The organism is Winogradskyella sp. HaHa_3_26, from assembly GCF_019278425.1.
GTDB classification, from domain to species: Bacteria; Bacteroidota; Bacteroidia; order Flavobacteriales; family Flavobacteriaceae; genus Winogradskyella; species Winogradskyella undariae.
Genome location: NZ_CP058981.1, coordinates 3,555,244 through 3,612,914, shown reverse-complemented (window position 1 = coordinate 3,612,914; position 57,671 = coordinate 3,555,244). Strand labels below are relative to the sequence as shown.

Annotated in this window: 32 protein-coding genes (2 of these 32 only partly in view); 13 read left to right on the top strand and 19 right to left on the bottom strand. The window is 34.4% G+C overall.

The features are described 5' to 3' along the window. Both H0I32_RS15595 and H0I32_RS15590 read left to right on the top strand, forming a co-directional pair. A protein-coding gene (locus tag H0I32_RS15595; protein ID WP_179314486.1) for a T9SS type A sorting domain-containing protein crosses the window boundary here: on the top strand, positions 1-291 show its 3' portion. Its footprint begins 1,047 nt before the window's first position; the window shows 291 of its 1,338 coding nt (coding positions 1,048-1,338); the start codon falls outside the window, past its left edge; its stop codon occupies positions 289-291. Between the two features lie 193 nt (positions 292-484). Continuing rightward, positions 485-3,199 (top strand): outer membrane beta-barrel protein, encoded by a 2,715-nt coding sequence (locus H0I32_RS15590; protein WP_179314485.1) that lies wholly within the window; start codon positions 485-487, stop codon positions 3,197-3,199. Between the two features lie 502 nt (positions 3,200-3,701). On the opposite strand, the gene H0I32_RS15585 is transcribed toward H0I32_RS15590, so the two are convergent. The 5 genes from H0I32_RS15585 to H0I32_RS15565 all read right to left on the bottom strand — a co-directional run bounded on the left by H0I32_RS15585 (position 3,702) and on the right by H0I32_RS15565 (position 14,992). Further along, a complete protein-coding gene (locus tag H0I32_RS15585) occupies positions 3,702-6,659 on the bottom strand; it encodes a sulfatase-like hydrolase/transferase (protein WP_179314484.1) in 2,958 nt (985 codons plus the stop codon). A 224-nt stretch (positions 6,660-6,883) separates the two neighbouring features. Continuing rightward, on the bottom strand, positions 6,884-8,836 hold the full coding sequence (locus H0I32_RS15580) for a T9SS type A sorting domain-containing protein (protein WP_179314483.1): 1,953 nt from the start codon (positions 8,834-8,836) through the stop codon (positions 6,884-6,886). Between the two features lie 374 nt (positions 8,837-9,210). Beyond that, positions 9,211-11,049 (bottom strand): sulfatase, encoded by a 1,839-nt coding sequence (locus H0I32_RS15575; RefSeq protein WP_218747090.1) that lies wholly within the window; start codon positions 11,047-11,049, stop codon positions 9,211-9,213. A 24-nt stretch (positions 11,050-11,073) separates the two neighbouring features. Beyond that, entirely contained in the window at positions 11,074-12,597 is a 1,524-nt protein-coding gene (locus H0I32_RS15570) for a sulfatase-like hydrolase/transferase (RefSeq protein ID WP_179314482.1), read from the bottom strand. Positions 12,598-12,607: 10 nt separating this feature from the next. Further along, positions 12,608-14,992: a glycosyl hydrolase family 95 catalytic domain-containing protein gene (locus H0I32_RS15565; protein WP_179314481.1), complete on the bottom strand. Its 2,385-nt coding sequence runs from the start codon at positions 14,990-14,992 to the stop codon at positions 12,608-12,610. Positions 14,993-15,317: 325 nt separating this feature from the next. Between H0I32_RS15565 and H0I32_RS15560 the strand changes: the two genes are divergently transcribed. From H0I32_RS15560 to H0I32_RS15540, 5 genes are all read left to right on the top strand, one after another. After that, a complete protein-coding gene (locus tag H0I32_RS15560) occupies positions 15,318-16,841 on the top strand; it encodes a sulfatase family protein (RefSeq protein WP_218747089.1) in 1,524 nt (507 codons plus the stop codon). Positions 16,842-16,883: 42 nt separating this feature from the next. Further along, positions 16,884-19,436, top strand: a complete 2,553-nt coding sequence (locus tag H0I32_RS15555; RefSeq protein WP_179314480.1) for a PDZ domain-containing protein — start codon at positions 16,884-16,886, stop codon at positions 19,434-19,436. 25 nt (positions 19,437-19,461) lie between these two features. Continuing rightward, complete coding sequence (locus tag H0I32_RS15550) at positions 19,462-21,054, top strand: hypothetical protein (RefSeq protein ID WP_218747088.1); 1,593 nt, start codon at positions 19,462-19,464, stop codon at positions 21,052-21,054. Positions 21,055-21,081: 27 nt separating this feature from the next. Continuing rightward, on the top strand, positions 21,082-23,901 hold the full coding sequence (locus tag H0I32_RS15545; RefSeq protein WP_179314479.1) for a chitobiase/beta-hexosaminidase C-terminal domain-containing protein: 2,820 nt from the start codon (positions 21,082-21,084) through the stop codon (positions 23,899-23,901). A 345-nt stretch (positions 23,902-24,246) separates the two neighbouring features. Continuing rightward, a complete protein-coding gene (locus H0I32_RS15540) occupies positions 24,247-25,398 on the top strand; it encodes an adenylyltransferase/cytidyltransferase family protein (RefSeq protein WP_179314478.1) in 1,152 nt (383 codons plus the stop codon). 24 nt (positions 25,399-25,422) lie between these two features. Here H0I32_RS15540 and H0I32_RS15535 read toward each other — a convergent pair whose 3' ends face one another. The 14 genes from H0I32_RS15535 to H0I32_RS15470 form a co-directional block, all read right to left on the bottom strand. After that, on the bottom strand, positions 25,423-26,286 hold the full coding sequence (locus tag H0I32_RS15535; RefSeq protein WP_179314477.1) for an alpha/beta hydrolase: 864 nt from the start codon (positions 26,284-26,286) through the stop codon (positions 25,423-25,425). A 39-nt stretch (positions 26,287-26,325) separates the two neighbouring features. Further along, positions 26,326-27,522, bottom strand: a complete 1,197-nt coding sequence (locus H0I32_RS15530; RefSeq protein WP_179314476.1) for a putative glycoside hydrolase — start codon at positions 27,520-27,522, stop codon at positions 26,326-26,328. Between the two features lie 54 nt (positions 27,523-27,576). Next, positions 27,577-29,106: a sulfatase family protein gene (locus H0I32_RS15525; protein ID WP_179314475.1), complete on the bottom strand. Its 1,530-nt coding sequence runs from the start codon at positions 29,104-29,106 to the stop codon at positions 27,577-27,579. A 69-nt stretch (positions 29,107-29,175) separates the two neighbouring features. Continuing rightward, the gene (locus H0I32_RS15520; RefSeq protein WP_179314474.1) at positions 29,176-30,324 is read right to left on the bottom strand and encodes an alpha/beta hydrolase fold domain-containing protein; all 1,149 of its coding nucleotides are present in this window, start codon (positions 30,322-30,324) and stop codon (positions 29,176-29,178) included. Between the two features lie 15 nt (positions 30,325-30,339). Then, on the bottom strand, positions 30,340-31,836 hold the full coding sequence (locus H0I32_RS15515; protein ID WP_179314473.1) for a sulfatase family protein: 1,497 nt from the start codon (positions 31,834-31,836) through the stop codon (positions 30,340-30,342). Between the two features lie 32 nt (positions 31,837-31,868). After that, positions 31,869-33,476 (bottom strand): sulfatase family protein, encoded by a 1,608-nt coding sequence (locus tag H0I32_RS15510; protein ID WP_218747087.1) that lies wholly within the window; start codon positions 33,474-33,476, stop codon positions 31,869-31,871. Between the two features lie 8 nt (positions 33,477-33,484). Further along, entirely contained in the window at positions 33,485-35,344 is a 1,860-nt protein-coding gene (locus H0I32_RS15505) for an alpha-L-fucosidase (RefSeq protein ID WP_179314472.1), read from the bottom strand. Positions 35,345-35,373: 29 nt separating this feature from the next. Beyond that, positions 35,374-36,969, bottom strand: coding sequence for a sulfatase family protein (locus H0I32_RS15500; protein ID WP_179314471.1), 1,596 nt, complete (start codon positions 36,967-36,969; stop codon positions 35,374-35,376). 2 nt (positions 36,970-36,971) lie between these two features. After that, positions 36,972-38,156, bottom strand: coding sequence for a DUF6786 family protein (locus tag H0I32_RS15495; RefSeq protein ID WP_218747086.1), 1,185 nt, complete (start codon positions 38,154-38,156; stop codon positions 36,972-36,974). Positions 38,157-38,345: 189 nt separating this feature from the next. Further along, on the bottom strand, positions 38,346-39,821 hold the full coding sequence (locus tag H0I32_RS15490; protein ID WP_179314470.1) for an arylsulfatase: 1,476 nt from the start codon (positions 39,819-39,821) through the stop codon (positions 38,346-38,348). Between the two features lie 118 nt (positions 39,822-39,939). Then, a complete protein-coding gene (locus H0I32_RS15485) occupies positions 39,940-41,868 on the bottom strand; it encodes a sulfatase (RefSeq protein WP_179314469.1) in 1,929 nt (642 codons plus the stop codon). Positions 41,869-41,894: 26 nt separating this feature from the next. Next, positions 41,895-43,814, bottom strand: coding sequence for a sulfatase (locus H0I32_RS15480; RefSeq protein ID WP_179314468.1), 1,920 nt, complete (start codon positions 43,812-43,814; stop codon positions 41,895-41,897). Between the two features lie 29 nt (positions 43,815-43,843). Next, complete coding sequence (locus H0I32_RS15475; RefSeq protein WP_179314467.1) at positions 43,844-45,028, bottom strand: putative glycoside hydrolase; 1,185 nt, start codon at positions 45,026-45,028, stop codon at positions 43,844-43,846. 33 nt (positions 45,029-45,061) lie between these two features. Then, complete coding sequence (locus H0I32_RS15470) at positions 45,062-46,585, bottom strand: alpha-L-fucosidase (protein WP_179314466.1); 1,524 nt, start codon at positions 46,583-46,585, stop codon at positions 45,062-45,064. A gap of 213 nt (positions 46,586-46,798) precedes the next feature. On the opposite strand from H0I32_RS15470, the gene H0I32_RS15465 reads away from it, so the two are divergent. The 6 genes from H0I32_RS15465 to H0I32_RS15440 form a co-directional block, all read left to right on the top strand. Then, on the top strand, positions 46,799-49,930 hold the full coding sequence (locus H0I32_RS15465; RefSeq protein ID WP_179314465.1) for a TonB-dependent receptor: 3,132 nt from the start codon (positions 46,799-46,801) through the stop codon (positions 49,928-49,930). 177 nt (positions 49,931-50,107) lie between these two features. Beyond that, positions 50,108-51,844 carry an alpha-L-fucosidase gene (locus H0I32_RS15460; protein WP_218747085.1) on the top strand — a complete coding sequence of 579 codons (1,737 nt, stop codon included), beginning with the start codon at positions 50,108-50,110 and terminating at the stop codon, positions 51,842-51,844. A 10-nt stretch (positions 51,845-51,854) separates the two neighbouring features. After that, a complete protein-coding gene (locus H0I32_RS15455; RefSeq protein WP_179314463.1) occupies positions 51,855-53,003 on the top strand; it encodes a putative glycoside hydrolase in 1,149 nt (382 codons plus the stop codon). A gap of 26 nt (positions 53,004-53,029) precedes the next feature. Further along, positions 53,030-54,580 carry a sulfatase family protein gene (locus H0I32_RS15450; protein WP_246293640.1) on the top strand — a complete coding sequence of 517 codons (1,551 nt, stop codon included), beginning with the start codon at positions 53,030-53,032 and terminating at the stop codon, positions 54,578-54,580. A gap of 7 nt (positions 54,581-54,587) precedes the next feature. Next, positions 54,588-55,988: a sulfatase gene (locus tag H0I32_RS15445; protein WP_179314462.1), complete on the top strand. Its 1,401-nt coding sequence runs from the start codon at positions 54,588-54,590 to the stop codon at positions 55,986-55,988. A gap of 56 nt (positions 55,989-56,044) precedes the next feature. Beyond that, a protein-coding gene (locus H0I32_RS15440; protein ID WP_218747084.1) for an arylsulfatase crosses the window boundary here: on the top strand, positions 56,045-57,671 show its 5' portion. 212 nt of this gene lie beyond the right edge of the window; the window shows 1,627 of its 1,839 coding nt (coding positions 1-1,627); its start codon is at positions 56,045-56,047; its stop codon lies beyond the right edge, outside the window.

Genomic DNA, 57,671 nt, shown 5'->3' with positions numbered 1-57,671 from the left:
ATATATTATTTAGATGCTTTTCAAGGTCCAGCTGGAGCCACATTATCTACAAATGACTTTGAATTAAATAGTGCTTCTATTAATGTTTATCCTAACCCTGTAACTAACAGTTTTCAAATAGATTCTAATAACGGCATCGATAGCGTAGAACTTTATAATATTACAGGCCAGTTATTAAAAACGTTTAGTGAAGTAACTAATTATGATATTAGTGATTTAGCAACAGGAATTTATATTGCTAACATTAAAACGCAATTTGGCTCTAAAACAATAAGAGTTGTGAAAAATTAAAGTATTTGATTAAATAACAAATTAAATCATAAAAGAGTTCCTTAGTTACATTAACTATGGAACTTTTTTACTTTTCTACAACCTCTGCAAAGCATATTTATACTACTTGTTTTATAAGTAAACATATGCAAGGTAAGGGCTTTAAAAAACATAGTAAGCACTCTAATTTGAGATTTAAGAGATTTAATTAGTAATGAACACATCAAAACTTTTAATACTACTTTTTCTGACCTTGTCTAATAGTTTATTTGCTCAGTCTGAACCGCCAATTAAAGGGATCGTTTATGATGAAAGCAGGGTACCTATAGCATTGGTTTCCGTAGCGCTTCTAAAACAAAAGGATTCCACATTTCTCAATTATGCGCTTACTGATGTTAAAGGTGAATTTGCAATTTTTGATACTCCAAAGGACTCCCTGTTACTACAATTTTCATATTTAGGGTATATAACGCATTTTGAGACTATTCATTATAAAAACCAACCTATAGATATTGGTAATGTCATTCTTAAAGAAGATACTTATGAATTAGATGCCGTAACGCTATCTGCAGTAATTCCTATTCAAATTAAAGAAGACACAATTGCTTTTAATGCCAATTCTTTTAAAGTGAACCCAAGTGATAATCTAGAAACGCTTTTAAAAAAATTACCAGGTATAGAGGTTGAATCTAATGGGGAAGTCGTTGCAAAAGGTGAAGAAGTGACCAAAATATTTGTCGATGGTAAGGAATTTTTTGGCGGAGACCCGGCTATTGTATTAAAAAATTTATCGGCAGATGCCATTGCAAAAGTTGAAATTATTGATAAAAAAAGTGATGAGGCAGAACTGACAGGAGTCGATGACGGTAACAAACAGGTTGTGATTAATTTTACCTTGAAAAAGACGAAAAAGAATCAAGGTTTCGGAAAGGTATCCGCAGGTATGGGATTAGATAGCCGCTATTTTGGCAATGCTAACTATAATAAATTTTCGCCAAAAACACAGTTGGCAGTTATTAGTAAATACAATAACATCAATATTACAGGCTCTAATATTCAGGGATTTTTAGAAAATGCTGATGGTATTGCTGATGAGTCTGATGACGATAACAGTACTGCTGCTCAATCAAAAAGTTTAAGTGGGTATTTAAAAACAGGTGTTGTTGGCATTAATATAGGTCATGAGTTTAAAGAGAAAGAGTTTTTAAATGCGGACTATTTTTATAATCTTTCGGATAATCGTGGCACATCCTTTTCCAAAAGAATTTCTTTTGCCAATACTAATAACTATGATTATGAAGCTGATAATAGGTTTAATAAAGAGTCAAATAATCACAATTTTAATTTTAATTATAAAAACAAATCGAATAGGAGTAACAGCCTTACTATTAAAGGGCGTTTAAATTCGGATGCACTAACACAGTATTCAATGAGAGATGGATTTTATTCTACAGTAGATGGTGATTTAGTAACTTCAAACAAACAAAATTATAGTAATACCACCATTAAAAAGTCACTCGACTTTGACATCAATTTCTTTCAAAAATTAGCTAAAATAGGGCGTAGTTTTAGTATTTGGTTTAAAACCAAAATATACGAGCAAAGTAAGGACAATGAGCAGGCCACTTTTATAACTAGGAATATTAACACCGATAACCCTTCAAATAGAGACATTTTTGCGCTTAGAGATGAAGTGTTTAATAACGGTTTGTATAATTTCAATTTTAAATTTACAGCGCCCATAGTCGGAAATCATTACCTAAAGTTTCAATTCTTTTTAAGAGTCTTAAATCAAAATGAAGATATCTATCAATTTAAAACCTTTGCATCTGATGATGATGAGGATGAACTCCTTAGCTATAAATACAACCATAGGGAAAGTAGTTTGCAAAATCGATTTGGCTATAGTTATAGCACTAAAAAATTGAATATATTTTCTGGTATTGAGCTTCAAGAGCTCGATCGATCGTTTGGTGTCATTACAGAAGATCGTTTTACTAGTAACCAATTTTACGTTAATCCGTTTTCCATAGTGCAATACAAACCTATAAATGGTGTAAAATACCGTTTGGTCTATAATAGAAAAATACGCAGCCCACGAACTTCGGAAAGCTCAACAGTTATTAATGATCTCAATCCTTTCTATATAAGAAAAGGAAATCCTCAGTTAAAAACAGAAAAGACTGACGCTATTTCTTTAATTGCTAATATCTTCAACTACAAATCATCATTAAACTTTACAAGTAGGATTAAGTATCAGTTTTCAAAGGATGCTATTATTCAAAACATTACTATAGACGATGACTTTGTTAAAACGAGAAGCTATATCAATAGTGGGGAGCGACAACGATTGTCCGCTTATTTTAATTTTAGTAAAAAAATAAAAGGCTTAGGAATTCGCTATGCTATAACCAACAACAGTTTTTATAATACGTCCACATCATTAATTAACTTACAACTTAACGATGTGGTTTCAAAAGATATCTCAATGGGGTTATCTTTAGAAAACACGAATAAGAATGTTATAGATTTAAAGCTAGGGACCAACTACAGTGTTAATAATACCTCATTTTCTATAGAGCAAAACCTTAATAGAACCTATAGAAAGCAACATTACTATTCCGCTATGGATTATGATTTTACAGAACAATTAAATTTTAATACCCAATTTGATTATTTCGTGTTTTCAGATAATCAGTTTGCTACAGATTTGCAACTTCCAATATGGAATATGGCTATTTCCTATAGTATTGGAAATGGCCCTAATAGTCTTAAACTGGTTTTTATAGATCTTCTTGATAAAAACGTTGATATCGAAAGACGAAGCACGACTAACTTTTTTGAAGCAACCACCTCAGAAAGTTTAGGACGCTATATGATCTTGAGCTACACTTATCGATTAGGTAACGGAAAGCAACAAAACGATTAGAATTCTAAGAAAACAATAGAAAGTAATCTTATTCTTTTAATAATTTTAAAGTCGATCTACTACCGCTTTCATATAAAACGTGCAAAAAGGATAGGTCGGTTGTTGCGGTTTGAGATATCGATGTCTTAATACTAATTGCCGAATTCGAATGTTTTTGCATTAGGTAAATTACGCAAAACACGAGTTGCTAATTCTTTGTGCTGTCTAAATTTGCCGTTTACCAATCAGTAATTATTAGGAGCAAAAGAGATCCTGGAGAACTCAAAACCAGTGTCTTCATCTTGTAATTATGGCGAAAAAAAAGGCATATTTATGTATGTTGCGATTGAACCGTTTTTAATCCAAGTTATCTGCCACTAAATATTTTATTATACATTACATATTATCATTTTATTTCGTCAAGTTTAGAATCGTTAATTGACACTAAAAAAAAAGCCCTTTCGCATCAGAGAACGTCTCTCTTCGATGCAAAAGGGCAATTTTTAATTATATAAAATTGAACTTATTCCTTCAATAATTTTAAAGTCGATTTACTACCATCTTCATGTATGACTTGCAAAAAGTATAAGCCTGTTTTGAGCTCTGAGATATCGATGTCTTGATACTGATTATTAAATTCGTATGCTTTAGCGCCATGTAAACTATACAATACACCTGATGCTACGGATTTTGAAAGACTAAAAGTGCCTTTAACCGGATTAGGAAATAATTTAAGTGCTTCTCTATTATCTAGCACCTCATCAACTCCTAAGCTACTTAAATCTAAATGATATGTAACAGCGTAAACTCTAAATCTTGGTGTAGTATCTATAGTAGCATTGGAAAGGTTAGTTACTAAAAACTCCATAGTTTGCGCCGCTTCAGTTATTGTTGTTGGCGTATCAAATTCATAATTTAAATCAGCTGTACTGTTCGTACTTGTGTATTCAAAACTTTGAGTTTCGCCGCCAATAGTAACATCAAAGTTTGCCGTATCACCTGCAAGTGACCGTACTCTAAATACTATCTTTTCACATAATACAGATTCAGTAGCTTTTACATTGATATTAAAACCATCTCCTCCGCCTTCTGTTCTCATTTGTACAAATGCACCACCAGTAGTAGTATTTCCTATCAATTCTGCATATACATCTGTACTTTCTGGTTCAAATTGTTGTTCTTCTTCCGTTGTATTAAGCGTTATTTCACTAAGTGGTTGTGTAGCTCCTAAAACATTAAAGAAAAGATCTACAAATCTTACTCTTGGTGTTAACCCACCTGAATTAGAAAGTGAGGTTGTGATGACTTGTATTTCTTTAGATGACTGTGTAAATGTCACCGGAGTATCAAATTCAAATAATTCTGGAGTATTATTATTTGTACTTGTATACGTAAAACTTTGTGTTTCTCCATCAATAATAATATCGACATTTACAGTATCTGCTGATTGAGATATAATTCCTAATGTAATTTTATCACAAGTTATAGTTTCAACATCTGCAGGAGCTTTTACATAAAATTTTGCTCCATCTCCGCCTTCTTCAGTCCTTGCTTGTAAATAAGCTGTACCTCCTATCGTTGTATTCCCAATTAACTCAGCATATTCATCTACTACTTTAAAAGCTTGTTCTCCAACAGCGTTAGCAAGTATTATCTTATGAGGGTTAAATATTGATATGGCATTCGATATGACTACAAAATTATTTTCATCTATTAACGTAAACACAACTCCTGTCGCTACTTCTGGCACATCGGCTGTAATCACGTTACCATCTATGGTTGCAGGAAGTTCAAACCACTCTTCTTCTGGTGTGTCTACTTCTTCTATCCTATAAAGCAAATAAGCCGTTTCAATAATTGCATCTCCAGGATTGGTAGTTAGCGTTGCTGTGGCTACACTTGTATTCTCATCATAAACTGTTGAAGTTATAGAAGGAACAATATCTTGATTAACTAAAGGATCACCATTATAATCTGGATTAAAATGTGGTATTCTTGTATCGTTTTCAGCTAAAAGCGTCTCTAGTTTTAAGATCATTTCATTTTTAATCGATACAGGCATGGTATCTATAACATCAAACATCTCTTCTATATCACTGTCAGATCCATCGTCATTATATAATTGGTAAGCTTTATAATAATCTCCGTTATCATAGATTTTATACAATTTATAATTTCCACTTCTAATAGCTGAAGATGCTCTTTCATCTTGTCCATGTGGGTAATGCCAAAAAAGGTCTGTTCTTTCAGTATTGTCACTATTTTTTATTTCTGTTTCAGTGCCACTTAAAAAAGGAAATAAACTTACACCATCTAAATTGTTCAGAACATTGGCATCAAGAACAGCATCTGCTCCAGTAACCTCCATAATTGTAGGATAAAAATCTAAATGAGAAACTATGTTATCATATACTTGATTTTCTACAATACCAGGTCCAGTTATAACAAATGGTGTACGCAAACCGCCTTCTTTGGTGTGTGTTTTCCCTAAATCTAAAGGAAAGTTATCTGTAATAATTTCTGACCCATGATTTTCTGCACCTCCATTATCTGACGCAAATATGATATACGTTGTATCAAATAATTTCATCCCTGGATTTCTTGGATCATCTGTCTCTTTTAAATAATCTACTACTCTCCCTAAACTCCAATCTAAACTCGCAATCATCGCTCCATAATAGGGATTTGTTTGGCCTGGAGTCGTAATGTTTGCATCGGTTGTAGGCACAGGAATTCCTAATTTATTACAATAATATTCTAGTAATGCTAAATCTCTTGTTTGTATAGGTGAGTGAACTAACCAGTGAGCCATGTATAGGAAAAAGGGTTCCTCTTTGTTATCATCCATAAAATCCAATGCTAGTTCTGTTACAGCGTCATAAGGTCTTCCATCTGCATCTAATCGATAAGGATCATCTTCTGCATCTGTGGCAAAGTCCACTGATCGGTCTCCCATGGATCTCGTAATTCCTCTATCAGTGTCTTGGTAATCAAACCCTTGATCTACAGCTTCTGGATAAATATTGTGGTTAGCTGCCATATGCCATTTGCCAATATGACCAGATACATATCCTAAAGGATTTAATGCTTCAGCTATGGTCACTTCATCGAGTTGTAATCTGCCAGGATAATACGACTCTATAGTTTTATTTGAAAGTTTAACTTTAGGTATTTGCCCTCCTGCGACATGAGTCATTTTGGTTTTAAGAGGCATTCTACCACTCATTGTACCTCCTCTTGACGGTGCACAAGTTGGCGCTGAAGCATAGGCTTGTGAAAAATTAGCTCCATCCTCAGCCAATGCTAACATATTAGGTGTTTCCCAAGGAACAACATCTCCAACATCATTCAACTGGGTGTCCTGCCAGCCTAGATCATCTGCATAAATAAAAACGATATTTGGTTTAATTATCTCTTGACCATTTGTTTGTGGTAAAAAAAGAATACTGAATAATAAAAGTAACGTCGTGTTTCTCATCATGAAATTAGTTTATTTAAAAAAGTTTTATCAAAAGTTACATTAGTTGCGATTATACCAAATAAACCATAAAATAAGCCTAATAATTTGCTTCTATCACTCACATACTTCATAATAAAATAGAACCGTAGACTTATGGCTATGCTTAGATTTTATTAGTCGTCTGTGAACGCTATAATCCAAATTATTTTAGTCTCATTTTATAATTCATTTGGTATTACTTATTTTTACTTGGATACTATTATTTTTCGAGTGATGCTATAATTATTCCCATTCGAAAGCTTAATAAGGTAAATTCCTGATTTTAAAGTAGACACGTCTAATTGTGTGGTCGTCGTTCCATTAGTCCATGCTTTATTCAGTACTTTAGTTCCTAGTACGTTTAGGACCGTTATGTTATTTATATCTGTAGTTGTTCTAGAAATTGTTAAACAATTAGTTACTGGGTTGGGATACAACTTAACATCCGATTGATTAGTAAATTCATATGAATTTGTACTTAGCGTTTCACCGACTAGATAAGCCCCATCTGGTCTTACATATGGTTCAAAATCGGGTACAGGACTAGAAAGAAGTCTATCGTTAATTGCTTTCATAATAACCATTTCATCAGCCATCATATGGCCTTCATCAGCATTAGCATTAGATATTGTAGTTGCAAAGGTAACACCAGCATTGGCGTCTATTAAAATTTTAGTAAATCTGTAAGCATCTTCTATTCCAAATATTAAATTTGCGGAACTAACATGCCATTTATCTCTAATAGGAAACCATGCATGTTTTAATACTTGTTTTTTTTCATACATTGACCAAGGATTACCAACCATAGCAGGTAATGTAAACTCCTCGTATCCCCAAGAATTTGGCGGAGCACCACCAGCTAACGCAGAGACATGTCCTCTTGTAAAATCTTGAGAAGTATTGTTGCCTCTAAAGTTTGATACATCATAGTCGCTTTCATCTTCATCATCAACTCCATCAGAATCAACGGCAACTAATACGCCATCTATATAATGTTTATGACCAAATTCAGACACTGACATAGCAGCTTCAGGATCGGCATCTTTAAACATTTGAACAAAATCTTCTAAATTTCCATCGTCAAGAAGTGCGCCTGTTGTATCAAACCAATATCCATCAGCATACTCTGCTATCGCAGGAATAAATCCTTGAACTAAATCTCTGTAAGCTAAATATTCATCTCCATTAAAATTAGCTGTATAATAATCTACCCAAGCCGCTTTCGTTTCATCACTTGCTCTATCTAAATAGTTAGAAGATATGTACAAAATAATCTTCTTATCTGCATCTTTAAATGTTTGCAAAACGTCCAGCATGATTTGTTGATTCTCTGCACTAGGAACTAAACTTTCGTGTATCTCTGTAGCTACATCTACATTAGTATTATCTCTCATTGTAAAATAATGAGAGTGTGCAAAATAACTAAGGTTTGTAATAACGTGCCCTGCAGCTGGAAGTTCTGCAACAACCTCTTGTGCACCTCCTAATGGGTCATGGCCTGTAGCAACTTCTGTATCTAACCTTTCACCACCAAAAACAGGAAATGTAACTCCCCATGAACCTTGTAACCAAGCCGCTGGATGATCTCCTACGGTAGCGGTTTGATCTGTTGATCCGTATATCTCATCAATATAGTAAGTCATGGCAGGTTCTTCTACACTACCATTAGCAAAACCTATTGTCATAAGATCATAGCCATCAACATGTGGAACCACAACATTTTCAAAATGAAACGTAAACGTTTCCCATTCTTGTCCAACTGTAAAATTCAGTTGTTCAAAAACACGTTGTCCTTCATCAGAACTATCAAAAAACACTCTTAATTTTGAGTTGTTTGTAGTTAGCTCATCAGTAGGTATATCAATATAGGCTTTAAACGTAACTGTATAATCGGTTAAATCTGTTATGTAATTGAATAAATTAAATTTCAAAAAATCTTGTGTACCTTCAACTCTATTAAATTTAGAGACAATAGTGTGTGTATTAATTCCTGAAGTATTAGGGTTTGGAATGTTTCCTGTTAAATTAGTAGGTACATCTTCTTCGGCTGTAAACTCAATTTTACGCGTATTTGTTTGATCTTCTAACCACAAAAACTGCGCATTAGATATCTGTAGAAATGATATTGAAAATAAAAAAAAATATAAAATCTTTGGCATAACGGTAACTGCTTAATTTATTTAATAGCCTCCAAATAAATCATCATTTTCATATTTTGAAGACCATGTAAAAATAAGATTAGAGACTTAACTAAATTTTCTCTCATTCACTAAATCATTGCTCTATACTACCAATTTTACGTTATACAGTGGAATAGTGCTATTATTTATATATAGTATTTTAATTCAACCCTTTAACCAAAGCGAGACTTAAATCGACCATTTATTTAAATTAAGCAGATTTGCATAGTGGTTTCAATAGCCTCTGAATTGCATTTTGGTTATGATATAGTTGAGTTAATATGTATATATAACAAAAGAAGCACTATAGAATTTAATCCTATAGTGCTTCTTTAAATATGAAATAATTTTAATTATTTAACGGCAATTGCCTTATTTGCAAATACTTTAGTCGTTTTTTGGTATCCACCATCAGGATAACCTATTAAGTAATTGTTTTCGTCAATTAAATTAAAGACGTAATGTGTTGTTCCTTTTGGCAATGCTACAGAAACATTATCATTCCTAAGATTCATAGAAACAGGAAACCAAATTTCACCACGTACACCACCATTAGTTGTATAAATTAATTCTGCTTTTACCACCTTAGCTCCATTGTTTTTATATTTTAACCAAACATTTTTTCCATCTATGCCATGCTCAACAACAGTAGGTATTTTAGATTTATTAGGTAACGCAGATTTACTAGTTGGATTTAAATAAGGATATCTTGCATTTAGTTTTTCTAATCGTTCTGTTAAAAGACGATTCATCTCATTTGTTTTCTCTGGCATTTTTTCTGCTAGATTTTGAGATTCTTCAATATCGACACGTTTAGAACCATTTTCGTACAATTGATATAAAGCTAAATCTGTTTTTTCTTCAGTAGCCGTATATTCACGTACAAGTTTAAAATCTCCAATTCGCAATGTAGATTGCATAGCGCTGTTTGGAAAGTGCCACATCATCGTATTTCTTGGTTTTCCGGTTTCAGGATCTAAAACTAATTTAACATCTGTTGGGTCTTTATCTAGTAATGTAGATAAATCAGAACCATCGAATATTTGATTCGCATCTTTTGGAGTGTTTGTCCAACTTAGTATCGTAGGATAGAAATCCACACCATTTACCATAACATTAGATTCTGTATTTGCAGCAATATTTGGTCCTGTTATGATTAGTGGTACTCTTACACCACCTTCTTTTGCATTTATCTTTCCTTTGTCTAAAGGATAGTTGTCTGTAATAATTTCTTTTGTATGTTGTTCCATACCACCATTATCTGAAGTAAAAATAACATAGATATTTTCGATTAACATATGTCCTGGCCATCTTGGATCTTCTGTTTCTTCAAGATATGTAATCAGTTGACCAGTGTAATGATCTATCATTTCTACCATGGCAGCATAATAGGCGTTTTTTTGACCTGCTTCGTCCCACATGTCATTCTTTTTAGGATATTCTAATCCTAATTTCTCATAGTATTTACGCAATAAAGCTTCACTTCTTGTTTGTATAGGCGTGTGTACTAATCGAGAAGCATAAAACAGAAAAAATGGATCTTTTTTGTTTTGGTCCATAAAGTCAATACCGTCTTGAGTGATATCATCAAAAGGAAAACCATCTTCTTCTAGTGTAAATGGATCTGAAGGATCCGTCGTTGCAAATCCTTTTGTACGATCGGTCATTCTTTTATGAGGTCCAAAGCCATGTTTTGAGAAATCAAATCCTTGCTCTTCTGGTAAAGGTTCGTCTGTTCTAGCGATACCAACATGCCACTTTCCTGAGTGTCCTGTTTTATAACCATTAGATTTAAGGGATTCAGCTATCGTCACTTTAGAAGCATCTAAAGCACCGCGCATCCAAGGACTAATCAAGGTAGATCCATGATTAAAAGGCAATGGTGGATGACCTCCTCTTACGCTAGTTCTTTCTAGACGCACTGGGTGTTGGCCAGATAAGATTGCACCTCTAGACGGAGAACACGTCGTTGCAGGAGAATACGCTTGCCAGAATAAAACTCCTTCTTTTGCTAATTTATCTATGTTTGGGGTTTCGAATGGAGAAGGCTCATCAATATCATAGCATTTTACGTCTTGCCAACCTAAATCATCGGTTAAAATTAATACTACATTTGGCTTTTTTGGTCTTTCTTGTGCAAAACTGCTTGACATAACTAAACAAGCCATTCCTAATAGAAATACTTTTTTCATGATGATTATTACTTAATTATAAAACTAATTTAGTTCAGATACAAGGGTTTTACATCTTTGTCTGTACACGTTTAAAATCTCTAAATAGTCTTTATTCCCAACCAAGTTATTCTGTTCTTTTGGGTCGTTTATTATATCAAATAATTCTTCGTAAATCGGTTGTTCATCCGTTTCAATAGATTGATTTGGAACATATTTATTTCGGTCATTTTCTTTACTAAAAGAGCGAATGTACTTAAACTGTTTACCGCGTACTCCCTCTTGTCTAGGGTAACCTTGATCTGTAAATAAATTTTCTAAAAAGATGTCTTCTCTCCAATCTGTATTTTCACCGGCAATTAGTGGAAGCATACTTTTACCTTGATAGGATTCCGGTGTTTCTACACCACACATTTCTAAAATAGTTGCAGGAATATCTTGACCAACCACTAATTCATCAACTACTTTGCTTTTTGTTTTATCGTTGAAAAATGGTGAATACACAATCATTGGCACATGTACCGATTCATCATACAAAATGGTTTTTCCGCCTAATCCATGTTCGCCTAAAAACAGACCATTGTCGGAGCAAAATATAATAATGGTATTATCCGCTTCACCAATTTCTTGTAAAAAGGCACGTAAATTCCCTACCATTAAATCGATAGCATAATTAGCGCGATCCATTTTTAGCTTTTCATTTAATAACTTGCCTTTATTAGATGTGACATAATATTTCATTAAATCGGATGTTGCATACACTTCTTTAGGCAAACTAATATCTTGAGGATAGTCATCTGGAAATTCCATTTTATGCTTTACATCATCGTATTTTGTTTTATAATATTCTGGATCCGTGTCTTCCGATCCCATACCACCAATACTAGACGCATGTGGAAGATTTAAATTAATCCATGCCGAAAAGGGTTTGTTAGGATCTCTTTTCTTCAATTGATTTTTAATAGATGGGTCTGCGTTTTTGTAAAAGTAATCATAGGTTTCATCTTGTGACAAATAAGCTTTTGTCGCTTCTAAGAACCCTTCTATTTGTGTTTTGTTTTTAAGATTAGCAAACTGTTTGTGTCTTTTTGCAGGATAAAACCCCAAATGACCATTACCATAATAAGCAAAGTCAGTACCTTTATTTAACGGTGTGTTTTTTTTATCTCCAATTTTTGTGTGGTGTTTTCCAATAAAAGCAGTGGAATATCCAGCTTTTTTTAATTGTGCTTGCCAACTGTTTTGATAGGTTTCTTTGGAAATCACATGTTTAGAAACGTAGGTAAACCCAATTTTGTTTTTTCGTTCCCATTGTGCTGTAAAGATGTTGGCTCTACTAGGACCGCAAATAGGACTTGTAATGTAGGCATTGTTAAAAAAGACACCTTCTTTTGCTAACTGATCGATATTTGGTGTTTCCGCTATTGGGTCGCCTGTCATGCTCAGAGAATTATACCGTTGGTCATCTGAAAAAATAAAAATGACATTCGGTTTCTTTTGTTGTTCTTGTGCTTTGCATGCTATAAACGAAGCGCATATAAAAATGCTGTATAGAATAGATTTTTTCATGAGTTTATATTTAATAAGAACTGTAGTATTTATGACCTGGTAGTCGTTTTGTTTTTTCACCATAACCGAATAGATTTTGCTCTGCTTCCGATTTTGGTAATTCTTGAATACTTAAATCTGTTTTGTTTATTTCTTTGGAAGTAATAATAACCGATTCATTTTGCTTTAAATCAATTTTGTAAGAACCATCTTCGGATTGATTTATAGAAACGGACTTCCCTTCGATATAAAATTTAGGATTTTCAAAATCTACATGAACGACACATGCATTTCCTTTTAAACTTTTTATAGATACAAATTCGGTAACTCCTTCTACTTTTTTAGCACTGATCAAAAAGGCACCTTGTGTTCTTAAATCATGAAAAGCAACATCTTTCCATTTTTTCGGACTTGCAGGAAATACGCGTATTTTTCCGCCCCAACTTTGCAACATCATATCGTGTAAACTTGTGGAAAAAGACAGCGGACTTTCAATAACCGGATTAATTTTTCCTTCGGAATACATCGTAGTAGACGAAATATTTTTATGCTTAATTAGAAAATCTAAATAATAATACGCTTTTTCAGCATCGCCTAAATTGGCATACATAGAAGATGCTCCAGTTGCTGTATAACCTGTAACTGGCATGGCTTTGATTTTCTTACCACTATTAAACGTCACATCTAACCAATGGTCTAAAGACGTGCGCAGTAGTTTTTTATCTTCTTCTTTTTCTGGTGTGATTACCATCAAAGGATAAAAGGCTAATAGATGCGAATAGTGTCTGTGCGGATTGGCAAAAGGTCTATCTTTTCCAACCATAAGACCATTTTCATCGATTTGAAAATCCACTAAATTATCCAACAGATGTTTCCATTCTTTTTTAAGCGGGTCATTTAATTCATGCTTTTCATCAATATCAATTAGGGTTTGACAGCTCCAACGAATTAAGGCTAACGTGAAATTAATATCTTGCCCACGACCAGGTTTGTATTCTGGTGACCAACTGTATTTAATATGAATTTTGCCATCTTCAGCTTCTACAGGATTGTCTTTTATATAATTTAAATAACTATTCACTGTCTTTTTTAAGATTGGAAATAGGTTGTCTCGCATACGAATATCATCGCCTGCAAATTGGCAATGCAACCAATAATCGTTTAACATCCATGCTAGCATATCTGGCACTTTTGCTCCGTTGAAAGCGATGAGGTCTTGCGGCATTAAAGCAGCAACGGCAGCACTATTTTTCCAACTTGCAGGCACATTGTTTTCTAGGTTTTCAGCATATTTATCAATGTTGTTTGGTAGAGATTCTCCAATAGACATTCTATTGGCTGTTAAATGCGTCCAATAGATGAGTTGCACATTTAAATCACCCCAAACCATTGGCCAAAACGTTCTGTTGTACCAAGGTCCCATTAAATCTAAAATTGGGCCGTTTCCTCTAGAAGCAGAGCCTAGTTTATACATTTGTATCCAATAGAACGATTCTTTTTCCGCATCATTGATGGTTAAAAAACTTAATGGATAATAGTCGTGCCACCATTTTTGATGGGTAGATACAAAGTTGTTTTTTTGGATAAGCGCTTCCGCAGATTCTAAATTTTCTGTAACTATTTCTAATGAATTATGATCAGGAAAACAATGGTGTACACTCGCTATTAATTGTTGTTTTCCGGAAGCATCGCCTGTTATCTTATAACCTGTAGTAGTTTCTCCTCTATTGTCGTATAACGATTGGTAACAGAATTTGTAACCGTTTTTCTCACTGAACGTCGGTTTGGGTGCCATTTCTAAAGTTACAGCCCTCATTTTATCCCATGTACCTCCTTTTGGTCCTCCTCCACTTTTTAAAACTTCGTATACAGGTGGAATAGGATCTTCAGCATGCCATGTGATTTCTACGTCTTCATCTTTTGTCTCTGTTTCAAAATAAATGATATCAGTGGTGCTATGCGTCAACCCTTTAATGTTGTAACTTCCTTTAGTCGTTGTGATAGTACCTATTAATTCTGCGTTCCATAAATCTAAACGCATATCGATACCAGTAATCTTTCCTTTAGATTTCAACTTAAAATGTCCTAATGGTAATCTGCTTCGTTTAATCCAAAGCATTTCATCAGCTTTTGTTTTGGCTTCTCTATGATCGTAATAATCATGTCTACCAATATGCAGTGAAATAACATTGTCGTTTTCCTCTGGACTTTGATACAATAAAAAGCCAACATTACCATTGCCTGAATAAGGCGCGGTTTGCCATTTGTCTGGAACAAGATCCCAAAGCAGGTCGTGCTTAAATAAAAAGGATTCGTAATCTACTTTAAAATCGACCTGATTATTCTGAGAAAATAAGGTGCTCGAAACAAGAATAAAAAGATAAAGAATACGTATTTCTAATTTTAATCGAAACATGGACTATTATTTGTTTAGATAATGAATAACAAATATATTTTATTAACTAAAGAAAGTTGTTCTCTAATCTTGCAATTACTTTCTTTATTTCAGCATTTGGTAAATATATAGCGTGTAAACCTAATTTTAAATATGAAATATGGCACCCTTTTGGTTACTAGTACGTATAGGAAAAATATTGAATTGACCCTAAGAACGACCATGATGACGCGCGATGATTTGCTCAAGTTTAAATTGAGTAAGAAAATGGTCGATAACAGAAAACACATTGTAGCATTAATGCATAGTTTTACATTATTAATTCCAATATCCAATCCAGATCAAAATGTATAAATCTATAATTGCAATTTTTGTATTATGTTTTAGCCAACATATACGAGCACAAGAACAAGTAGATACCAGTCGTCCAAATATCATATTTATTTTTGCCGATGATATGGGAATAGGTGATGTTTCTCATACCACAGGAAAAGCGGCGACACCACACTTAGATCGTTTGGCAGAAGAAGGGATTCGTTTTACAGACGCACATACCTCATCTTCCGTTTGCACACCGTCTCGCTATTCACTTTTAACAGGTCGTTATAATTGGAGAACAAGTTTATCTAAAGGGGTCATCCATAAACCGACTACAAAACCGTTGCTTAAAAAAGATGAAACAACCGTAGCAAGTTTGTTAAAGCAAGCAGATTATCATACCGCAATGATTGGTAAATGGCATTTAGGTATCGGTTGGGAACTGTTACCTAATTATAAGAAAGAAAAATGGCAAATAGGTGGCGGATGGAATATCGATTATTCTAAACCTGCTATAACGCCAACAAGTAATGGTTTTGATTACTATTATGGAATAGCAGCTTCTTTAGATATGCCTCCGTATGTGTATATTGAAAATGAAAAAGTGACAGAACTTCCTTCTGTTATGAATGACCCAAAGATACGTTCTAGAAAAGGGCCTTCTGCTCCAAGTTTTAAATCAGGTGAATGTTTACAAGTTTTTGCAGAAAAATCAGTGGATTATATAAACGAGAGAGCTGAAGAAAAAGAACCGTTCTTTTTATACTTGCCATTAACCTCACCACATACGCCTATTGTTCCTAGTGAAAAATGGAGAGGAAAGTCTGAATTAGGACCTTATGGTGATTTTTTAATGGAAACAGATTGGGTTGTAGGAGAAGTTTTAAAAGCTTTGGATAAACATAATTTATCCGAAAACACTATTGTTATATTTTCTACGGACAATGGGTGTTCGCCTGCTGCAAAAATTCCTGCTTTAAAAAAGAAAGGACACTCACCTAGTGGAAATCTAAGAGGAAATAAAGCCGATATTTACGAAGGTGGACATCGCGTACCTTTTATTGTTCGTTGGCCAGAAGTTATAACAGCAGGAACACAAACAGATAGATTAACATGTATGACTGACTTTATTGCTACTTGTTCTGATATTACAGGTATAAAGTTAGATGATACATCAGGTGTCGATGCCATTTCTTTTTTACCAACGTTAAAAGATCCAAAGAAAACAAATAGAGAAGACATTATTAGCCATAGTATTAATGGTTCTTTTTCTATCAGAAAAGGAGATTGGAAACTAGCACTTTGTCCAGGGTCTGGTGGTTGGAGTACGCCAAGAGCAGGGCAAACACCAGAAGGATCACCTAGTGTGCAGTTATTCAATCTAACAGACGATATTGCTGAAACCACGAATCTGTATGATAAATATCCTGAAAAAGTAAAAGAATTGACAAAATTACTTCAATCTTATGTTGACAAAGGAAGAAGTACACCTGGGGAAATTCAAAAAAATGATAGAGACGTAAATATATATGCAGAAGATAAAGCAAAATAAATTACAGCTTAAATAGGAATAAAAAAAATAATATATAAATTAATGAAGAAAATAATCACCTTATTATTAGTACTGTGTATTGTACCATTATATGCACTAGACATTCATGTGGCAATCAATGGTTCAGATTCAAATGAAGGAACGGCCTCCAAGCCTTTGTTAACTATAGAAGCTGCTCAGAAAAAATTAAGAGCTAGTGGGCTTTTAGGAAAAGAAGCATGTAACATTGTTATACATGAGGGAGTTTATAGATTAATAACGCCTTTACAAATTACCACAGCAGATAGTGGTACTGAACAATTTCCTGTTATATATTCTGCAGCTAAAAATGAAGAGGTCGTTATTACTGGAGCGCAATTAATTTCCTCTAAATGGGAATTATTTAAGGATGGCATCTATAGAACTAACGTTGGTGATTTAAATGCTATCGATCAACTTTTTGTAGATCATACCAGACAACATATGGCTAGGTATCCAAATTTTAACGCTGGATTTATACCTACAGATGGTGATGATTCTGTACGTGGTAAAAAAGCAGGCACAGTTCCTTTTTCAGGAGCGACGCCAGATGCTTGGGATGCTAAAAAAGCGGCAGAATGGGAAAATCCTGAAGGCGCCATCTTAAATGGAATGCACAGAGGGCTTTGGGGAAGTCAGCATTATTTTGTGACGGGTAAAAACAATAAAGGAGAATTGGTTTACGAAGGTGGTTGGCAAAACAACCGATCTGCTCCGCCTCACAAAGGGTATCGCATGATTGAAAATGTTTTTGAAGAATTAGATGTTCCAGGAGAGTGGTATCATAATGTTAAGGACGGTTGGTTATATTATATGCCAGAAGCCCATATAAATCTTAACGACACAAAGATTGAAGCCGTCCTTCAAATTAAACATCTTATTGAGATTTATGGAGAGCATAAACTACCTGTAGCTGAAATGGTTATTCACAAAAGTGGTAATGCACAAAAAGAAACCGTTGTTAAAAACTACGAAACTACTAAGCCAGTAAAACATATTCAGATTTCTGGTATTCACTTTACGGGAACAAAAAGAACCTTAAAAGAAACCATTGAGCCTTTACTCAGAAGCGATTGGTGTGTATATCGTGGAGGTGCTATTCATATACGTGGCACGGAGCATATTATTGTTGAAAATTGTTCTTTCGAAGAATTGGGAGGAAACGCTGTATTTATTGATAGTTATAATCGTCATATAGAAATTAAAAGCAACTTTTTTCAGAATAATGGTTCTACGGATGTGAACTTGGTTGGTTCCTTTGCTGCGGTTCGTGATCCTTCATTTAGTTTTCAACATCTTCCACCACCAATAGATGAAATAGACACTACAATCGGTCCAAAATCTGAAGAATATCCAGAAGATTGTATAGTTGAAAATAATCTGATGATGCGTTGTGGTCGTTTTGAAAAGCAAGCCTCAGGAATCAATATTTCTATGTCATCAAGAATTACAATTGCCCACAATACTATTAGTCATACACCAAGGGCTGCCATTAATATTTGTGATGGTACTTGGGGAGGTCATATTATAGAATGGAACGATTGTTTTGAAACTGTACTAGAAACGCACGATCATGGCGCATTTAATTCTTGGGGAAGAGATCGTTTTTGGTTTAGAGCTGGCCCATCAGGACCAGATTTAATGGATGAAAATGGAAAGCCCATGATTAGTAATTATATAGAAAAGTATCCAAATATGCCTTTATGGGATGCATATCAAACAACTACAATTCGAAATAACAGAATGCAATGCGATCATGGTTGGGATATCGATTTAGATGATGGTTCCACTAATTATGAAATCTATAATAATATCAGCCTTTCAGGTGGTATTAAAACACGTGAAGGCTATCATCGTAATGTTACTAATAATGTAATCTTAGGTAGAGGATACACCTGTAATGTACCATACCCTAAACCAACGCATGATATTTTTGAAAGTAACATTTTATGGGGTGGGACAGTATACAAATCTAGTAATCCAACGCTTTGGGGAGGCATACGCAATAAAAATTTCATTCACAATCCAGATGCTAAAGACGTTGTTCCTGCTTATGGAGTACAGCAGCAAACATTGGATGATGCAGAAAGTCTCTATGGAAATGTTCTTTTTGAAGCGCCTCAACATGGCGATTTTACAGTTTCAAATCAATCAGAAGCATTACAACTTGGATTTAAAAACTTTCCAATGTCTGGTTTTGGTGTTACTTCAGATAAATTGAAGCGTTTAGCGATGAAACCACAAATACATGCACCAAAAGAGGTAGCATCCAATGTGTATGTGGAGCAAAAGATGAAAGGATTATTTGGAGCTAAGTTTAAAACGCTAGAAACAGAAGCCGAACTTACAGCAACGGGAATGTTTGACACCTATGGCGTTTTATTGGTTTCTGTTCCTAAGGATAGTAAATTGGCTAAAATGGGATTTAAAGTGGATGATGTCGTATTTGAATTAAATTCTAAAAAAATAGCAAATGAACAAGATTTTATTAAAAACATGAAGCAATTAGCGAACCATGAGCATACCGTAAAAGTGTGGAGACATCAAGAATCAAAAACATTTTCTTTTGAAAAATAAATCATATAATTCATCTAAAAAAATCATGAAAACAAACCATAGAACACAAGTAAATAAAGGCTTATTTCTGTCACTTACATTTTTATTATTGACAGCAAGCGGAATGCTACACGCACAAGATACTTGGACCCTTGAGTCTCAAGAAGACTGGCAAGCGAATATAGCTACAAAATCAAATTTGGAAATCACCAATGGAAAAGTAATTCCTACTGAAAAGGAAGCTGTTTTTCAAAGCGCCATGAAAAAGTTCACAAAAAAAAGAGCTGCAAAATCCATTACGTTTTCTCAATCACCAGAATGGTTAAATTGGGAACAAATTCCTACTGCAGCACCAGCAAATTTAGGTGATGCTCCTGTCGCATTGCAGTTAGGAGATGGAAATTACTGGATGTTTGGTAAATATGATACTCGAAAGAATAATAAACGACCGAATGATTTTAAAAGTAAGGATACCATCTTAAAAGGTTATGATGTGGTATTAAAAACCACACATCTTAAAAATCAATTTGATGCTCCATCAGGATTAAAAAAATCGCTAAAGGGCTATCATGCTTGGCATAGTATCGATATGAAAAACTGGGTGCATTATGGACCTATATCAGACATGTCTTCACGTTGGGTAACTTCTGCAGAATATATTGATGGAAAATTTTATTTTTATTACGATTTTCCAAACGATCAAGATCCGCATTTACTTATTGATGAAAACTTAACTGATGGTCTTGTTGGGAAAAAGATGGGCATGGCTTTTAAGGATCCATCAGATGGTTCTGATTGTGCAGTCATTAGAGATTTAGATGGTAATTTTCATATTATAGCTGAAGATTGGTCGCCTATTGATGCTTCTACGCATGCTTGGGATTCGCCCTTAGCAACGCATGCTGTAAGTAAAGATGGTTTTAATGATTTTAAAATTTTAAATCCTCCTGTAGATGAACGTACCAAACCAACTGGTAAATTTGCGGAATATGCACATCCACATTGGTTTAAGGAAGACCCTGATAACTATCCTGGAAAACCGTCACCAATTGATATACCTAGACAAAAAATCAAAAAAGGAGACGTTGTTTCTTTTGGTAAATACGAAATCCATGAGCCAGAACAAAATTCTTTTGGAGATTGGGCTTCTATTTCTATTGGTGGTCAATATTATTTATTTGCAGATTATGATCCAGCAGGTAAGACAGGTGGTAAACACATGAGTGTTGCTTGGTTTACGTCTGATGATATTAATAAACAATTTGAATTTTGTGGAAACATAGGTCAAGGTCATCCAGATCCAGATATTATGTTTGCAGAAGGTAAATATTACTTGCTTACGCAAACTAGAAACGATTATGTAAGTACTGGTCCTTGGGTAGAAACCGTAGAAGTGCGCATGGGAGTGGACACTACCAATGACGGACAAATTAATGAGTGGAGTGACTGGCAGGTTGTAAAAGAACAGTATGATTATATAAAAGGTTTTTCTAAGCAGGTTGAAAAAACACCAGCACAGTTAAATTTTTCTGACTTGTCTAAAGGATATGGTTTTCAATTTGAGGTTAAAATGACGGATACTACAGAAAATGAATCTAAACCTATTCTGGATAAGGTAATTGTTTCGTTTAAGGAATAAAAAATCAAAACCGAATATAAGTTTCATATGATGATAAAAAATATATTAATAGTTCTTGCCGTATTGTTAATAACAGGAAACACTTTTGCGAAAGATATTTATGTGTCTCCTACAGGAAAAGACACTAATTCCGGAACAAAAAACAGTCCTTTTTTAAGTTTTGAAAAAGCCTTACTAGAGGTGAAAAAATATGCAGGTAACGAAGCCGTTACGGTCTGGTTTACTTCTGGAGAATATTATCTTAATAAAACCATTGAGATAGGTAATGCTTATTCTGGAACGGAAAAATATCCCGTTGTATTTTCAGTTATACCTGGAGCAAAAGTAATTATCAAAGGCTCTCAGCGATTAGAGCATCTAGAATGGAAAGCCTATAAAAATGGTATTTATCAAACGCAAGTTCCTGAAGGCTTGTCTATGGATCAATTATTTGTTAATGAAGAACGCCAAGTTAGAGCAAGATTCCCTAATTATGATTATGAGAATCCACTTCGCGACGGGAAAGGATACCTTCAAGTCACAGGTGGTACAGATAAGCGTTATGATACATGGTTTTCCTATGATCCTGAAACTTTTTCAGATAAAACATGGGAGCATCCAGAAACAGGAATTGTGCATGGTTTCCAAAGTCATAACTGGGGAAATATGCAGTACAGACTTAAATCAATTAATAGAGAACAAAATAAAATTTTTCTAAACGAAGGTGGTTGGCAACTTCAAAGAACACATGGTATTGGAGGAAAAAAAAGTCATGCGTCTTACTATTTTGTTGAAAATATTTTTGAAGAACTAGATGTTCCTGGGGAATGGTTCTTAAATACAGAAACCCATACGCTTTACTATTATCCGATGCAAGGCGTAAAATTAAGTGACGTTAAAATTGAAGTTCCTGTTATAAAAGATATGATTCAGTTGAAGGGTACTAAAGAAGCACCTGTAAAACATATTCAATTTAAAGGATTCAATTTTACACAAACCAACTACACGTTTATGGAGGCTTATGAGCCGGTTGCTCGTGGAGATTGGGCTATTCACAGAGGCGGCACAATTTTTATGGAAGGTACAGAAAACCTGTTAATTGCAGATTGTAATTTTGAATATGTAGGTGGAAATGGTGTTTTTATGAGTGCCTACAATCGTAATAATAAAGTAACTGGTTGCCGGTTTGTGCATACCGGAGAAAGTGCAGTTTGTTTTGTCGGTTCGCCGGAAGCTGTTCGGTTTTATCAAACTTGGGATGATAGATTAATGGACGGAAAAAACTGGAATCACATGCGTGAGAATATGGACTTAGAAGCTGGTCCTAAAACCCCAGATTATCCAAAAAATTGCGTTGTTGAAAATAGCATTATGCACGATTTTGGTGATGTTGGTAAACAAGTGGCAGGCGTTTACATTTCTATGAGTCATAAAATAACAGCGTCTCACAATACCATTTATAACTGTCCACGTGCAGGCATATGTATTAATGATGGTACTTGGGGAGGACACCTCATCGAATTTAATGATATATGGGAAACCGTAAGAGAAACAGGAGAGCATGGCCCTTTTAATTCTTGGGGACGAGAGCGACAATGGAAAGGAGGTAGAGGAACGGATGAGCATTTTATAAAGGAATTAACAAGATTGGATGCTATTGACAACACAATTTTACGAAATAACAAAATAGCCAATTACCGTAAATCTATTAGTGCAGGAAACTGGACCATTGATTTAGATGATGGTTCTAGTTATTACGAAATCTACAACAACTTAAACTTAGGTTCTACTATCAAACTTAGAGATGGTATGGGACGTAAGGTGTACAATAATATTACAGTAAGTGCAGTACCTTCAGGATGGCATGTATGGCCAGAGAATTCGGAAGACGAGATTTATAAAAACATTTTTGTGATCGCTGGTACATTGCCTGGTAAAAATGCACCTACTCAAAATTTTATTCGAGGTGTAGGCTTGTCTAAAGAAGTTAAATGGAGTGAAAACTATGATAATAATACCTATTGGAACGTTAACTATCCTGATAATTTTCACATGTCACCTAATCAGAAAATGGAAGCTTGGAATAAGGAAGGCTATGATTTAAACTCTGTTTCAGCAAATCCAAATTTTGTAGACCCTATTAATGGAAATTATCAAGTTAAAGAGAATTCTCCAGCATTAAAGACAGGGTTTAAAAACTTCCCTATGGATCAGTTCGGTCATACAATGACTCGTATATTACCTTTTGGAGGTGATTTTGAAAACGAAACTATTGTACGTTTAAAGGCTGATATTAGAGCAGGAAAAAAATCTAATGTTTATTATACTACAGATGGTTCAGAACCAACGGTGAATTCGTTAAAATATTCAGAGCCATTTAAAATTAACCAATCAACATTGTTGAGAGCTAGAACCTTTGATTCTAATGGAATTCCAGTTGGTTTTACAAACGAAGTTGAATTCACAAAAGTTAAAGAAGTCACCTACCCTAGTTGGTTAGCTACATTACTTATTGGTAAGTATACAGGAGAAACTGTTACTGAAGGAAAGACTACAAAAATTAAAAAGGCACTTCAAAAAGAAGTGCATGGAGCTTTATTAATTAACATTGCAGATGATCCAGATTTAATAGATGCTACAGGAGGCTATAATTTTGGTTGTTATATTGAGTTGTTAGATCCTAAAAAAGCGCAAATGTGGTTGGATGCTGGATTGAACAAAGATTGGGTGATTCAAAAATTAAACAAGCATAAAGTTTTAAATATTGCCCATTTACAGAAGTTCCTTAAAACATATTCGGGCCAAACAGTAAAGATTACTGCGGTAAGAGATTATGGTTCTAAAGTGTTTGAGGTAACAATCCCATAAGTGAGTTCTATGTATGTGCACAAGTCATATACTATTAGAGTAGACAAGTTTAAAAACGGCATCTTAATTATACCTTACAAAACGTCTTTTCTCTTAAAATCTTTAGCAGATGCTTAGCAGGAAGTAAAACTGTCGAGACATCAACTGGAAAACGTTTTTTATTTTAAAAGCAAATGATGTAGGTAAATGGACTGTTAAAAATGATGCTCTAAAATGGCATAATTAGATTTTTTAAAGATTAATCTTTATTTAACAAAAAATGTATGAAATTTGGAACCTAGTATAGTTAGGTGCTTTTAAACCTATTGTTTTCTAGATACTCACCTCATAATATTGATTAAAAGAATGACTAAAAAAGTATTTGTTTCAGGATGTTTTGATATGCTACATAGTGGGCATGTTGCCTTTTTTAAAGAAGCGGCAACTTATGGAGATTTATATGTAGGAATAGGTTCAGACGCGACAATAGAAAAATTGAAGGGTCGTAACACCATAACTTCGGAACAAGAAAGGCTTTATATGATTGATTCTATAAAGTATGTAAAAGAGGTTTTTGTTAATAGTGGTTCTGGAATTTTAGATTTCAAGGAGGAATTAGTACAACTAAATCCAGATGTTTTTGTTGTTAATGAAGATGGTTTCTCTTCTATGAAAGAAGAGTTTTGTAATTCTTTAGGTATTGAATTGAAAATTCTAAGACGCGTGCCAGATGCAGACCTTCCAGCTCGCTCAACCACTGCAATTAGAACTTCCGGTAATTGTTCATTGCCGTATAGAATAGATTTAGCAGGTACATGGATAGACCAACCTTACGTTTCAAAGTATCATCCTGGATGGGCTATAACTTTATCCCTAGAACCAATTATAGAGTATAATGAACGTTGTGGTATGTCTACTTCAACTAGAAATGCAGCAAAAAAAATATGGCCTCATTATTTGCCTTTTGATAAACCAGAAAAATTAGCTGAAATACTTTTTAAATTTGAAAACACACCTGGATCAACATTAATTTCAGGCGCACAAGATGCCATAGGAATATGTATGCCTGGTGTAGTTAGACATCATTATAATAATGGGTATTGGCCAACAAAATTCGAATCCATTCATTCTGAAGCTACGCTTTCGTGGTTAGAAAAACATCTTTGTATGGTACTACTTTGGCCAAGAGAACAAGGATTGGACCTGCTAAAAGAAACCTATATAAATGAAGCCAATGTAAAATCACTTGCCGATTCGGCTGATAACGTTTGGGAGGCTATTAAAAGTGAAGATTTGGAAAAATTTGCTGAATCATTTCTAGAATCATTTAATGCGCAAACTAAAATGTTTCCTGAAATGGTTAATCAGAAAATAAATGCAGAGATTGCAAAATATAAAGATAAAGCACTTGCTTGGAAATTAGCTGGTGCTGGAGGCGGTGGCTATTTAATATTGGTCTCTAAAAAACCAATAGAAGGTACTATGCGAATTAATATACGTAGAAAAGAAGTTTTGTAACCAAATAGAGGAAACAATTACTGTTTAGTTTTCTATCTTGAAAAGGTGCTCTTCAAGAAATTTGAGTGAGGAATCCATGGTGCTATTAAAAATGTCATCCGCTTTATGTTTCCTAAAAAAAGAGCCATTAAAAAAGCCATGACCTTTCCCTTCAAAAGGAATTAATTCGCATGTATTTCCAGCTTCAGTCATTAATTTAGTGAAGCGTTCAACATTTTCAAAAGGAACAGTTTGGTCTGCGGTGCCATGGAATATCAACGTTGGTGGAATGCCTTCTTCAACATGATCATTTGGAGATAGCTCTGTTTTTCTATCTTCACCTACGTTTTCAATACCATAGCCTTTTTCTGTGGTGTCAATGACTGGATTAAAAAGTAGCATTGCATTAGGAACAGAACTAATATCTAGATTTTCATCTGTTGCATCAAAACCTTTAAGAACACCTGTGCACGCTGCTATATGGCCACCTGCAGAGGCACCTGAGGCTATAATTTTATTAGGGTCAATTCCGAGTTTATCAGCGTGCGCTCTTAAAAAGCGAATAGCAGATTTTGCATCTGTAACCGATTCAAAAGGTGTGGTTTTGTGTTTGCCACGACCCCTGTATGCCGCAGAAACAGCTAGAAAACCATGATCTGCAAAATACCGTGCTTGTTGGTAAAATTGCTTTGGGTCACCGCCAACCCAACCGCCTCCAAAAAAGAAAACTATTACAGGCCTTTGGTCTGAAGCTTTGTAATTTGAAGGTTTAAAAACATGCATGTTTAAGTTGCCTTGCACTGTGGTTTTGTAAATTAAAGTACTGTCTGGAACAAAATTAGCTTGTCCTTTTATTATAAAAGAAAAAGCGATTAAGAATGTCGAAAGAAGTATTTTAAGAGACGTCATAAAAAGTTAAGGCTTGAAAAGTAGCATTCAAAGGCATTTTTAATGCCAAGTGATCTTAGCTTCTCTAGTTTCGGTATCAACCCAAACTGAAGCATGTTCAAATTCGCGAGTAAACTCCCACCCTGAACTCGATGTTCTATGATATGCACCTTTGGGAGCACCTAGTGGTTTTTGCAATTCGGGATAATCCATTAAAGAACCATGAGACAATTGCCAACCCCAACCATATTGAAAATAAGAATATGGCTGTGCTCCTATTAAATAACAAGCATGATAAAACTCTAATTTCTCTTTAGAGAGTTTCGCAAAACGCTCATTTCTCTTTTTCCCTTTATAAAATAAAGGATCTGCAACAGCTACACTATCATACTCCACACCAATTCTAAATATAGACATTTTTCCAGCTTTAGAAATTCTAAGCATATCTTCCCAATCCTTCAATAGTTTTTCTTTACTTAGTAAGTCATTTCCATAATGTTCAAACATATTGGCATCTATAAAAGGAAAAACACGTTGTGCAAGCTTAGCATTTGCATTGTTACCAAGCAATATTTTATCAGGACCTAATTTTTCTTTTAGTGCTTTCATCATAGTTCCCATGGCTTTTTGAACATCTTGCCCTTTATCTTGGCGTAACCATGCAAAACCATGCATTTGATCTATAAAAGCACCATCCGCTTCAGAAAATTCAACACCTTCTGCTACTGTATTTACCCACCATTCCCGAAAATCAGGATTTAAAACATCAAAATAAAAAACTTTTTTGCGTTCCTCTAATTCTTTAGTTTCAGGATTTTCTATTAAAAAAGCCTTAAGTTTTGGGTAATTATTAATATTTTCATTTGTAAAATTCTTATTATACGATGTAAAAGGCCAGGCATAAGCCGAATTAAAATAAAAAAGCACTTTAATATCTGGCTTTACCTTTTTAAAAGCTGCTACCTCATGTTTTGCTCCTAATTCTGCAGCTCCTAATTCTCCTTGTCCATGCGATTTTTCAATACAAATAAAATCGGATCTTTCCGCAATATAATCTACTTCCTCTGGGAGTAAAATCCTTTTTGGGTCACCAAACATATAATACATTGGTGTCGTTTTCCAATTAAATTTGGGATAAAATGATTTTGTTTCAAAAGTACTACCATCACTTATTTTATAAGGGGGTTGAACTGTTACACATGAACAAAACAATAAAAAAAATGATAATACGCCGTTGATAACAAAACTGCTTTTCATTAAAAAAAAATATTTTATTCTTTATATAATACTTAAGTTAAATAAATTAGATTATTAATCTTTTGATTTCTTTTTATTTTTTGCTTTCTTACTTCTATTAACAGTTCTTTTTTTCCATAAAATAATATCATCCATATCATTTTCAGAAAACTCCCCTTTGGTACTTCTTCCTGTTTTTATATCCAATTCCAATTGCTTTAAAAGTTGTTCCGCAATTTCAGGATGTGTTGTATATAAGTTTGTGGTTTCGGCAGGATCATTTTCCATATCATATAATTGAGCAACAGGCATAGTATCTAAAGTAGGATCGTCTTCTTTAGGAGTACTCCAACCTCCTGAACCTCTTGCTAATAACAATTTCCATTTTCCTAATCTATACCCAAAATGGCCACTTATGGAATGATGAATAACTCCAGCTCTAGTACTATTAATAGCTTCCCCGTGTAATGCTGGTAAAAAACTCACACTATCTTCACCACTTTTGCTTGGCATAGCAATATCTGTTATTTCAGAAAACGTAGCGAAAATATCGGTTAAGCAAATTAAATCATTGTTTGTGGTGTTAGGTTCTATGTTATTGGGCCACTTTACAATAAATGGTATGCGATGGCCGCCATCCCATAAATCGGATTTTGAACCACGATAGCCTGCACTTACTAAATGGCCTTTATTTGCAAGCCCTTTGATATTTGCAGCTTTAGAGGCACCATTGTCACTAGTAAAAATCACCAATGTGTTTTCTGACAATCCGTTAGCTTTAAGCGCATCAGTTATTGCTCCCACAGTGGCGTCTGTTTGCATTACAAAATCGGCATAATTACCAAGACCACTTTTGCCTTGCCATTCTTTTGAAGGTACAATTGGTGTATGCGGAGATCCTAAAGGCACATATAAGAAAAATGGCTTACCATCTTTATGCTTTGCTTGTTCGTTGATATACTCTACAGATTTAGTTGTTAAACGAGGTAACATATTAATTACTTCGTCATGAATAATTACTTTGTCGTTTTCTATAACTGCTTTCATACTTCCAGCGTGATGAAAACCATGATAATAATCAAATCCTCTATGAATAGGTCCATCTGGTATCGTTGCACCTATAGGTGGTAAGTTTCTCCCTTTTTTGCGAATGGTTGTTTGCGAAATAGGATCAATATATTGAAAATTCAAATGCCATTTTCCAATGATAGCTGTATGATACCCTTGGTCTTTAAGAAAATTTCCAATTGTTGGTCGATCTTCTTTAATTAAATCTGGAGCAAAACCAGATACGACACCACTTTGTAATTTTGTACGCCAGCTATAACGTCCGGTCATAATACCATATCGCGTAGGTGTACAAACAGATGCTCCAGCATGTGCATCCGTAAATGTCATCCCTTCTTGGTTTAATTGATCTATATGAGGGGTTTTAATTTTACTAGTTTCTGGTGCTAAACTTTGTACATCACCATAGCCTAAATCATCACAGACTATTAGAACAATATTAGGTTTCTTTGCATTTTTTTGGGCATTAGAAGACCAAGTAAAGATGCTTAATAGCAAAACAATTAATCTAAGGCTATTACGTTTTTGTTTTTTCATGGTTATATTAATTTAGTATTATTGTGATATAAAATTTTTTAAAGGAATCTTTATAGTATTGTGTTCCGTTTATTTTAAATATGAATTAAAATAGTCTATTGTTGTTTTTATTATCGATTCTCGTGTTGGATTAATGTCAGCTCCAACTTTTCTCCAATTATGACCTGCGTTTTTTACAATTAATGTGGTTACAGGTGCACCAACCTCATTCGCTTTTTCTGCCATATAATAAGCATGTTTTACAGGGATAGTGGTGTCCTTGTCTCCTTGGATCATTAATAACGGAGCACTGTTTTTATCTAAATAATTAATCGGACTCATTTCCTTATACAGCGCTAATTTATCTTTAGGTTTGGTATCTGGTTTTGTTATTCTAGCACCAAATCGATCTTTAAAATTGGGGCTATCATCATGATTAAATAAACTGATATCTTCAAAATCGCAAGGACCGTACCAAGATACTCCAGCGACCATGTTATAATTGTAAGAAGCCAAATCAGGATCGCCTTTTAAAGTTTCAGGTGAGCTTAATAATAGCATTTGGGAAATTTGACCACCAGCAGAGTCTCCAAAAGAGAAAAACCGATTGGCATCAATGCCTAATGTTTCACTATGTTTAGACAAATAACGCATAGCATCTTTACTGTCTATTACGCAGTCTCGCATGGTATTATTTTCGTCTTTTTTCCAAAGTCTATAACTCACGGATACCACACAAAATCCTTTTTCTAAAAGTGCCGTATGCACAGTTTTAAAAGAAGCATTAGCTGCGCCGTGTCTGCTACCGGTTGTCCAGCCACCTCCATGTGTGTATATCACTACGGGTAATTTTTCACCGTCCTTTAACGTATTAGGATAATAAATATCTAAGTATAAATCCTCTTCTTCGGTAACTTTATAAAGCACATTTAACTTTCTTTTTCCTTCTATTTTTAAGTACGGAACTTGCTTTTTAGCCGAAAATTCTTCAAAGCTAATTAGGTCATCTCCGTTACTGTCCAATAATTTATTTAAATTTTTCCATAGGCGTTTGTTGTCCTCCTCTGTAAATTGACCGTCTTTGTTTACATCTAATCTTTCCCAAGTTTTGTTAATGTAAACATCACGATACGCTCCGTTGGATTGATCCTCTGATTGCGCAAATCCTTGTAAAAAAGGAAATGTGATACCTAGAATTACTAATGAAACATTAAAATTAAATTTTCTAAATCTTGTCATAACTCTGCTGTATTCCTATTTATTACTATACCCTTGACTTTTATAGGTCTCTAAAAGTTGTTCTAATTCTGCTACAACTTCAGGATGTTCATTATAGAGATTATTCTTTTCTTCAGGATCATTAATCATATCATATAACGTCCCAGGAGCTTCGTTAGGTTTTGGTTCTATAGATTTTGGCTTTGTAAAACCACCTGAACCTAATTCGGGAGTGTATTTCCACTTACCTTTTCTTATGGAGAACATGCCGTAAATTGAATGATGTACCACGGCTTCTCTAATTGGTGTCTCTATATTAGATGTATAAGCAGGCCAAAGATTGTAACTGTCTTCAGCTCCTTTTTCTACGTTAGGCTGATTTAATACACCAGTTAAGGTAGCAAACAAATCTGTTGTACACATGAGTTGATTCGATTCCAATCCTTCAGGAATGACACCTGGCCATTTTGCAATATAAGGGACCCTATGACCTCCCTCATAAATATCGGCTTTTTGCCCTTTGTAAATATAATTTGCACGATGCGCAAATTTTTCTTTATCTCTTTCGGTCCAATTAGAGCCGTTATCAGAAGTCACAATAATTAAGGTGTTATCTAGTTTTCCTGCTTTTTCTAAGGCAGTAACAACTGCACCAACAGCATCATCTACCATAGTAACATAATCACCATAATCGCCTGCTTCAGATTTACCTACAGCATCACCTATTGGTAACCAAGGTGTATGAGGTGCTGTTAACGCAAAATAAAGGAAGAAAGGTTGGTCTGTATTTTTTTGATCATCAATAAAAGAAACCGATTTTTTTGTGAAATTGTCTAAGACTTGATCAAAAACAAAATTAGGTGCTTTTTCCCCTGGCCTCCAACTAAGACCGCGCCCCTTTCTTTTTACGTTTGTATATTCCGTAGGTAATTCTACAGCTTTTCCATTTTCGATATATAAATAAGGAGGGATGTCTAATGATGCAGGAATGATATACGAATAGTCAAAGCCTAAATAACTAGGGTCTTTTATGGGTTTACTAAAATCGACATTACTAACTCCGTCTTTTGCTTTTATAGTCTTATCTCCATCTTTTGGTTGCATATCTAAGCCTATGTGCCATTTTCCAATACATGCTGTTGTATAGCCATTATTTTTAAGATAAGAAGCTACTGTTGGCCTGCTTTCTTCTATTAAGGCAGGTTTATAACCGTTTAAAACACCTCTTTTTAGTGAGCTTCTCCAGGCATAACGCCCTGTAATGATGCCATATCTAGTAGGTGTACACACTGAAGAATTTGTGTGTGCATCTGTAAAATGAACTCCTTCTGATAGCATTTTATCCATGTGTGGAGTTTGAATTCCGGATTTTGGATTTAAAGCCGAAAGGTCTCCATAACCCATATCATCGGCTAAAATGTATACGATATTAGGAGTTGTGTTTTTAATAGGAACTTCTTGCTTTTGGACAGTCGCATTAGACTTACAGGATGTTACTAAAACTAATATGAAAAGAAATTTTAATATATTCATTGGTACTTTTAATTTAATTGTCGTTGCTTAAATTATTTTTTTAAAGCAAACTTTATTTGAGGCCATTCTCCTGAAATAGGATCGTTTTCTTGAACTTTCCCAGGCGTACTTCTACCCTCTTTTATTTGTTGGATCAGTATGTCTTTTAATTCCTTAACTTTCTCAGGAAATTGATCGGCAACGTTATTTCTCTCTTTGACGTCCTTTTTTAAATTGTATAGAATTTCTTCCGCAGTAACATCTTTATGTATTTTTGTTTCTCCAGAGGCCATAATACCTGAGTTTGGAGATACGATTAATTTCCAATCTCCTTTTCTAATCGCAAAAACACCATACTTGTCATGATGAATAGTGGCATCTCTTAAATAATCTCCTTCATTGGTTAATAAAGGCATCATGCTAAAACTATCTTCTGCCTCATTATCCTTAAAATCATAATCGATAATATCTCCACATGTTGCCATAAAGTCTGTAGTACATATGGTGGCCTCTGAAACCGAATTTGGTTTTATTTTCCCTGGCCATTTCACTAAAAATGGGACTCTGTGACCTCCTTCTAAATAACTTCCTTTATAACCACTATATATATAACTTGGACTGTGTTTTTCCTTTTTTAAAGTTTTTAAATCGTTAGTAGTAGCAAAACCGTTATCACTTGTAAAGATGACTAATGTGTTTTCGTCAATGCCTTGTACTTTTAGTGTTTCAAAAATACGACCCATTAAATCATCTATCATGATTACAAAATCGGCATAAGGACTTTTAATGTCACTTTGACCTTTCCATGGTGCAATTGGTAACACGGGATTATGTGGAGAAGGCAAAGGAATGTACATAAAAAAAGGTTGGTCTTTATTGGCATTTTCCTTAATGAAAGCAATAGATTTATCTACAACATTTGGTAGTACGTCTTCATGTTTAAAATCATCAGCAATATCTCCTCTAATCCAAGTGGCATATGGTGATTGTTTTTTGGTTTGAGCCGAAATTCCTGTTGGTACCATCGTAGCCTTATTATTTTCTATATACACAAAAGGTGGCATGTTTAGGGATGCTGAAATCATATATGAATAATCGAAGCCCATATCATTAGGTCCAAACTTTAAAGGTTGACTATAATCAATATCCTTAAAATTTAAACGATCTGATGTATCTGAAAAATGATCAAACTCTTTGCTGTTATTTTTCATCGTCCAGTTTAAACCCAAATGCCATTTTCCAATACTTGCTGTTTTATAGCCCTTATTTTTTAGCATCTGTGCCACTGTTAATCTGTTTTTCTGAATTAAACTAGGTGAATTTCCCCAAGTCACAAATTCTTTTAAAGGCGTACGCCAATTATATCTTCCAGTTAAGATGCCGTATCGTGTTGGTGTACACACAGAAGAAGAGGTATGTGCATCTGTAAACTGCATGCCTTCTTTACCCATTTGATCTAAATGAGGTGTTTGTATTTTACTGTTTTCGTTATAAATACTTAAATCACCAATACCCAAATCATCTGCCAAAATGTATATGATATTTGGCTTTTGGGGTTTTGGTTCTTCTGTAGTATCGTTATTATCAAAACTGGTAAGCATAAAAAGTGATGCCAATAATAAGCTACTAATTATAAGTATTTGAGTTGTTTTAGTTTTCATAATTTTATTTAATTATTTTTTAAAGTAACTTCTATAACGTAACCAAGTGCGTCTTTAGGCACTCCTGTTATTGTGGTTTGTAATCCGTTTTTATTCTGATTCCAATTAAGGATCTTATCGCTTCCTAATAGTTTTACCTGTTCAATATCTCCTTCACCCTTTTTTAGTGATTTTATTAAGATATCTCCTTCTGTTTGGGTGAGTGAAATAACATAAACTTTATTTTCTTTAGCAGTAAACCAAAAATCTTTAGATGTAAAATCTCTTTTGAAACCTTTGGCAGCTCTATGACCTGTGCCATCTAATAATGTTTCTTCTTGTCCTTCGTTTGGTGTTTTCCAACGGGTTGTTCCGTAAACAGCATCTGCATTTTGATGAATCCATTTGCCCATGTCGCGCAAGTTTTGTGCACTAGCTTCTGGTACGTGTCCTTTTCCATCAGGACCTATATTTAATAGGTAGTTTCCACCTTTAGATAGAATATCTACAAAATAATACAGCAATTCTTTTGGACTTTTCCAGTCTTCATCATAAGATTTATAACCCCAAGAATTATTCGTGGTACCACAAGTTTCCCAATACTTTTCTAACGTTTCGGAGGCCGAAGGAATCTTATTATCTCCGGCATCTAAATAATCTCCAAACTCCCAGCCAACTCTTCTGTTTACCAATATATTTGGATTTGCATTGTACACCATTTTGTAAAACGTAAAGGATTGTTCTTCAGTTGTAAATCCTTCACCATCAAACCAAATTAAACGTAACTTTGGTAATAACGCAATAAGCTCTTTAATTTGCGGATAACTTTTAGAGGCATAATATTCGGCATGTGTATTTGGACTTGGATCCCACAAATTTTTACCAGAACTATGAGTATAGATTCCTAAGGAATCATTTACTTTTTTTACGTTAGCGTAGTTACCATCACCTCCATCATTCCAGTCGTTTCCATGTGAATAATAAACACCAAAATCTAAACCTTCGTTTAAACAAGCTTCATATAATTCTTTTACAACATCGGCTTTGTAAGGCGTTGCATCTACCATATCGTATTCTGAACTCTCAGAATCAAACAATGCAAAACCGTCGTGATGTTTAGAGGTAATCACTACATATTTCATTCCAACATCTTTGGCAAGTTTGGCTATGTTTTGCGCAAAAGATTTATCTGGGTTAAACGTTTTTGCGAGTTGGGCATATTCATCTCTAGGAATTTGAAACGCATGCATTAACCATTCTGCTACTTTTGGTCCTGGATATGGAGCATCGTTAATTTTAGTCCCTTTCCAAATTCCACCTGCCTGAGAATATAATCCCCAATGTATAAACATACCCAGTTTTGCCTCTTTAAACCATTTAAGCGCTTCTTGTTTTTCATTAGATTGATGCATGGTTAACCATTCGCTGTGATATTTACCAGAACCCACTAAATTTTTATAATGCGGAACCAATCGTACTTGATTAAAATTGGCTTCTGTCTCTATAGTTAAAACATGTTTAGCTGAGATATCCTTAATTTTAATTGGCTTCTTGAATTCTGAAACTATTTTATGGTCATAAGTGGTGTAATCTTTTTGAAAGTCTCCCTCTAACTCCTGATCATCTATCGTAACTTTAGCTACGGATGAATTTGTTGGTAAAGCATCAAAAACAACTTGTACGGAATAATCAATTGGGTGTGTGACTTCAATATCCCAACTGTATGTATTTGCTTCTTTTACACCATCTGCCTTATTCAATATTGCCCAATTCGTAGTTTGGTCAAAAACCTGACTTTCAGATTCATTTGCCTTTTCTTTTTGTACACATCCATACTGTGCCAAAATGGGTACAATTAGTAAACAAATAATTCTTAAATTAGTTTTCATCTTAAATATAGTTGTTGTTTACTTTCTTTCTAGTTTTCTGTTGCTATGGTATTATACGCTTCAGCTGTCATCCAAGTTAAATCATCCCAATACCCAGTATCATTATTCTGATAAACCCCTTTAGTTGTGCGTCCGCTAGCAATAATGACATTTATTTTAGCTGTTAAATCCTTTACTTTTTTAGGGTGTTTCTTTGCTAAATTTGTCTCCTCGCTTGGATCATTATCTAAATCATATAATTCAATGCCTTCTTCTTTCTTTTTAGATGGTAAAACCAATTTCCAGTTGCCTTCAGTAATAGCATACCTGCCAATTTTACCATTATCTCCTCTATTTATAAGAGGTAAGCGGTTATATGTACTTTGAGTTGTTGTTAAAACTGAAGCAAAACTTTGACTATCTTCACCTGCATTGTCGGAAATATCAACTCCTAATAAATCCGCAAAAGTTGCTAATAAGTCAACTTGTCCTACAGGTTTATTCCATGTACGACCAGATTCTTTAATTCCATTTGGCCAACGCACTATAAATGGTACGCGGTGACCGCCTTCGTAAACCGAACGTTTTCCTTCTTTTAATCCTCCTCTACTGTCATGATTAAATTCTTCGATACGTTTACCCCAAGATTTTTCAGGCCCATTATCACTGGTAAAAACAATCAAGGTATCATCATCTAGTCCTGACTCTTTTAAATAATTTAAAATTTGTCCAATATGATAATCCGTCTCTATTACAAATTCACCATAAGCACCTGAATCTCCTTCACCATGAAATTCTGGTAATGGAGCTACAGGATAATGTGGAGATGTATATGGTAAATACAAGAAAAAAGGTTTATCATTTTTAGCATCACCTTCTACTGTTTTCATCCAATCAATGGCTTTCTCTGTAAATTGAGTTAGACATTGGTTATCCGTAAAATCTGGAGCAACCTCAAAACCAGGTTTTCCTAATTTCTCTTTTGTCTGTTCGGGAGTTGTATCATATGGTGGCATGATTCGATAATCTACATGCCTATCATTTTTCTTTTTATTCGTATATTCTGTTGGAGGAACTTTGGCAAATCTACCTTCAAACCAAGCCAGAATACCAAAATTTAATGAGGCTGGTACTCCATAAAAATAATCAAAGCCTTTGTCTAAGGGCATATCTTTTATAGGCTGTGACCAATCTCTGTTTTGAGGAGTTCCAGGAAAATCCATTCCTAAATGCCATTTGCCCACCATTGCTGTATGGTAACCTTGATTTTTTAAAAGTGATGCCAATGTTTCTCTTCCATCTTCTATTAAACATGTGGCTTCAGATTTCATCACACCATTTTTAAGTGTTGTTCTCCAACTATAACGACCAGTTAACAAGGAATATCTAGAAGGTGTACATACTGAAGAAGCACTGTGCCCATTTGTAAAGGCAATCCCTTCATTTACTAAACGGTCCATGTTTGGTGTTTTAAATTTAGCATCTTTATTTAAAGTGCTTACATCTCCATAGCCCTGATCATCTGTATAAATAACAATGATATTTGGTTTATTAGATTCTTGTGCGCAAGCTGTTGCTATAAATGTTAAACTTACATAAGACACCAACATTAGACATCGTATTAATATATTTTTTAATCGCTTCATTGCTATAATGATTTTATAATAGCATCTAAGCTAACGCCTAATGTTGCTTCTGCGATTTTACTTAATTCTTGTTCTTCGCCTTGTAAATGAATAGTGGTTTGAATATGAACCATCGTTTCATTTGGTTTTAAGGCTGCTGCTGGCGACGACGTTTCTAACTCATAAAATGGTCCCATCGGTGGAACTCCTGGTTCTGGAGAACCATCGTTATAAGCGTTTAATACATCTCCTGCAAAGGGTTCTTCTTGGTGCTCCCATGCTGAATTCACATATCCATGAGGCGCTTCTTGGGTATTATAAGTGATTAAAGTCAAAACTTTACCTACGGCATCATAGCTTCCTGCAATTCCTTTTGAGCGTTTTGAGTTGACTCCAATTTTACTCCGTTTGGTCCCATCTCCCTTAAAAAACAAAATATTTTCTTTTACTTCTAAATAGTCTTTAGGCACCTTACCAAAATAGGTATCATTAACTGTTTGTCCTAAAATGGCTTCTTCTCCATCTTTAAAAGGAATAATCATAGTCGTTTCTGACGATGGCTTATACATCCCTAACATCCAAATAGAAGGTAAGCCCGTTTCTGGTATCCATGGTTGATCACCAATATTTGTAATTTGATTATTGCTTTGATAACCAACAAACTCAACATTTGTTGAAAATTTCTTTTTTATTATGTTTTCAATGGATGCTTTATTTAAAATAGAAATGGAACGTCCAATACCCATTTTAAAAATTGTTCCACTTTTATTTATGAGTTCACAACGGTGTTCAAACGTCGCCGAATGATCTGTATGAGAAACCAAGGTAAAAGCCTCTGTATCTATAACAGCTGGAGTTTTCCAGTTTGAAAATTCAAAATCGTCTTCTGGTTTAAAAAAGAGCGAAAACTGACCGCCTTCAGGACCTAACCAAAAACGTTCTTCACCTCCAAATACATAAATTTGATCTTCGATTTTTCCTTTACGTTCTTCTTCTGATAAGAAACCTTTTTCAATAACTTTTTTGTTAATCCAACCAAAACCGTTACCTGAATCAGCATTGGTAGCACTTGTCATTACTCGACCTTGAAACAAAGGAGCAACAGCCACGGCGCTCTTGTTATTCTTTAAAACAACAATATCTGTGTATTTTTTAAGGAAGTCTAAATCTTTTGAAAAATTGTCTTCGTTAAGCATGTTATCAGTCATAATTATGGAATTATAGTGTAATTGATACTTTTTATAAACCAAAATCGTTATCTAAGTAATACAAACGATTAAGGCTACTAAGTTGCCGTTTCTATTTGGTTATTGTTATATCTAATTCAATCAAAAAAATGTAGTATTTAAATCATTATATCGCTTCAAGTCGATTCTTAGTAGTTGAAATTTACCTTGTTATTTTTTTGAACTCCAAAGAGGAATACCTTGTGCCTCTAATTGCTTATAATATCTTATGTGAAGCGGATGTTCCTTTACTCTTTTTCTGTTTTCGTTTACCATAAGTGGAATAGAATTGGTCCACCATTCATTATAAGGTTGTTCAAATTTAGTAATTACATCAGGGTTTTGTGCAGCCACATTTTCACGCTCACCAGGATCGCTAATAACATCATACAATTCCTTGTTATTTACAAAACGCCATTGCTGACTTCTAATCGCCATTTTAGTGTACTTAGCTTCATTAACCATTCCAGTTTTCCAACGTCCACAATGTGTAAACATCAAACGATCTTTCCAAGTTGTCGTTGTATTTTCTAACAATGGCAATAAGGATAAGCCTTCTAAGGGTTGCATCGATTCTGGTAGTTTAACTCCTGTCAATTCTGAAAAAGTTAGGTATAAATCTACATGTGCTGTTAGTTGGTTAATATCTTTGCCTTCCGTTAAAACACCTTTCCAATAAAAGAAAAGCGGCACGTGATTTCCACCTTCATTTGGCGAGTTTTTTCCACCTTTAAGGTTGGCATTAAAGTGCTTTACGTTTTCCCCATTTAAAGTTCCTCTTAAATGTGTTGCTCCATTATCTGTAGTAAAAATAACTAAGGTGTTTTCTAAAGCATTCCATTCTTCAAGTTTACGCATCAATCTTCCAAAATTGTCATCAATATTTTCAATCATACCATATCTGCCTGCAGTCCCTTCATCATATCCTAATTCTAAAAATCGTTTTTTGTAAGCTTCAGGAGCAACCAAAGGTGCGTGAGGTGCATTTAAAGAGATATAGGTAAAATAGGGTTGTTTATGATCTATCTTTTCTTTGGACCAAGACAAGGCAGCATCAAAAAAAACATCGGTACAAAAGCCTTTGGTTTTTACAATCGTTTCATTGTGAAGTAAAATATTATCAAAATAAACATTGTCTTTATTAGGTGGAAAATCACCTAAACTCACTTGTCCAATGCCACCAGCTCCATGCATCAGTACTTCATTAAATCCTCTGTTTTGTGGTAAATACTCCTTTGCATCTCCCAAGTGCCATTTACCAAAAAGTCCGGTTTGGTAACCTGCAGACTGTAACGCTTGAGGTAGCGTGTACACCTCTAAAGCCATGCGTTCGCGATCTAAAATAGTATGGGTAACACCAACTCTAAATTCATGACGACCACTCATTAGAGCAGCTCGAGAAGGAGCACAAGTAGGACTTACATGGTATTCTGTAAAACGTGTTGATTTTTGATAAAAAGCATCAATATTTGGAGTTTTTACAACTTCATTTCCCATACAAGAAAAATCTCCCATACCTTGATCATCCGTCATTACAAAGATGATGTTAGGTTTACTATTTTTTAACGTATTAGTACTTTCTTGAGCATGGCCCATTTGAATAAAAAATAAGAAACACAAACAAAAGTTGGTAACTGTATTTTTCATGATTCCTATTTTTATATTTAACTTTTAATTACTTTATTTTTTGAAACTCTTCTTTTTTCCATAAAAAGATTATAACTCTATTAAAGACCTCTTATATCTTTTCACTTCCTTTAAAAGCTTAATTCTTTTTTTTCTTTTTATTTTTATTTTTTTTCTTTCCTTTTTTAGGATCCTTTATTAACTCATGAAATTTACTTTTCACCATAAACCTATTTTCATCAATAAAAATAACGCCACATTCATGTGCCCCTTTTGGTACATTAACAGTGTATTCTAATTTATCTTTACTATACTCTAAAGGTACTTTTATGTATGTTGTGTGTAATTTTTTCTTTCCAGTAGCACTTGGTTTATCAGAGATTTTAATAAGCGCATAACTTTCAATCACATTAGATTTTCCTTTTTCTAATTGAATAGAAACTTTACGAGAGTTTGCATCAAAAACATCATTCACAATAACTGGAATAGCGGCTGCATCCTCTTCGTTTTTAAATTTAGAAGGGTCTTTATATGGCAGCTTAGCATCGTAATCTTTTAGATACTTTTCTAGTTTAGCAGCTAACTTATTAACAATTTCAGGAGATTCTGCTGCAATATCATGTTGTTCTTCTAAATCATATCGCTTTCCATCTTTATACAAACGATGCAATACATATTTACCAGAATTAAAGTTTTTATACAATTTATAGTCTCCATATCTAATAGCCGATTGGTTTTTAACATCGTCTCCATAAGGATAGTGCCACCATAAATCTTCTCTAGGTTTTCCTTTGCTGTCTTTTACATCATTTTCGTTATTTAACAAGACATTAGAAATATCTAATCCGTCTAAATCATCTCTATATTTAGAAGGTATTTCACTATTTGTCAGGTTTAAAATAGTTGGATAAAAGTCTAACTGATTGATTAAAACATCTTTTGTTTTTTCCTTTGGAATACTTGGTCCAGAAATAAGCATTGGAACTCTAATACCACCTTCTTCAGAGTATTTTTTACCTTTATCTAAAGGAGCATTGTCAGACATTACTTCTGCCTTACGAGTTTCCGCTCCACCATTATCCGATGAAAAGAAGATATACGTAGTTTCGTATAATTTTTTACCAGGATTTCTAGGGTCATCTGTTTTCTTTAACAAATCTACAACTCGCCCTAAACTCCAATCTAAGGTAGTTACCATAGCACCAAAATAAGGATTGTTCTGACCTTCTTTAGTCCATTCAGCATCTACTTCTGGAAGCTCTACGCCTAATTTATCACAATAATAGTCTAATAATGCGCGGTTTTTTGAGTGAATTGGATAATGCACCATCCAATGTGCTAAATATAAAAAGAAAGGTTCCTCTTTACTTTCGGTAATAAATTTAAGTGCATTTTCTGTAACGGCATCCGTTGGATAAGAAATTCCTTCAGGATTTTCCTTTGTAAAAGGAAAATATTTTTCTTTACTTAAGCGGTATGGATCATTAGCGTCATTTGTTGCAAAATTAGTCAAACGAGTGTCTGGTTTTTTAGGTCCTGTGTGTGCTCCTCTAGATTCATGCGCAAAATCAAAACCTTGATTGGTTGATTTTTGAATTTTAAGTTCTCCTGCATGCCATTTCCCTACATGAGCTGTTTTATAACCATTCATTTTTAAAGCTTCTGCGATGGTAAAGTTTTCTGGCATTAATCCTGATGGAAAATAAGGACTAATATATTTTTCAGCTCTCTGAGCCTTAGGAACTCCTCCTCCACTTACATTGGTGATGCCTGTTTTAGCAGGATGTAATCCGCTTAAAAGTGCAGAACGAGAAGGCGCACAAGTTGGTGCCGGAGAGTATGCGTTGGTAAAATTGATAGCATCTTCCGCTAATTTGGCAATGTTTGGCGTATCCCAAGCACAAGGCGCATCTAAATCATTTAATTGTACGTCTTGCCAACCTAAATCATCCGCATAAAAAATGATGATATTTGGTTTTATTAATTTAGAATTCTTTTGACTATACATTGCATTAGATACAAATAGTGATAAGAACAATAAACCTAAAAGATTTGTTTTGTTTTTCATCGTAAGTATTTTAAATTTTATTTGTTTTAATTATTTCTGTTTTTCTTATTTTTTTTAGATTTTTTTGGTGATTTTAAAGCATGAAATTTACTTTTAACCATAAATCTGTTTTCATCTATAAAAATGATACCCGCTTCTGTTACTCCAACTGGAAGCGTTAAGGTATATTCTGATGTCTTTTTATTAAATTCTCCTTCTAATTTTGTAAAAGGTTCATGCACTTTTCTGTGTTTACCATTTTTTGAAACGGCATGTAAATCTTTGTAAGATATCAATCCATAAAACTCAATAACTTTAGAGTTCCCATTTTCTAATGTAACCGTAATTTTACGTGATACAGGATCAAAAGAATCTGATTTAATTTTTGGAATAGCAGCTACATTTTCTGGTTCTCCTTTTATTTTTGAAGGATTTTTATAAGGGAATTTAGCATCGTACTCTTTTAAATACTTTTCTAATCTTGTAGATAAATCTTTAACTATCTCTGGAGACTGTTCTGCAATATCAAATTTCTCTTCTAAATCTGCTCTTTCACCATTTTTGTACAAACGGTATAATTCATAATTACCTTTTGTATGGTTTTTATACAATTTATAATCTCCCGCTCTTATTGCAGATTGCATTTGAAATTCACGATTGTGAGGAAAATGCCACCATAAATCTTTTCTTGGTTCTCCATTGTTATTTTTGATAACAGTTTCATTATTTAACAAAACTCCAGAAATATCTAATCCATCTAAATCGGAACTGTACTTAGTAGGTATTTTACTATTTGTAAGGTCTAAAATTGTTGGATAAAAATCTAATTGATTTACCAATCCATCATATACCTTTCCTTTTGGTATACTTGGTCCAGAAATAAGCAATGGTACTCTAATACCTCCTTCTTGAGCATATTTCTTTCCTTCATCTAATGGAAAATTATCTGTAACTATTTCTTTACCTACGTGTTCAACAGCTCCATTATCCGAAGAAAAAAAGATATAAGTAGTTTCGTATAATTTTTTACCAGGATTTCTAGGGTCGTCTGTTTTCTTTAGTAAGTCTACAACACGTCCTAAACTCCAGTCTAAGGTTGTTACCATAGATCCAAAATAAGGGTTTGTTTGACCTTCTGTAGTTACAGGGACATCTTTTGTTGGGAAATCAATTCCTAACTTATCACAGTAGTATTGTAATAACTCGCGGTTTTTAGTATGAATTGGAGAATGAACCATCCAATGTGCTAAATATAAGAAGAAAGGTTCGTTTTTACTTTCACCAATAAATTTAAGAGCATTCTCAGTAATTTCATCATATGGGTATGAAATTCCTTCCGGAGAATCTTTGGTAAAAGGAGGATATTTTTCATCACTTAAACGGTAAGGATCATTCTTTGCTTTTGTTGCAAATGTATTCAAACGGTTGTCTGGTTTTTTAGGTCCTTGATGTGCTCCTCTAGATTCATGAACAAAATCAAAACCTTGGTTTTTTGATTTTTGAGAATCATCATGTCCTGCATGCCATTTTCCAATATGTCCTGTTGTATATCCATTCATTTTTAAAGCTTCCGCAATTGTAAAATGTTTTGGAAACAATCCTCCTTCAAAAAAAGGTGATATATAATTTTGGCTTTGCTCTGCGTTAGGCATTTGCCCCCCAGCAACGTGTGTTACTCCTGTTTTGGTAGGATGTAACCCACTTAAAACAGCACATCTAGATGGCGCACAAGTAGGTGCAGGAGAATATCCGTTTGTAAAATTTACAGCATCTTCAGCTAATTTTGAAATATTAGGCGTTTCCCATGGGCTTGGTTCGTCTAAATTATTTATTTCTGTATCCTGCCAACCTAAATCATCAGCATAAAAAATAATAACATTGGGTTTTATTAAATCCTTTTTTTCTTGACTAATTCCATAATTAGAAAAGAACAATAAAATTGCTAGAGTTGTTAAAAGTGATTTCATTTTATATGTATAAATAATTTAGTGTTAGTTTATTTCCAATCTAATTGGGCTGTTTTGTTTTGTATATCTAAGGTAACGTCTAAATATTCAAAAGACCTTGTGTAAATGTAGCCTTCACGTACGGCATAGCCTTTTGGTGCTCCTAGGTTTTTCTCATACTGCGGAAACGTTTTAAGCCAAACCGCAGATTTTTGAATATCATAACCATCATGTGGATAGACATAACTGTATTCCTCAGCGCAAACAAGAAAAATAGCCAATAGATAATCTAAGCGTTTTGTAAAATTTTCATTTATAGTTACTTTTTTTCTAGCATCATCAATACCTGCTTCAGCATTTTCTAAACCTTTACCAATACCAAGAGACATAGCTATGACACTGCCTTCTCTCGCTGATTTTTGAACAGCCTCAATACCTTTTGCTAGGTAATCTTCATAAGTCATGCCAAAACTTTCATGTTCAAAGCCTTCTATGTAAGAACCATCAAAGAATTTTAAGTATTCCCTTCCTGAATCTTTAAATTCTGGACGCACACGAAGGATATTTGCAATTAATAAGTTGTCTTTTCCTATTTGGGCGTCTAAATCTGCCATCATGGATAAATAGCCCGTTTTAATAGCTTCTCGTTTTTCTTCTCCAACACGATTGTTAAAAAACATAGGGACTAAAACTTTAATATTAGCATCTAAAAACACCCCATCAATAAATGGGCTTTCGGTAACTTTTTTCACATGGTTTAACCAATATTCGCGAACATAGTCTTCAGAGATATCAAAGAAGCCCGTTCTACCGTTTGGCATCAACGCTTTTTGTCCTTTAGTGTTAACTAATAAAGCTTCGGGATGTTTATATAAAAATTCTTCATCTTCATTATAACCTCCCCAGTTTACAATAACGTTTTTGTAGTATAATATTTTAGCATCAGGATTTATTTTTTTTACAGCTTTAGCAGCTCTAATAGTACCTATTTCTGTGGATCCATAAGCTTTACTTCCTGTTGTTTTTTCAAAGGTTGTAAGAGGAAATTTTGAAAGGTAGGTTAGCTCCTCTTTTGTAAATGCTTCAGATTTACGCAGATGCATATACAAAGGCATTTTATCCCATGAAAATTCAGGTAATTTTTGTTTTACCAAAGCTATTTCTTGTTTTTGTACTGAACACGCACATAAAGAAACGGCTAATAAAACTACTAAAAAGGACGATTTTAAACGCATTGTTACCTCTAGTTAATTTAATTGTATTTTCAACTATTCTGTAATTATTTTAAAACAAATAGCAGATTGATTTGGGATGTTTTTAAAATCATATGTAATAGCCAAACCATCTTTGTTTCGGTTCCATCTGATGATTTCATCGCTACCTAACAACTGTATCTCTTTTATATTTTTTTGTAAAAGCCCATCTTGCTTTAACACCTTAATCAAAATATCTTCTGTTGGTGGTGCTAATAGAAAAGCGTAGAGATTTCCATCTTTTGTGGTAAAACGAATGTCTTTTTCTGAGAATTCCTTTAAATTCTCACCAGCGCGTTTTGTCACAATTTCTAAAGGACCTTCCCCAAAAGTTTTCCAAGGTCTAGTATTGTAAATACCGTCTTGATTCATTTTTACAAAGGCACCAAAGTCGCTTAACATTTTTATTTGATTTTCAGGAATCGTACCATCGCCTTTTAGCGCCAAATTAATCATTACAATACCATTTTTACTAATGGCATCAATAGCATTACCAATTAAAACATCTAATGACATTTTAGTGAAAGCATCTTTTCTGTAAAACCAGCTTCCAGATAAATCGGTTGCCCATATCCATGGATGCTCTTGTTGTTCCCCAAACATCCCTCGCTCTAAGTTATAAGTAAATGCAGCTTTGTTCTCTTTTGCGTTTTTAAAAGATAAAACAGTGGTTTGTTTGCCATTATTCTCTTTTAAATCTCTATTTAAATACTCTGAAAATAGTTTAACACCCAATCCTTTTCCGGTTTTTATAGACGGATAAGGAGAATCGTTATTAAACATATCTGGATCATATTTTTCTATTAAATCCCAAGACCGCTTGTACCAATGTTCGTTCCAACTATCTTGACTCGCGAATTCTTTAGTGTCATAATCCATATTAAAGAATTCCCATTCTGGTGTGCCTTCTTTTTGAAATTTCCGAGCCGTTCTAAAAAAGCGAGGCGACCAATATAAGTGTGTAGATACTCCAAATTTTAAATCATGTTTGTAAGCGGCATCTTTCCATTCTCTTAGGATATCTTTCTTTGGGCCCATTTTAACTGAATTCCACGGAAAGAAGGAATCATACATATCAAAATTATCGTGATGTGTGGCCACAGGCATTATAAAACGCGCTCCAGAAGCTTTAACAAACTGTACAATCTTATCGGCATCAAAATTTTCAGCTTTAAAGTCTGCTATAAATTTTTCGTAACCAAATTCTGAAGGAGGCCCATAGTGTTCCGTATGCCATTGCGTTAATTTTACCGTTCTAAGTCTGTCTGGTTCATTCCTAGCATCATAATCTTCATCACCATACATTCGTCTTCCGTAGTGTGATCCATCTTCAACTCTGTTTTCGTCTATTGAAGACGGAATTCCCCAATGCATCCAAACACCAATTTTACCATCTTGGAACCATTTTGGCGTTTTGTAGTTTTCTGCCATTGCCTCCCAGTTGGCATCAATTGTTTTTTTTGCCTGCTTCGTTTGACTAAAAACAAAGCAAGTACTTAGTAGAAAAAAAAGAAGGGTAGCGCGTTTCTTTATGAACATACGTTATTATTTATCAGGTACACAAAGTAACCATTTACTAATTTAGTAACGCTTCTCTATTCCGTCATTTTTTTGCTGTAAAAATTCATATGCACCGAGATCCCATAGTATTAAAGGGGGTGGTGGAAATGAGAAAATTTTAAAAGGAACTGAGCAAGCTGATTTATCTTATTTGATACATATTTGTAATCACACAAACTAACTCATCATGTCATGAAAAAAAATAAAACTAAAAGCTTATTGTTTTTGATTCTGCTCCAATGCTTTATTGGTTTTGCTCAAGAACAAATTATTACAGGTAAAGTTACAGATGAAAATAATATCCCTTTACCAGGAGCAAGTATTATAGAAAAAGGCACTAAAAATGGTGCGACGACTAATATGGAGGGAGAATATACTATCCTACTAAAGAATGTTGATGCTGTATTAGAGTTTTACTATTTAGGTTTTAAGTCTGTAGAATATTCTACAACAGGAAAAACTATTATCAATGTTCAGATGTTAGCTGACGCTGAGTCTTTAAATGAAGTCGTTATTAATGTAGGAATACGTGCTTCGCATTTAGCTGAAGTAAGAGCTAAAAGAGATGCTGCTACTGTAATAGAAGCTATTACGCCAGAAGATATTGGGGATTTTTCAGACACCAACGCAGCAGATGCTTTGCAAAGAGTTGCAGGAGTACAAATAGAAAGAGATGTTGATGGGGTGTCTGGAGATAGAGTTTCTATTAGAGGTATAGGGCCACAATTTGTTGGTGTAACAGTGAATGGTCGTACACCTTTATCTGCAGGTAATGAAGGCAAGTCTGATTTTAGAAAGTTTAATTTAAATGTTATCCCTACCGAAATTATTTCAGGAGCAAGAATTCATAAGACAGCTCAAGCTAAAGAAGTTACAACGAATATTGGAGGTTCTGTAGATTTTCAAACTATAAGACCGTTAGACGCAAGATATAGAAAGAAGAATTATTTTGCCAGTATAAATCTAAGAGGCGCATCTAATACACCAATTGATGAACTTGATTTTGGTCAAAGGTTTTCAGGTGTTTATGGAACGAAAATAAATGATAAACTGGGTATTGCTGTATCAGTTATTTATGCTGATGAAGACAATATAAAAGATGAAACTTCTTTAAGAGGAATTACACAGGGTATAAATCTTACGGATGAAAATGGGACAGAGTATTCTGATGTAATTGTGGGAAGAACCATTAATAATTCATTGTTAAGAAAAAATGAAGTGCGTTTTGCAACATCTGCAGCTATACAATGGAGACCAATAGAAGAAATAGATATGGTATTAGACTATACCCGAACCACTGTAGAAGCTAATTCGGATAGACAGCAATTTCAGATAGGTTTGGGTAGCACAGGAGCTACTCAATTGTTAGGAGGAAACCATATTTTTGATGAAGGAGATCTTGATTTTAATGGAAATATATTAACGTACATAAGTCCTTCTTCAGAGGACAATGCTAGGACTACCATTACGAATGCAAATCAATTTTATGATAATGAGTCAACCAATAATATAGTTGGTTTAAATACAACAATTACACCAATAAATAAATTAAAAATCATTTCAGATATTTCGTATTCAGATTTAGATTTTTTTCAAAATTTAACACAAATAACTCACACAGTTCAAGGACGTAACGGAGGATATGATCAAACAAGTTTGGATATTGATTTGAGAGGGGAACTTCCTAGTTATGGATTACCCGCAGAGGCTTTTGATCCAGCTTCTTTCGACCTTAATAGAGTTTCACGCAGACTTATTAAAACTAAAGGGTATAATTATGCTACAAAATTTGATTTTGAATATGAGTTAGATAAAAAATCAAAAATAACTTTTGGAACTAGATATGCGGTAACTGATTTTGAAGCTAGACAAACAACTTCCTCACATACTGATAGTGATCAATTAAGTGGTCTGTATGGAGGTATTGTTGCGGAACTAAATGAAAGTGGCGCTTACAGTGATCTTTTAGGGGAGATTACAGGCGTAGGTTTTAATGAAGGCAATGTTGCTGGTTTGGAAAACGGATGGGTTAAAGTCCCTGGGCAAGCAGTACTAGATTTATTACCAGGGTATGCTGACATCGATGGAGGAAGTATTTTTGATTTTGATATAGATTTAAAAGACGTAGAGGCAGAAGAAAATAATTTAGGTTTTGATGCTAGAAGATCTTATGGTGCGAATGAATCTAGTACCGATTTTTATACACAAATGGACGTTAAGACAGCGCTTTTTAAGCTACCTGTAAGTTTTAATTTTGGAGTTAGAGCTGTAAGAACACAAAATAAATCAAGAGGATTTAGTGGAGTAACATTTGAAGATGCAGATACTGGTGATGATATTGAGGAGTTTTCAACAGAGAATTTTTACTATGAAGTAGAAACTTCAAGATGGGACGTATTACCTAGCTTTAATGCTAATTTCTCATTAAAAAGAAATGTGAAGTTAAGATTAAGTGCTTATAGAGGAGTTTCAAGACCAAAGTTTGTTGATCTAATTCCAAACAATGAGATTACTTTTCTAACCAATATTGATCCTGCAGATGCAGCAGACTTAGCTAATTCGGGATTAAGAGGAACTATTGTTTCTGGTAACCCTGACTTAAAACCTTATACAGCGTGGATGTATGATACTACTTTAGAGTTTTATACTAATAACGGAGGTGCTTTTATTTTTAGTGCTTTTTATAAAGATCTTAAAAATTATATAGTAAAAGCAGTAACACCAGATCAAACATATCCAGGAGAAGAATTATTAGGGATAGCATTACCTGATGGCACAGGTGGTACTGATGATTTGACTGGTTTGTTATTTGATATAACCACACCAATAAACATTACAGATGGCCGAATTTATGGTTTTGAAGTGGGCCTTAATCAACACCTTTCTTTTTTACCTGGTTTTGCAAAAGATTTTGGTATAAAAGCTAATTATTCTTACGTAGAGAGTGAATTTGATGGAGATTTAGGGGAGCAAGCTGATGGTTTTCCTGGTACAGCTAAGCATAATGCTAATGGAACTTTGTATTATGAGCGATCTGGTTTTTCTTTAAGGTTTACGGCTGCTTATAGAGGTGATTACCTGAGTAATTTAGGCGCTATCGGTGGAAATACACGTGCAGATGAACCACACTATACTGAAGGAAGCACAACCCTTGGGATTACCCTTAGAAAGAGTTTATTAAATAAAAAATTACAACTTAGTGCAGGCGTATCTAACCTTACAGGTGAGGATATTCGCAGGTTTCAAGGAGGTGATACTCGAAATTTTTCAGCTTACTATAGTAGAAATCCTATTTGGAAATTAACGATGAGATATAAGTTTTAATAATAATTTTTGAGGATCATTAGGTTGATAAATATAAATGACTCTCAAGACTATATCAATGCCATAAATATTGAAAGTCTGGAAAAGACTTCTAAAAGTTTTAAAATTAATAATAGTACGTATATGTTAAAGAATAGATGTTTTATAGTTTCCGTTTTACTAATCTTAATTAGTGTTTTGGACATAAATTCTCAAGAGAAGGATAAAAAAGGAATGGAAGAAATGTGGGGTGAAACTAGTGTTACTGGTGATGCCTTAAAAAGTGGAAAAGCAAAGTTGTTCGATGAAGGCAACTACGGCATGTTTATTCATTGGGGTTTATTTTCAAACCTAGGTGGAGTATGGGAAGATAAAACTTATTACGGCATTGGAGAATGGCTAATGAGTAAACGTGTGGCCGATATCTCTCCAGAAGACTATATGGAAACGGCAAAAACGTTTAACCCTACTAAATTCGATGCAAAAAAAATTGCGCAATTGGCAAAAGATGCAGGGATGAAATATATTATCATTACTAGTAAGCATCATGAAGGGTTCGCCATGTTTGATTCGGAAGCAAGTGACTTTAATATTGTCGATGCCACACCATTTGGTAGAGATCCCATGCACGAGTTGTCTGCGGCATGTAAGGAATTAGGACTTGGATTCGGGTTTTATTATTCTCATAATCAAGACTGGACAGCACCAGGTGGTACTAGAGGTCCCGAAGTTGACGCGCAAGGCAACAAAATGGATTTTAAAGATTACTTCTATAATAAGTGTAAACCTCAAGTTAGAGAAATCTGTACCAATTATGGTGATATAGATTTCGTATGGTTTGATACTCCTGGAGATATGCCAAAAGAATACGTTGTAGAATTAGCCGATATGGTGAGAGAGTTACAACCAAATGCTATGATGTGTAGTAGAGTGGGTTATGGTATGGGAGACTATGCGAGTATCGGAGATATGGAAGTGCCAACTAGAAATGTTGAAGGCCTTTGGGAAACCGCAGACACCAATAACGATTCTTGGTCATATGCTTGGTATGATAATAATTTTAAAAGTCCTAAGAAAATCCTTGGTCGCGTTATTGAAACCGTCGCTAGAGGAGGTACGTATTTATTTAATGTTGGTCCGGATAGCAATGGTGCTATTCCAAATATAGGGATTGAGTTTTTACAAGAATCTGGTCGTTGGATACAAAAATATCCACAAGTCATTTATGATGCAGGCAGTTCGCCTTGGGGTTTTGCATTACCTTGGGGAGATGTCACCACAAATGATAAATCTCTTTATTTGTCTGTAAGTGAATGGCCAACGGATGGTAAATTATACTTACCTGGATTGAAGTCTAAAGTAAAAAGCATTTCACTCTTAGATGGAAAAAAAAGCAGTCCGCTTAAATTTTCTAAGGCTAAAGATTGGTTAGTTATCGATGTGCCTTATAAAGCACCAGACGAGTTAATATCTGTAATTGAAGTTAAGCTTAAAGACGCAGAACCTATTGTAGAAACAAACTTAGGCATCTATCCAAATGTGCCGACCAGATTATTAACCGAATTTGGAGAAACTGAAGGCGCAGAACAAAAAAACGTGCGTTGGATGGAAAAATTTGGAGAATGGAAACACGCCAATCAAGTAAGCAATTGGGAAGAAGACGGCATGGTTTGTTGGGAAGTTAATGTTCAAGAACCAGGTTATTATTATCTAGATTTAGAATATAAAGGAGAAGGACGATTGGTTTGGAAAACAACAACAGATGAAGGTATAAAAATTCAAAACCAGCAAGCAGCAACCGATAAGTATGCCTATCGCAGAATGGGAATTTTAGAATTTAAAACGGCAGGTAATCATATAATAAAAACGTCTTTGGTTGAGGGTGATGCGCAAACATCGAGTCTAAAATCTATTAAAATTTTACCAATAAAATAATGTAAGCATCATGAAGTTAACCTTTTTGCATAAAAGTTTATTTTTAGTCAGTTTGTTTCTATTACAAGCAGCCTTTTCACAAAGCGATAAGCATTATCCAAAGTTTAGTTGGGACAAAGTTCCTGTGGCTTTTCATTTTGGTAAAAAAGGAAACCTTTTAACAAAATCTGAAGCAAAATTTGTAGCCTCTCATTCTAACTTCACAGTATTAGAAAAGGCACATGGTTTTCCAAAATACAAATATTCAGAAGAAGCTATTGCAGCTGATGCAAAAGTGTTAAAAGATTTAAATCCAGACATGAAAGTGGTATTCTATTGGAATGCCTTTTTAGATTATAATATGTATAAAGCGCATGAAGATTATCAAACAAAATCAGATTGGTGGCTTAAAACAAAAACAGGAGATTTAGATTTAAAAGATGGTAAATTAAAGCGCTATGATTTATCAAATCCAGAGCTTAGAGATTGGTGGTCTGATATTGCGTTAGACAATTTAAAGAATGATAACATTGATGGTGTTTTCTTTGATGCCTTGGTTCAGGTTACAAATCCAGGTAATAAACGCTTATGGGGAACTGAAAAATTTGATGCGATACAACAAGGCTTAAAAGATTTAATTAAAGAAACTAGAGCTAAAATTGGTGAAGAAAAATTAATCGTTTATAACGGTATACGTTCAACACCTGTTAGAAATAGTGGTAATGATTTTCCAGATTCTACAGATGCCATTATGATTGAGCATTTTGGATATTTTAATAGCAAAACGAAAGAGAGTATGCTTCAAGATATTCAAGAGATGGAAAAAGCAGGTAAGAGCGGAAAAATTGTAGTGTTTAAGACTTGGCCAGAAAATGCATGGGTAAACAAAGGGTTTATGGCTAAATCTGATAAAGAAAAAGCGGAAATTTCTAAAGAACACCTAACTTTTGCGTTGGCTTCTTTTTTAGCTGGTGCACAAAAACATTCGTATATTATCTATAATTGGGGGTATCGCTTAAGTATGGGATCACTTTTATGGTATCCAGAATTTGATAAACCATTAGGGAAGCCTTTAAACGAGATGCAAGTCAATGCATGGATTTTAACACGAGATTATGAACATGCCCGTGTTTGGGTCGATTTAGAAAACAAGAAAGCTACCATTGATTGGAAAGCATGAAAAACCATAAATAAAGTAAAAAAACCATGAAGATTAGTACCTACTGTTATGTTTTCATACTGATGTGTTTAACAGCTTGTCATCAACAAACAAAACCAACTAACCTAACAGTAAAGTCTGATAAGCCCAACATCATTATATTTTACGCCGATGATATGGGGTATGGTGATTTGGCGATTCAAAATCCACAATCTAAAATCCCAACACCTAATTTAGATCAACTCGCTAGAGAAGGGCTGCTCATGACAGATGCGCATAGTTCTTCGGGGGTTTGTACCCCAAGTCGGTACGCCTTATTATCTGGTCGTTATCATTGGAGAGATTTCAATGATATTGTACACTCTATGGGAGAATCTGTTTTTAAAGAAAATCAGGTGACTTTACCTAAAATCCTTAAAGAGAACGGGTACCATACGGCTGCAATTGGTAAATGGCACTTGGGTTGGAATTGGGAAGCCATCAGAAAAAAAGACTTTACACAAAAAGAAACAGTCATACGTGGAAAAAAGGAATTAGAAATCTGGCCAGCACAGGCTTATGATTGGACTAAAAGTATTCCTAATGGCCCTTTGTCTATAGGTTTTGACTCCTATTTTGGAGATGGTACTATTAATTTCCCTCCTTATACATGGATTAAAAATGATAAGGTCACAGAAGCTCCTATAGAAACCTTAAAACTTCCAAGAGAAGATATGCCTTTAGAAGGTAATTGGGAATTACGACCAGGACCAGCAGTTAAGGATTGGGATTTTTATAACGTTTTACCTACAATAACAAGCTTGGCAGTAACTTTTATAAAAAATCAAGAAAAAGCAGATAAACCTTTCTTTTTGTACCTCCCGTTTCCGTCTCCACATGCACCTATAATTCCGAATGAAGAATTTATAGGCAAAAGTAAAGCGGGTCCTTATGGAGATTGGGTGTATGAAACAGATGATGCTATCGGACAAGTATTAGCTGCTTTAAAAGCTATAAATGCAGACGAAGATACCATCGTTATTTTTACTTCAGACAATGGCTCAGAGCGTTATGCCTACGATCGCATTAAAAACTACAATCACGATAGTTCCCACCCTTTTAGAGGTGTAAAAAGAGACGTTTATGAAGGAGGCCACCATGTGCCGTTTATTGTAAAATGGCCACACAAAATAAAACCAGGGACTACAAGTTCTCAGTTATTTAGTCAAATAGATATTCTAAATACGCTAGCCACTATTACAAATAGCGATTTACCAAAAGGCTTTCAACACGATAGTTATAATTTTTCTAAGTTGTGGCTAGAAGAAAATAACAATGTTGTAAGAGCGAATATTATTCATAATACATTTACATCCAAATATGCCGTTAGAAAAGGAGATTGGCTGTATATCAATAATAAAGATGGTTATCACGCTAGAATTCCAAAATGGTTTGAAGAAGGGCAACGTTTTAAAAAGGATAAGGATACTGTGCAGCTCTTCAATCTTAAAGATGATATTGGTCAAACCACAAATTTAGCAAGTCAATTTCCTGAGAAAGTTAAGGAGTTAGCAGCAGAATTACGTAAAGAACAGAAAAAAGAAACGTTTAAAAATTAAAATGAGAATGATTCCATTAAAATACATCACATTAGGAATAGTTGTAAGTGTTATGTTTTCTTGTAATAACACTAAAAAAGAAGCTGTAGTAGAGAAAGCAGCTGAAGTGGAGAAAGAAGACACTAGGCCAAACATCATTTTCATTTTTGCAGATGATTGGGGTTTTGGAGATTTAGGAGTGTATGGAAGCACCGAAGTGGTCACTCCTAACCTAGATAAAATGGCTTCTGAAGGTACACGATTTACACAGTTTCATGTCACAAGTGGCGTTTGTTCTCCTAGTAGATCTTCGGTAATAACGGGGCATTATCCAGCAAGGCATCGTGTTCATGGACATTTTGCAGGAAATGAAATGAATGCAAAACGTAACATGCCCAATTATTTAACCGACTCCTTACCTGTATATCTACCTAGAACCATGCAAAAAGCAGGCTATAAAACAGCGCATTTTGGTAAATGGCATTTAGGAGGTGGAGGCGAACCTCATGGAGATCCTTCTGCACCAGAACCAAAAGTGTATGGTTATGATGAAACTAGAGTTTGGAACGGAAATGGACCTACATGGAAAGGTGATCAAAAATGGCCTACAACAAGATATATGGATAACGATACCTTATGGGTACAAAGTTCTAGTAAACTTGCTGTAAATGAAACGATTGATTTTATAAAAAGAAATAAAGGAAAGCAACCTATGTTTGTAAACCTCTGGTTAAAAGATCCACACACACCTTTATGGCCTTCAGAAGCACAACGTGCACCTTTTAAAGGGTTATCACCAAGTAAAGAAACCTATTATGCGGTTTTAAAGGATGCAGATTATCATGTAGGACGTTTATTAGACTCCATATCAAATATGGGATTAGATGAAAATACATTAATTATTTTTTCTAGTGATAACGGTCCTGCAGGATGGGGTCCTTCTAAAGAAGCAGGTTCAACCGCAGGTTTAAAAGGTAGAAAAGTAGATATTTTTGAAGGAGGCGTCGTGGTACCTTTTATTGTGAAATGGAAAAATCATGTTCAAGAAAATAAAGTGGATTCTACTAGTGTACTATCTACCGTAGATTTATTACCAACCTTTGCAAGCTTAGCACAAACAGAATTAACTGAAGATTATAATGTGGATGGTGAAAACATACAATCTATTTTAGAAAACACGAGCTTTAAAAGAACAAAACCCTTATTTTGGGAATGGCGCTTTACAAGAGAAAACACCAATCATTGGGCACAAGGTGCGGTTAGAAAAGGAGATTGGAAACTCTTATTTAATGAGAAAATGGATAGAGATGAACTCTACAATATTGCTAAAGATCCGAAGGAGAAAAACAATATAGCAGAAAATCAAAAACAGATCGTAATAGAATTGAAAAAACTATGGAAAGATTGGAAAAAAGAATTGCCTAAATAGATTAAAAACAATTTCGTTTAAATAGACATTATCTAATTTTAAAACTTAGAATAAAAATGAATAAACAAATAATTGCATTAATTGTACTTATGGGGCTTGCCTTTTCATGTACTTCTCAAGCAACAAAAACAGTAACAACTAAAAAAACAAAACAACCTAATGTTATTGTTATCATTACAGACGACCAAGGTTATGGAGATTTAGGTGCTCATGGCAACACCTTAGTAGAAACTCCGGCTTTAGATCAATTTCATGATGAATCGGTGCGGTTAACAGATTTTCATGTTGGTCCAACGTGTGCACCTTCAAGATCTGGATTAATGACTGGACGTTATGCCAATAGAGTTGGTGTATGGCACACCATTGGTGGCGTTTCTATTTTAAGACAAGATGAGGTTACTATGGCAGAAGTGTTTAAAGAAAATGGTTACGAAACAGCGATGTTTGGTAAGTGGCATTTAGGAGATACCTACCCTTCTAGACCTCAAGACAAAGGTTTTGATTATACCATTACGCATGGTGGTGGTGGTGTTGGACAAACACCAGATTATTGGGATAACGATTATTTTGATGATACTTATTTCAAAAATGGAGTACCAACAAAATACGAAGGCTATTGTACAGATGTATGGTTTGATGAGGCTATTAAATATATTGAAGAAAATAAAGACAAACCATTTTTTACGTACATCTCTACAAATGCACCACACTTGCCTTATAATGTTCCAGAAGAATACTATAACAAATACAAAGATTTAGACATTCCAGAGTTTCAAAAAATATTTTATGGAATGATTACCAATGTAGATGACAATTTTGCAAAGCTTCAAAAGAAACTGAAAGAATTAAATATCGAAGACAATACAATTTTGATCTTTATGACGGATAACGGAACGGCTTCTGGATATAAAAAAGTAGATGGTAAATTATATGGTTTTAATGCAGGAATGAAAGGTCATAAGAACAGTGAGTATGAAGGTGGACACAGAGTTCCATTTTTCATATCATACCCTGAAAAGAATATTAATGGAGGTAAAGATGTAACTGACTTAACAGCGCATTTAGATATTTTACCAACTTTAGCAACGTTATGTGATTTAGAATTACCTGAAAGACAGAAGGAAATTGATGGTTCTGATATTTCTTCATTGCTTTTAGGCGACAAAGAAACCATTGGTAGAGACTATCTAATCACCGATTCTCAACGTGTACAAAGTCCTATTAAATGGAGAAAAAGTGCTGTGATGTCAGACAAAATGCGATTAGTGAATGGTACAGAATTGTATGACATTTCTAAAGACCCAGGGCAAGAAAACGACTTAGCAGCCCAGTTTCCAGAAGAAGTTAAAAAAATGAGAGGTTACTATAACGAATGGTGGAGTTCTGTTTCTACGGAATTTAATCAGTTCCCGATCATTATTTTAGGTTCCGATAATCAAAATCCTATAGAATTAACTTGTCATGATACGCATGTACATGATTCTAAAATTCCATGGAATCAGAATTATATTAGAGAAGCACAAAAGAATCCAATAGGTGGTGAATTTACAGTAGCATTTGAGCAGTCTGGAACGTATACTATTGAATTAAGCAGATGGCCTTTTGAATCTGACCTAGCCATTAATGCTGCTGTAGCAGGAAAAGAAGGTACTATTTCTACAGAAGCTATTGCTGAAGGTAGAA

Excerpts from the sequence above, each read along its gene's own strand:
- H0I32_RS15590 (WP_179314485.1), top strand. The coding sequence starts at position 485 with ATGAACACATCAAAACTTTTAATACTACTTTTTCTGACCTTGTCTAAT.
- H0I32_RS15585 (WP_179314484.1), bottom strand. The coding sequence starts at position 6,659 with ATGATGAGAAACACGACGTTACTTTTATTATTCAGTATTCTTTTTTTA.
- H0I32_RS15580 (WP_179314483.1), bottom strand. The coding sequence starts at position 8,836 with ATGCCAAAGATTTTATATTTTTTTTTATTTTCAATATCATTTCTACAG.
- H0I32_RS15575 (WP_218747090.1), bottom strand. The coding sequence starts at position 11,049 with ATGAAAAAAGTATTTCTATTAGGAATGGCTTGTTTAGTTATGTCAAGC.
- H0I32_RS15570 (WP_179314482.1), bottom strand. The coding sequence starts at position 12,597 with ATGAAAAAATCTATTCTATACAGCATTTTTATATGCGCTTCGTTTATA.
- H0I32_RS15565 (WP_179314481.1), bottom strand. The coding sequence starts at position 14,992 with ATGTTTCGATTAAAATTAGAAATACGTATTCTTTATCTTTTTATTCTT.
- H0I32_RS15560 (WP_218747089.1), top strand. The coding sequence starts at position 15,318 with ATGTATAAATCTATAATTGCAATTTTTGTATTATGTTTTAGCCAACAT.
- H0I32_RS15555 (WP_179314480.1), top strand. The coding sequence starts at position 16,884 with ATGAAGAAAATAATCACCTTATTATTAGTACTGTGTATTGTACCATTA.
- H0I32_RS15550 (WP_218747088.1), top strand. The coding sequence starts at position 19,462 with ATGAAAACAAACCATAGAACACAAGTAAATAAAGGCTTATTTCTGTCA.
- H0I32_RS15545 (WP_179314479.1), top strand. The coding sequence starts at position 21,082 with ATGATGATAAAAAATATATTAATAGTTCTTGCCGTATTGTTAATAACA.
- H0I32_RS15540 (WP_179314478.1), top strand. The coding sequence starts at position 24,247 with ATGACTAAAAAAGTATTTGTTTCAGGATGTTTTGATATGCTACATAGT.
- H0I32_RS15535 (WP_179314477.1), bottom strand. The coding sequence starts at position 26,286 with ATGACGTCTCTTAAAATACTTCTTTCGACATTCTTAATCGCTTTTTCT.
- H0I32_RS15530 (WP_179314476.1), bottom strand. The coding sequence starts at position 27,522 with ATGAAAAGCAGTTTTGTTATCAACGGCGTATTATCATTTTTTTTATTG.
- H0I32_RS15525 (WP_179314475.1), bottom strand. The coding sequence starts at position 29,106 with ATGAAAAAACAAAAACGTAATAGCCTTAGATTAATTGTTTTGCTATTA.
- H0I32_RS15520 (WP_179314474.1), bottom strand. The coding sequence starts at position 30,324 with ATGACAAGATTTAGAAAATTTAATTTTAATGTTTCATTAGTAATTCTA.
- H0I32_RS15515 (WP_179314473.1), bottom strand. The coding sequence starts at position 31,836 with ATGAATATATTAAAATTTCTTTTCATATTAGTTTTAGTAACATCCTGT.
- H0I32_RS15510 (WP_218747087.1), bottom strand. The coding sequence starts at position 33,476 with ATGAAAACTAAAACAACTCAAATACTTATAATTAGTAGCTTATTATTG.
- H0I32_RS15505 (WP_179314472.1), bottom strand. The coding sequence starts at position 35,344 with ATGAAAACTAATTTAAGAATTATTTGTTTACTAATTGTACCCATTTTG.
- H0I32_RS15500 (WP_179314471.1), bottom strand. The coding sequence starts at position 36,969 with ATGAAGCGATTAAAAAATATATTAATACGATGTCTAATGTTGGTGTCT.
- H0I32_RS15495 (WP_218747086.1), bottom strand. The coding sequence starts at position 38,156 with ATGACTGATAACATGCTTAACGAAGACAATTTTTCAAAAGATTTAGAC.
- H0I32_RS15490 (WP_179314470.1), bottom strand. The coding sequence starts at position 39,821 with ATGAAAAATACAGTTACCAACTTTTGTTTGTGTTTCTTATTTTTTATT.
- H0I32_RS15485 (WP_179314469.1), bottom strand. The coding sequence starts at position 41,868 with ATGAAAAACAAAACAAATCTTTTAGGTTTATTGTTCTTATCACTATTT.
- H0I32_RS15480 (WP_179314468.1), bottom strand. The coding sequence starts at position 43,814 with ATGAAATCACTTTTAACAACTCTAGCAATTTTATTGTTCTTTTCTAAT.
- H0I32_RS15475 (WP_179314467.1), bottom strand. The coding sequence starts at position 45,028 with ATGCGTTTAAAATCGTCCTTTTTAGTAGTTTTATTAGCCGTTTCTTTA.
- H0I32_RS15470 (WP_179314466.1), bottom strand. The coding sequence starts at position 46,585 with ATGTTCATAAAGAAACGCGCTACCCTTCTTTTTTTTCTACTAAGTACT.
- H0I32_RS15465 (WP_179314465.1), top strand. The coding sequence starts at position 46,799 with ATGAAAAAAAATAAAACTAAAAGCTTATTGTTTTTGATTCTGCTCCAA.
- H0I32_RS15455 (WP_179314463.1), top strand. The coding sequence starts at position 51,855 with ATGAAGTTAACCTTTTTGCATAAAAGTTTATTTTTAGTCAGTTTGTTT.
- H0I32_RS15450 (WP_246293640.1), top strand. The coding sequence starts at position 53,030 with ATGAAGATTAGTACCTACTGTTATGTTTTCATACTGATGTGTTTAACA.
- H0I32_RS15445 (WP_179314462.1), top strand. The coding sequence starts at position 54,588 with ATGATTCCATTAAAATACATCACATTAGGAATAGTTGTAAGTGTTATG.